This is a genomic window from Pseudarthrobacter sp. RHLT1-30-1 (assembly GCF_059383415.1).
In genome coordinates this window covers 57,219-114,683 of the sequence record NZ_JBWZCG010000013.1, presented here as the reverse complement: position 1 = coordinate 114,683, position 57,465 = coordinate 57,219, and the positions used below count along the sequence as shown (strand labels likewise).

Genomic DNA, 57,465 nt, shown 5'->3' with positions numbered 1-57,465 from the left:
CAGGGCCGCGTAGACGAGCAGCTGCAGCACGGTGAAGAAGGAAATCTCGGCGGCGCTGGCATGGAAGCGTTCCGTGGCTTCGATCCCGACCACGCCGAACGACGTCCGCTGGCTGACCGCCACGAGGTACGCGAAGATCCCGATGATCCAGATCAGCCAGGCGCGGGGGGAGGTCACCCGCCCATTATGCCAGCGGACGGACAAATACTACTTATTCCCGGGGTTCTGTGCGGAGGTAGGCTTCCACCGCGGCGCCCAGGGCGTCCGCGTTGGGAAGCTGGTCGTTCTCGTCGGCCAGCAACGAGCGGCGGACGGTGCCCTCGGCGTTCTCGTCGTAGCGGGTCTCGAGCCGTGAAACGACCTGCTGCACCTCTTCCGAAGCGTCAATCTGCTCCGCGATCTGGCGCCCGACTTCCCGGCCGGCTTCGCGAAGCCGGTCGGTGGGCAGCATCAACGAAGTGGCCGCCCCGAGGTACTCGAGGCCGGCGACGGCGGCCGTCGGGTATTCGGCGTCGGCCAGGTAGTGCGGCACGTGCATGACATAGCCGGCGACATTGCGCCCGGCTTCCGTGAGCCGCAGTTCGAGGATGTGTCCGACGGCGGCAGGCACCTCGACCGTGGGCTTCCAGACCGAAATGCCCTCGATGAGGTCCGGCCGGTTGCCGTGCACGGTGACGCCGACCGGCCGGGTGTGCGGCACCGGCATCGGGATCGAATGGATCCAGGTCACAAGGTTGACGTCCAGCTCCTCGACGATCCCTACGACGGCGCGGGCGAACCGCTCCCATTGCAGGTCGGGCTCGAACCCGGCCAGCAGCAGGAACGGGCTGCCGAGCCCGTCGACCAGCCGGTACAACGCCAGACGGGGCGCCTGGTAATCCTGCAGGTGGTCCTCGACGAAGCTGATCTGCGGGCGGCGTGAGCGGTAGTCGATCAGCTGGTCGGCGTCGAACTCGGCCACCATCTCGGAGTCGAGGGTGTCCAGCATTTCGGCGGTGATCTGCCGGACGACGTGGCCTGCATCGGCGAATCCGGTGAATCCCATGACGAGGTTCAGTCCGCGCAGCTCGGGGCTGTGGAACAGCGCGTCATCACGCAGGTAAAGCGATTCGGGGTCCAGCAAGGAGCCGGAAATCCGTTCAATCACGGCATGTTCCTTTCGGTGTAGTCATGGGGGCGGCCGGACGGGCCCTGCGGGGCTGCGGCCTTGCTACCGGGTACAACACGCCGGAGGGCGGGCGCATTCCTGCCCGGGGTGTGGCCCAGCTCTCATTCAATTGAACACCCGCGCCGGGGAGAGACTACGATCGGAGCTGGCCTTATGACGGCTTGAAGACGCCCGGGCTACGTCTCATTCCGACTGTGGCCCAGGTTCCATGGCAGGGCGCCGAACATGCAGTTCCTGCTGAAAATCTCAAAGAAATGAGGACTTCCCTCGTGGTCAAGAATACTGAAGTCAAACTTAGTGCAGTCGCCGGAGACCTGAAGAGGTCCCCCAGCGATGCCCTCGTCATCGGCGTGGGCCAGGGCGCGGACGGTCCCGTCCTGCTCAGCAACCCCCTGACGGCCAAGGCCGCCGAAGCGCTGGCGGAATCACTGAGTGTTCTTGGCATCACCGGCGCCGCCGACCAGGCGCACCGCCTCCCCGGCCTGGCCGAAGCCGGCGCAAAAGTCCTCGTCCTGGCCGGCGTCGGAAAGATCCCGGCATCGCAGCCGCTCACCGAAGAGACCCTCCGCCGCGCCGCCGGCTCGGCGGTCCGCCAGCTTGCCGGCACCGGCACCGTCGCCCTGGCCCTCCCGACGTCGTCACTGGGCGACGTCGCGGCCGTCGCCGAGGGCGCGGCGATGGGCGCCTACTCCTTCACCGAATACCGCTCCTCCCTGGACGGCCTGAAGGATCCGGTGAAAAACGTTCTGATCGTCACCGATTTTGCCGCCGACAAGGCCCTCAAGCCGGTCCTGGAGCGCGCCGCCCTGATCGGCAAGGCCGTCAACGCGACCCGCTCGCTGGTCAACCAGCCGCCAAGCCACCTTTACCCCGAATCCTTCGCGGAGGCGGCGAAGGAACTGTCCAAGGGCCTGCCCGTCAAGGTGACCGTCTGGGACGAGAAGCGCCTGGAAAAGGATGGCTTCGGCGGAATCCTCGGCGTCGGCAAGGGTTCCACCCGGCAGCCGCGCCTGGTCAAGGTCGAATACTCCCCCGCCAGGGCCACCGCCAAGATCGCGCTCGTGGGCAAGGGCATCACCTTCGACACCGGCGGGATCTCGCTGAAGCCGCACCTGGGTATGGGCGACATGAAGTCCGACATGGCGGGCGCCGCCGTCGTCCTTAACACTGTCTTGGCCATCGCCGGGCTCGGCCTTCCCGTCAAGGCGACCGCCTGGCTCTGCATCGCCGAGAACATGCCCTCCGGCGCCGCCCAGCGCCCGGCCGACGTGCTGACCATTTTCGGCGGCAAAACCGTCGAGGTCCTCAACACCGACGCCGAGGGCCGGCTCGTCATGGCGGACGGCATCGTCGCGGCAAGCCAGGAGTTCCCGGACGCCATCATCGACGTCGCCACCCTCACCGGCGCGCAGCTGATCGCGCTCGGGGACCGCACCGCCGGCATCATGGGCTCCGACTCCGTCACCGGCCCGCTCAAGGCCGCCGCGGACCGCGCCGGCGAGCTGGTCTGGCCGATGCCGCTGCCCGACGAGCTGCGCCCCAGCCTCGACTCGCAGGTCGCGGACATCGCCAACATCGGCGAACGCCACGGCGGCATGATGACGGCAGCCGTCTTCCTGCGCGAATTCGTCGGCAAGGGCAAGGACGGCGAACAGATCCCCTGGGCCCACATCGACATCGCCGGCCCGTCGTTCAACAACGGCAGCCCGTACGGCTACAACCACAAGCAGGGCACCGGCTGCACCGTGCGCACGCTCGTGGCCTATGTCGAGGACATCCTCGCCAAAACCGCCTGACCCCGGCTGCCTGGCGTTCACGCGGCCCGGGACCGGGGCTGGTCCCCCGTCCCGGGCCGCGTGACTCTGGACACAAGGGCTCCACAAAGGCTATGGCAGGGTGGAGCATGTATTAGTGGTTCGCTAAGGTGAACTGCGGTAGTTCCAAATGAAAGGGAACGTTCCTGCTGGCATAATCACGGCAAGGAAGTTCCAAGACCAGATGATGCGTACTCTCGTGTCATCGTTCACGCGAGGGAGCGTTTTAGTGGCCGATCAGGCAACTGCGCAAGAATTCGACATCCTGGTACTCGGCGGCGGCAGTGGCGGCTACGCAACTGCCCTGCGTGCCGTCCAGCTGGGCCTCACCGTTGGCCTGATCGAAAAGGGCAAGCTCGGCGGCACCTGCCTGCACAACGGCTGTATCCCCACCAAGGCCCTGCTGCACTCCGCGGAACTGGCCGACCACGCCCGTGACTCGGCGAAGTACGGCGTCAACGTCACCCTGGACAGCATCGACATCAGCGCTGTCAACGCCTACAAAGACGGCATCATCGCCGGCAAGTTCAAGGGCCTGCAGGGCCTGATCAAGGGCAAAAAGGGCATTACCGTCATCGAGGGCGAGGGCAAGCTCCAGGGCACCGACACCGTCGTCGTGAACGGCACCGCGTACAAGGGCAAGAACATTGTCCTCGCGACCGGCTCCTACTCCCGCTCGCTGCCGGGCCTGGAAATCGGCGGCAAGGTCATCACCTCCGACGAAGCCCTCACCATGGATTTCATCCCCAAGAGCGCCATCATCCTCGGCGGCGGCGTGATCGGCGTCGAGTTCGCCTCCGTCTGGAAGTCCTTCGGAGTCGACGTCACCATCATCGAGGGCCTGCCCTCGCTGGTACCGAACGAGGACGCCACGATCGTCAAGGCCTTCGAGCGCGCCTTCAAGAAGCGCGGCATCAAGTTCTCCACCGGCACCTTCTTCCAGGGCGTTGAGCAGAACGACGACGGCGTCAAGGTCACCCTGGTGGACGGCAAGACCTTCGAAGCAGACCTGATGCTCGTCGCCGTCGGCCGCGGCCCGGTCACCGCGAACCTCGGCTACGAAGACGCCGGTCTCACTATCGACCGCGGCTTCGTCATCACCAACGAGCGCCTGCACACCGGTGTCGGCAACGTCTACGCCGTGGGCGACATCGTTCCCGGCGTCCAGTTGGCGCACCGCGGCTACCAGCAGGGCATCTTCGTCGCCGAAGAGATCGCCGGCCTCAAGCCCGTCGTCGTCGAAGACATCAACATCCCCAAGGTCACCTACTCCGAGCCCGAAATCGCCACGGTGGGTTACTCCGAGAAGGCCGCCAAGGCGAAGTTCGGTGACGACCAGATCCAGACCCAGGAATACAACCTCGCCGGCAACGGCAAGAGCTCCATCCTGGGCACCAGCGGCCTGGTCAAGCTGGTCCGCCAGAAGGACGGCCCCGTAATCGGCGTTCACATGATCGGCGCCCGCATGGGCGAGCAGGTCGGCGAAGCCCAGCTGATCGTGAACTGGGAAGCCTACCCGGAGGACGTGGCCCAGCTGGTCCACGCACACCCGACCCAGAACGAATCCCTGGGCGAGGCGCACCTGGCTCTGGCCGGCAAAGCCCTGCACGGCTAGCAGGCTCCCCCCGCAGCACCGCAAGACCACAGAGCTTAGTGCACCCGGCCCCAAGTGCCGGGTGCACTAAGCTCGACCAAGGCAGCAATCATCCGCACTAAAGATCAATAAGGAGAACGGGGACGACATGTCTGAATCCGTTAACTTGCCCGCCCTCGGTGAGAGTGTCACCGAAGGAACCGTCACCCGCTGGCTCAAGCAGGTAGGTGACCGGGTAGAGGTGGACGAGCCGCTGCTCGAGGTTTCCACCGACAAAGTAGACACCGAAATCCCCTCTCCGATCGCCGGCGTGATCGAGGAAATCCTCGTCGCCGAAGACGAGACTGCTGAAGTTGGCGCGCCCCTGGTGCGCATCGGCGACGGCTCGGGTTCCGCCGGCACCGCCGACGCCCCCGCCGCCGAAGCGCCGGCCGAGGAAGCACCGGCGCCGGAAGCGGAAGCACCCGCCGCCGAAGCGCCGTCGGCCGCCGAGGCTCCGGCCCCGGAAGCTGAGGCGCCCGCCGCCCCCGCTCCCGCCGAAGCCGCTCCCGCCGGCGAAGGCCACGAGGTCACCCTCCCCGCCCTGGGCGAGAGCGTCACCGAAGGCACCGTCACGCGCTGGCTCAAGAGCATTGGCGACACCGTCGAGGTCGACGAGCCGCTGCTCGAGGTTTCCACCGACAAGGTCGACACCGAAATCCCGTCCCCGGTTGCCGGCGTCCTGCAGGAAATCCGCGTCGCCGAGGATGAAACGGCCGAGGTCGGCTCCGTCCTCGCCGTGATCGGTTCCGGCGCCGCCGCCCCCGCTGCGGCCCCGGCCCCGGAGGCTCCGAAGGAAGCTGCAGCCCCTGCCGCTGCCGCAGCCCCCACGCAGGAGGCTCCCAAGCAGGAGGCACCCAAGCAGGAGGCACCCAAGCAGGAGGCCCCCGCTGCACCGGCCAAGGAAGCCGCACCGGCTCCCGCAGCCCCGGCAGCTTCAGCTTCAGCTGCCGCGGCCGCCGAGTCCGGCTACGTCACTCCGCTGGTCCGCAAGCTGGCCAATCAGCAGGGCGTGGACATCTCCTCGCTGAGCGGCACCGGCGTCGGTGGCCGCATCCGCAAGCAGGACGTGCTCGCAGCAGCGGAAGCCAAGGCAGCCCCGGCTCCCGCGGCACCCACACCCTCTGCCGCTCCGGCCGCGCGTCCGGCAGCTGACCTGTCCTCGCTGCGCGGCACCGTGCAGAAGGCTCCGCGGATCCGCCAGGTCATCGCCCGCCGGATGCGCGAGTCGCTGGACATCTCCACCCAGCTGACCCAGGTGCACGAGGTGGACATGACCAAGGTCGCCAAGCTGCGCGCCAAGGCCAAGAACTCGTTCCTGGCCCAGAACGGCTCCAAACTGACCTTCCTGCCCTTCATCGCCAAGGCTGTCGCCGAGGCCCTGAAGCAGCACCCGAAGGTCAACGCCTCCTACGACGAGGACAAGCAGGAGATCACCTACCACAACGCCGAGCACCTGGCGATTGCGGTGGACACGGACAAGGGCCTGCTGGTTCCGGTCATCACCGACGCCGGCAACCTGAACCTGGCCGGTCTGGCCGGCAAGATCGCCGACGTCGCGGACCGCACCCGCAACGGCAAGATCGGACCGGACGAGCTCTCCGGCGGAACCTTCAGCATCACCAACATCGGTTCCGTGGGCGCCCTGTTCGACACCCCGATCATCAACCAGCCGCAGGTTGCCATCCTGGGCACCGGCGCGATCGTCAAGCGTGCCGTTGTGGTCGCCGACGAAAACGGCGATGACTCGCTGGCCATCCGCTCGATGATGTACCTCTCCCTGACCTACGATCACCGACTGGTCGACGGCGCCGACGCGGGACGCTTCCTGCAGACGCTGAAGGCACGCCTTGAAGACGGCGCCTTCGAAGCCGACCTCGGGCTCTAGCCTTTAGAGGACCGGAAACACCGACGGCGACGGCGGTGCGGACACCGGTGGGAAACCACCGGAGCCCGTGCCGCCGTCGCCGTTTTTGTGCCCGGCTGGGCTTCCTCGTAAGCACTGGCGGGTCTTACTACGCTGCGTAGAACCTTCTGGCTAGACTGGGGCCATGCAAATTGTCTATAACATCGTGGTTTTCCTGCACATTGTCGGCGCCGCCATGATCGTCGGTATCTGGATTGGCCAGATGAAGAAGCCCACCATCCACCCGCGCCAGTTCGACGGCGCGATGCTGCAGCTTCTCACCGGCATCGCCCTGATGGGACTGATCCCGGTGCTGGGGCGGACGATTCCCAGGTTCGCCGATCCGGATTACGCCAAGCTCGGCGTCAAGCTCGCCGTTGCCCTGGTCGTCGGTGTCCTGGCGTTCATCGGCCGGCGCAAGTACAAGAAAGGCGAGGACGTCAGTAAGGGCCTCGCGCACAGCGTTGGCGGCCTCGCCCTGCTGAACGTGGCCATCGCGACCCTCTGGCAGTAGGCCCCCCAGCAGCCCGACGGTGGCGGCGCACTCCCCACGGGGGTGCGCCGCCGCCGTCGTCCGGCACGAAACACAATCCTCTGACAGCGGACACCGGTGCGGCGGCAGCGCCAAATCCCTAGGATGGGAAGCGACATGATCCGGCGGATCTCCGGATCTGTGGGATTCAACGATCTTGAGGAGTGGACATGGCCGCAACACGCACCGCACACACTGTTTGGAATGGCGACCTGATGACCGGCGCCGGCAACACCACGCTGGACAGCTCCGGGCTGGGCAACTTCGACGTCACCTGGAAGGCCCGTACGGAAGCCTCCGAGGGCAAGACCAGCCCCGAGGAGCTCATTGCCGCGGCACACTCGGCCTGTTTCTCCATGGCGTTCAGCCACGCCCTCGCCCAGGCAGGCCACACCCCCGAAGAAGTCAACACCAAAGCCGATGTCACCTTCGTTCCCGGCACCGGCATCTCGGACAGCCACCTGACGGTCAGCGCGCGGATTCCCGGGATCACCGAAGAGGAATTCCAGCGCATCGCCGAGGAAGCCAAGGTCGGTTGCCCCGTTTCCGCCGCCCTCACCGGCATCAAGATCACCCTCGACGCCACCCTGGCCGCCTAGCCCTTCACGCGGTAAAGCGAAGGCCCCCGTTCCCTGCTGGTCAGGGAACGGGGGCCTTCGGTTTAAGCGGATGCGCCGGGCGGGCGGAGGCCTGGCTGGCTAACTGAGACTTGCTGGCAGGCCGCCCCGCCGCCGCCTGACCGGCGCCGTTTAGCTGCCCGGCTGGCGGGCCGGCAACGGGGCGGGCCGGACCTGGCGGTAGCCCTCGCGCAGTGGCGGCCGGTCGGTGGGCAGCTCCTGGATCATTTCCTTGAGCGCGCCGATGCCGTATTCCAGCTGCGGGTCGGTGCCGGCGGCGTAGGCGTGCGGCGGGAAAGTCACCTCGATGTCCGGGGCGACACCGAAGTTCTCGACGCCCCAGCCCACTCCGCCGGAGAACCAGGTGGCGTAGCGCGGCTGGGTCACGCCGGTCCCGTCGGCCAGCGCGAAACGGTTGTCGATGCCGACGACGCCGCCCCAGGTCCGGGTGCCGATGACCGGCCCGATCCCCCGCAGTTTGGAGACCTGGGTGATGATGTCGCCGTCGGACCCGGCGAATTCGTCGGTCAGGATGATGACGGGTCCGCGCGGCGCGTGGTGTGGGTACGTGCGGGGCCGTTCCCCGCGGGGCATGCTCCAGCCGGTGACCTTGCGGCCGATGAGTTCCGCGACGAGCTGGGAGGTGTGCCCGCCCCGGTTGCGGCGGACATCGACGATCAGCCCGTCGAGGGCCGTTTCGGTGTCGAGGTCGCGGTGCAGCTGGGCCCAGCCGTGGGCCATCATGTCGGGAATGTGCAGGTAGCCGAACGTTCCCTGCGAGGCCTGCCGGACAGTCCGGCGGTTGGCGGTCACCCATTCCTGGTAGCGCAGCCGCTCCTCGTCCTTTACCGGGACCACAGCGACGCGGCGCTGCTTGCCGGCCTGGCTTCCGTGCCCGGCCCCGTTGCGCAGCGTCAGCTCCACGGCGCGTCCGGCCGCGCCGACCAGCTGCATCGCGGGAGTGCGCGCCTCAGTGAGCTCGACGCCGTCGATCGCCAGCAGCACGTCGCCCGTCTTGGCGTCAGCGCCGGGGCGGGTCAGCGGCGACGTGGCAAGCGGGTCGGAGGATTCCCCGGCGAGGATCCGGGTGATCTCCCAGCCCTCCCCGGTGAAGGCCAGATCCGCGCCCAGCCGGCCCTGGCCGTTGCTGCCGTTTTCGGTGACGGCGAACGGACGGACATAGGCGTGCGAGGTGCCCAGTTCACCGTGGAGTTCCCAGAGCAGGTCCACGAGGTCGTCGTGCGAGCCGAGCCGGTCCACGATCGGGCGGAAGCGGGCGTGCACCGAGTCCCAGTCCTGCCCTGCCATGTCTTCGGTCCAGAAGAAGTCGCGCTGGAGCCGCCAGGCTTCATCAAAGGCCTGGCCCCACACGCTGAGCGGATCGAGCTGCACGCGGATGCGGCTGAGGTCGACCTTGACCAGCTGGCCGGACTCCTCGTCAGCCTTGGCGCCGGCCGGCGAGACCCGGATCTGCTTGTCCTGCAGCACGATGACCTTTTCGCCGTCGCCGGAGAGCCGGTAGCTGTCCAGGGCGTCCACGATGGTGGTGCTCTTGCGCCGGGCCAGGTCGAATCGGACGAGGCAGGGGGCCGCGTTTTTGTCCTCGAGGCTGGCGCGGCCCTCCCCGGTCACCCCGAAGAGTTCGTGGTCGAGCCAGAGCAGCGCCCCGGCAGTTGCCGTGAGGCCGGAATAGTTGCCCTGCGGCACCGGCACGCTGATGACACGGTGCGCCAGGCCCTCGGCGTCGACCCGGACCGCCGAAATCTGGTCCTGGCCGGCGCCGTCGGCCGCGCTGTCCGCGACCGATCCGGCCCCGGGAGCTTCCAGCAGGTCAACGCTCGGGCCGAACGGCGAGGGTGTGTCCGCGGCGAGGGCCACGAGGTAGGGCTTGATCGGGCTCGGGAAGGACAGGTCGAAGGAGTGACCGTCGTATACCGGATCGAAGCTGCGGTTGGACAGGAACGCCAGGAACTTGCCATCGGGGGTGAACGACGGCGACTCGTCGCGGAAGCGTCCGTCCGTGACGTCGATGATCGCGCGTGTCCCGTCCGCTGCCGCATCGACCGCATCGGGGCCGGCGTCGGGGCCGGTGACCTCGGTGATGCGCAGCCGGCTGCGGGACCCGAAGGAAGTGACGGGCTCGGTCCAGCCCAGCCAGGCCGAGTCCGGGGACCAGCTGAAACCTTCGATGCTGCCTTCGCCGATGCTGGTCACCAGGGTCAGGGTTCCGGTGCGGGTGTCCGCCAGGTAGATGTCACCGAAGGCGGAGCCGACGGCGAGCCAGTTGCCGTCCGGGCTGGCCTCGATGGCGCTGGCCCGGGTCGGCTTGGGGAAGTCGATCCTGACCAGATGAACGGACTTTCCCGGCTGTGCCGGCACCACCGCGTCCGCCGGGCCTGCGGTGTCCGCTGCGTCGGCCGTGCTGGCGGGGTTGGCAGGGTTGGCGGCGTCGGCCGTGCTGGCGGGGTTGGCGGGGTTGGCAGGGTTGGCGGCGTCGGCCGTGCTGGCGGCGTTGGCAGGGCTCACGACATTGGCGGAGTCGGCCGTGCGGGCGGCGTCGGCCGTCTTTGCGGTGTTGCCGCCCGCGCGGTCCGGCGTCGTTGCGGGGACCGCAGCGACGGCGCCCGACCGGGCGTGGGCAGCGGCCGGGACGGGGCTGGGCAGCGGCGTGGCGGCGTCGGACTCCTGCTGCGGCGTGGCCGCAGTCTGAGGCGCCGCAGCGGACGTCCGTCCGGAGGCCGCTGGCTGGCCAGCCTGCCCGGAGTCCTGGTGTCCGACGTCCACGGGACCGGCGATCGCCTTCAGATATAGGGCTTCAACGCCGTCGTGGTCGGCAACGTAGGCGATCCGGCCCTCCCCGAAAGGCCGCGGCAGGCGGGCTCGGACACCGGGCGTCGCTTCAAGAACCCGCGAGGGGCCGTCCTTGTGCCGCAGCCAATGCAGCGTGCCGTGAGCTTCCACCGCGCTGGAGTCGCCGGTGCGGTCCGGCACGACATCGCCGAGGTGCTTGGACGGCTTTAGCGGCGTCGCGCGGCGGCCCTGCGACGCTGATCCCAGCGAAATCGACAGTTTCACGGCATCCGAGCCGAGGTCTGACAGGAGCCACAGCTCACCGGCCGATTCGAAAATGATGCGCTTGCCGTCGGTTGCGGCGTGCCGGACGTAGAAGTCCTCATGGTCGGTGTGGCGGCGCAGCCCGGTGCCATTGGGCAGCACCGAGTAGAGGTTGCCGTAACCCTCGTGGTCCGACAGGAAGGCGATCCGGCCGTCGACCCACATCGGATCCGTCAGGTTGCCGTCCAGCTCGGCGGCGAGCCGTTCGAATTCACCGTTACCGTCGGCGTCGATCCAGAGCTTGCCGGCCGCTCCGCCCCGGTAGCGCTTCCACCAGGCGGGTTCGCGGGAGAGGACACTGGCCAGGACCACGGGGCGTTCGTCGCCGACCACCGGTCCGAACGCAACGGATTCCACCGGTCCGAGCGGGAGTTCACTGGCCCAGCCGCCGGTGACCGGCAGGCTGTAGGCGTGGGTGTGGCGGCTGTCAGCCTGCCGGAACGCGCTCGTGACCAGTACCTCGCCGTCGGGGGTGAAGCCCTTGACCTTCGTGGTGGAGTGGCCGAAGTAGCTCAGCTGGCGGTAGCCGCCGCCGTCGACTTCCGCGGTGACAACTTCCGGGGCCGTTCCCTGGACCACGGTCCACACCAGCCGCTTGCCGTCCGGCGTGAAGCGGGGATTGCGGGCGGGCAGCTGCAGTGAGGAGACGCGCCAGGCGCGGCCGCCGTCGAGGGGCGCAATCCAGACGTCGTCCTCAGCCACGAAAGTGACCAGATCGCCGTGCAGGTGCGGGAAACGGAAGTAACTCGAAGAAGTCATCGTTCGATCATAGTCAAGACCAGCCGTCCCGCCCGGGAGGTATCCCCGCTGAGCCGGGCATGGTGAGATGGATCATGCGAATCATAGTTGCCGGAGCCTCCGGGCTGATCGGAACCGCCATTTCCCGCTCCCTGCGCGACGCCGGACACGACGTCGGCGCGCTGGTCCGGCGGCCGCCCGCCGCACCGTCGGAGTTCCAGTGGGACCCCGCGGCAGGGAGCATCGATGATCTGGCGCTGAAAGGTGCGGACGCCGTCATTAACCTCTCCGGCGCAGGCATCGGAGACCGGCCATGGACCCGCTCCCGCATCAACGAACTCCGCACCTCGCGGCTGGGGGCCACCCGGACGATCACGGCGGCCATGGGCCGGCTGGACACGCCGCCGGCGGTGTTCCTGAGCCAGTCGGGATCCAATTATTACGGCGACGCCGGACTGGCCGTGCTCCGGGAGAACGCTCCGGCCGGCAGCGGGGTGTTGGCCGGCATCTGCGCCGACTGGGAAGCGGCGGCGCACGAAGCTCCGGCCGGCGTCCGAGTGGTTACTCCCCGGACCGGCGTCGTCCTGAGCCGCTCCGGCGGGGCTCTGGGACGGCTGATGCCGTTATTGCGCCTGGGCATAGGCGGACCGCTGGGCAACGGCCGGCAGTGCTGGCCCTGGATCACGCTTCCCGATGTCGCCGGCGCCTTCAAATTCCTGCTCGGCAGCCCGCTGTCCGGGCCGGTGAACGTTTGCGCCCCGGAGATCGCGGATGTGAATGCGCTGATTGCGCAGCTGGCCAAAGCCCTGCACCGGCCCGCGGTGTTGCGGGTCCCCGCGCCGGTGCTGCGGCTGGTGATGGGCAAGCTCGCGGATGAGCTGCTGCTTTCCAGCCAGCGGATGGAGCCGGCGGTGCTTAGCGAAGCGGGCTTTGAATGGCAGCACCCGTCCCTCGCCCAGGCTGCCGCCTGGGTGGCCGGAGGCGGCCCAAAGGACTGAGCATCCCCGCACCGCTTGGGCGTGGCCCGCTGGCTTGCCCGGCCTCTTTTGACGACTGCTTTGTCTCCGGGCGTTGGCCGATGCCGGCGTCGTGCTGCCTCGGGGGCTGCGGCCCTGCCGGGTTCGTCGAAGTGCCGTAGACTCCCGACAGTTTTGGTTTATGGAAAGTGCGGGCTGGGTTGCGGAGGGCAGGGCGGCGCTGGCGGCCGCCGAGGCGTCGTTTGTGGCGCTGGTGGGCTTTCGGGGGGCTTGGGCCGTCCGTGCCGTGTCGCCGGCCGGGGCCCGTTGCGCTGCCCGTGGCCGGTGCGTGAAAAGTGTCGTAGGTCCTTGATGTACTTGGTCCATGGATATCTCGGCCTTGAGTGTGGAGAGCAGGGAGGCCCTGGCGGCGGTCGGGGCGGCGACGGCGGCGCTGTTTGCCTTCCCGGGCTTCGCCGCCGGCGCCGGCGCTGACCGCGCTGGATCATCCGGCATTGGCGGCCCTGATCCGTTGCGGGATGATCCGATGCGGGACCGGGTGGATGGTTCCCTGGACGCTCTGGCGCTGGTGGTTGCGGTGGACGGCCCGTTGGCGGCGCTGAAGGTGCAGCTGGCCGCGGACATCGTGAAGGGCACGCAGGCGCTGGCGCCCCCGGCGGCGTCGCTGCGGGACAACGCGGCGGAGGAGATGGCGGTGCGGGCGGAGATCGCGTGCCTGCTGACCGTGAGTGAAGCGGCCGCCGACGGGTTCCTTTTCCAGTGTCAGGCGCTGACGGAGAGGCTGCCGCTGACGCTCGCGGCGCTGAGGGCGGGGACAATTTCCTGGGCGCACGCGAGGGTCCTGGTGGACGAAACCACGAACTTGGACCCGGCGGGAGCGGCGGCGCTGGAGGCGCACTTCCTGGACCCGGCCGCACCGGACCCGGCACGGGGCTGCCCGGCCGGGGAACTCGTCCCGGGCCGGCTCCGGGTCAAGGCCCGGACCTGGCGGGAACGCCACCACGCGGAGAGCATCGAAAAACGCCACGCCAAGAGCGTCGCGGACCGGCGGGTCGAATTCCGCCCGGACACCGACGGGATGGCCTGGTTCTCCGCGTATCTGCCGGCCGACACCGCGGCGGGGATCTGGGACCGGAGCACCGCGGCGGCCCGGGCGCTGCAGGGCCCGGCCGAGGGGCGCACCCTGACCCAGCTCCGCGCCGACATCGCCGCGACCTGGCTCCTCACCACCGGCCCCGGTTGCGGCGGAACGTGCGGCGGTAGCGTTGACGGCGGCGGAACCTGCGGATCCTGCTGCGGCACCGGGACATGCGGCGGTGTGCCGTCGCCGCGGGCGCAGGTCCTGATCACCGTCCCGGTGATGTCCCTGCTGGGCGCTACCGAGGAACCGGCGATGCTGGACGGGTACGGGCCGATCCCGCCCTCGATGGCCCGCCGCCTGATCGCCGACGGCGCCGACTCCTTCTACCGGGTCCTGGTCGACCCGCGGGACGGGGCCCCACTGGAAATCGGCCGCACCAGCTACCGCCTCACCAAGGCGATCCGGCACTGGCTCCGGCTCCGCGACGGAAAGTGCCCGTTCCCGGGCTGCAACAACCCTTCCTGGACAACGACGCGGACCACCTCCTGGCCTGGGCCGACGGAGGCACCACCGGGATCACCAACCTCGGCGGTCCCTGCCGCAAACACCACGGCCTGAAACACAGCTCCGCCTGGACACCGGCCGGGGCCAGCAAAGACGCCCCGCCCGGCTGGACCTCCCCGACCGGAAGGTACTACGCCAGCGAACAACAGGACTGGGAACCACCCCACTGGCCACCCGGCCTCCTCGCCACGTACGCGGACCCGAACCCTGACGCGGACATCGATGCAGCCGGTGGCATGTACCCGGACCCGGACAGAGACAAAGCCCCCGACATAGGCGCAGCCATGCCCTCGGACACGGACCCCGGCCCAGACATTTACCTGGACTCCGCCCTGCCGCCGGATCCTGACATGGACCCGGACATTGACCTGGGGTGCGGCCTTCCCCCGGATCCAGAACAGGAACAGGAACTACCTCCGGATCCTTTCCCGGAACGGAACCCGGAAATGCCCGAGGACCCCTTCCCGGACTGGCACCTGCTCACGGCCAGCCACTCATTCACCCCTGCAGACACCGACAACCCGGTCTACTACGAGCCCCGCGCCGAATCCATCCTCGAACACTTCCTCGCCCGCCACGTCTGATTGCAGATCGCCGGCCTTGAGACGAGGTGAGCCCAGCAATGTGACGCCACGCGGGTTTAGCATCGCTGGAAGACCTGCAGGCTGGACCCTAACCGCCAGAGGCATCCGGGTCCTGACGGCCAACGGGGTCTCCGGCAGCGTCGCCGGCCGGGAGGATGTCCTGAATCCGCCAGCGCCCCTCCACTGGCAACAGCACGAGCCGCAGCCGCTGTTCCGGCACGGCGGCGGCGTCCGCCCGGACCACTCCGGCGGCGTCGCGTTCCTGGTAGGCGGAGGTACCCGCGCTGACCTCCACCACTGCCAGCAGGCTCCCGCTGTCCCGAGTGGCGGCGACATGGGTCAGGACGATGGAGAACCCGGACAGGAACCGGCCGGACACCCTAAGTCCGGCGCTGATTCGGCCGTCCGCGTCGGCCGCGGAAGACGCCGGGACGTTGACCTGCTCCAACAGTCCGAAGTTCCCTGTGCTGAATGCCAGGGAACGCAGCCGGGCCAGCCCGAATACCGCTTCCGCAGGGTCCGGCGAGGCGAGCTGGATCTCCACTTCCGGCGGAATTGACGCGGCAGCAGCGGTCGGCGTCGTGGCTGCGGGCGCAGGTCCACGGGCGGACGCTTCGTTGCCCCCGGGAAAGGTCGGGAAGGAGGCCGGCACCGGGGCACCGGCGAAAGCCCAAGCGGTCACGAGCACACCGCTGAGCGCCAGCGCCACCGCGGCTGCCCGGTTGCCCCTGCCGTCCCCGCCTTCCAGCCGGGTTCCCGGCTCCGGCCGGGCAACATTCTCCGGACGGGCAGGACCAGCCTCTGAAGTGGTCGGGCGGGCGGCATGCCGCCCGCCCGCGTGCCCGGATGGGTGTTCGACGGGGTGTCCGGCCGACCCTGCTGAATGGCCGGGCCCGGGAGATACAGCCGGAGGAATAGGCCGGGCACCCCGGGGCCTGGTGAATCGGCGTTGGAGGGACCGGAGCTGTTCGGCCCGCCGCGCGCGTGGCGTCACGGGAAGGGCCCGCCGGGTCAGCAGTTGCGGAATGACCGTGGGGTGGACCGAGACCGAGAGGTCCACCGGCGCGGCCACCGCGCTGCGATGAACAGCGGCGCCCAACTCGGCGGCCGAGGGCCGAAGCCTGCGGTCCTCGTGCAGTCCAGCTTCCAGCGCTGCGGTCAGTGCCGGAGGAACTCCAGGAACCAGCAGGGGAAGCGGCGGCCGCTGCGCACCCGGCTCGGGGGCGCGCCCTGTCAGGCAGAACCAGCCCAGCGCCGCGAGCGAATAGACGTCGCGTTCCGGTTGCAGTCCGGCCCGGACGGCGTCCACCGGTGCCGGGTCACGAAAGCCCTGGGTGCCCGCCTCGTCCACCGCTTTGGCGTCCGCCACCATTCGGGCGACGCCGAGGTCGGCCAGCAGCGGTTTCCCGTGCGCGGTGAACAACACATTGCCCGGTGAGACGTCGCCGTGAGTGAAGCCCTGGCTGTGAAGGTATGCCAGGGCCTGCGCGATGGGCGTCAGTACTGTCACCGTCTCCCCCGGCCCGAGGTTTCCCCGCCCGGTCACCAACTGCCCCAACGACCCGCCTGCCGCGTAATCCATCACCAACCCGAGGGTTCCGCCCAAGGAACCGTGTTCTCCGTCCCTGCGGCCGTCACGGTTGCCCTCGCCGCCGCCCCCGAAGCCGGAACCGTCAGCGCGGCTGCCGCGCAGACGCAGCACTGCGAGGGCTCGTACGAGGTGCTCGTGCTGCAGGGCGGACAGGATCCTCACCTCGCGCCGGACCGTCTCTTCCGTGTCGCCCCGGTCGGTCCCGCTGCCCGTGCCGAAGGATTTCAGTGCGTACTCCCGGCCTGTGGACTGTTCCGTCACCAGCCAGACGGAGGCGCTGCCACCGCGCCCCAGGCACCGGCCGACGTCGTAACCGGGGACCTCCGGCGCCGCAACGGCGGCCCCTTCGTAATCGTCCATACCCAAGGAATACCGGATCCCTCGGAATCCCGCAGAAGTTATCCACAGGGCGGTGAGATTGCCCACAGAATCAGCGGCTGAGACAGTCGGGGTCTAAGCTGGATGCCATGACTCTTGAGTTCTCCCAGCTGGGTCTCGCCCCGGATTTCATTGACTACACCCGCGGCTGGGACATCCAGCGTGAACTCCATGAGCGGGTCCTCGCCGGAACCGCCCCCAGCACGGTCCTGTTGCTCGAACACGCCGCCGTCTATACGGCGGGTAAACGCACCGAGGACCATGAGCGTCCCTTTGACGGCACCCCGGTGGTCGCCGTCGACCGCGGCGGCAAGCTCACCTGGCACGGTCCCGGACAGCTGGTGGGCTACCCGATCATCAAGCTGAAAAACCCTGCCGGTATCCGCGACTACGTGGAGCGGCTCGAAGCCGTGATCATCGCTGTGCTGGCCGACTACGGCATCGCCGCTGTCCGGATCAAGGGCCGCGCCGGGGTGTGGATCGAACAGGACCGGAAGGGGCCCGCGCGGAAAATCGCCGCGATCGGCATCCGCGTCCATGAAGGCGTCACGATGCATGGCTTCGCGATTAACTGCAACAACGACCTTGCGCCATACGCCCAGATCATCGCCTGCGGCATTTCCGACGCCGGAACCACCACGATTTCCCAGGAGACGGGCAGGGATGTTATTCCGGCCGATCTCGTGTCCCGGATCATCGAAGAACTGCGCAACAATGAAGAAGCGCTAGTTGCAACCCATGAAGGAGCTCTACTGTGACCCTGGCACCAGAAGGCCGGAAAATGCTGCGGATCGAGCAGCGCAACGCGGCCACCCCGGTGGAACGCAAACCGGAGTGGATCAAGGCCAAGGTCCAGATGGGCCCGGAGTTCGTCCAGCTCAAGAAGCTCGTCAAAAAGGAAGGCCTCCACACGGTGTGTGAAGAGGCCGGCTGCCCGAACATCTTCGAATGCTGGGAAGACAAGGAAGCCACGTTCCTGATCGGCGGCTCCGAGTGCACCCGGCGCTGTGACTTCTGCCAGATCGACACCGGCAAACCCTCCCCCGTGGACGTCTTCGAACCCACCAAGGTCGCCCGCTCGGTCCAGGCCATGGCGCTGCGCTACGCCACCGTGACCGGCGTGGCCCGCGATGACCTCGCCGATGAAGGCGTCTGGCTGTACGCCGAAACGGTCCGCAAGATCCACGAACTGAACCCCGGCACCGGCGTCGAGCTGCTGATCCCGGACTTCTCCGGCAAACCCGAGCACATCGAGGCGATCTGCGCCTCCGCCCCCGAGGTCTTCGCGCACAACGTCGAGACCGTCCCGCGGATCTTCAAGCGCATCCGCCCGGCGTTCCGCTACGACCGCTCCCTGGACGTCATCACCCAGGGACGGAACCTCGGCATGGTCACCAAGTCCAACCTGATCCTGGGCATGGGCGAAACCCGCGAGGAAATCTCCGAAGCCCTCCGCGACCTGCACGAGGCAGGCTGTGACCTGATCACCATCACCCAGTACCTGCGCCCCTCCGAACGGCACCTCCCGGTGGACCGCTGGGTCAAGCCGCAGGAATTCGTGGACCTCCAGCACGAGGCCAACGAAATCGGCTTCCTCGGCGTCATGTCCGGACCGCTCGTGCGCTCCTCCTACCGCGCCGGCCGGCTCTGGGCCACCGCCATGCGCAAGAAAGGCCGCGAAATCCCGCCCCAGCTCGCCCACATCGAAAGCTCCGGCACCACCCGCCAGGAAGCCAGCTCACTCCTCGCCGCGCACTCCTGAATCAGCCCTAACGATTGCGCCGGAGGGCCGGCGCCGGAGCAATGCGGCGTCCGGCCCTTCGCTGTGCATCACGTAGAATTAAGGCACTATGGCGAATTCCCCTGATTCCAGCAACTCCAGTCCGGCTTCTGATGCTCCGAAGCGGGGCCTCTTTTCCCGAAAGCCCAAGGCGGCCAAGGTCAAGAAGCCGAGCCGCCTGAAGCAGATTCGCGAGGTCTTCCAGATGACCCGCGAGCACGATCCGATGGTGCCGTGGCTCATGCTGCTCGCATTCCTCGGCGTCGTCGCGGTCAGCTTTGTCGTGGGGTTCCTGCTGGAAAACTGGATTACCGGCCTGATCATCGGCATTCCGCTGGGCGTTTTGGCCGCCACCCTGATCCTGTCCCGCCGGGCCGAGCGCGCCGCATTCGCCCGGATCGAAAACCAGCCCGGCGCCTCGGGCGCTGCGCTGGGCACGCTCAAGCGCGGCTGGATCGTCGAAGAGCAGCCCGTCGCGGTGAACCCCCGCACCCAGGACGCCGTGTTCCGCGCCATCGGCCGTCCCGGCGTCGTCCTGGTCAGCGAGGGACCCAGCACCCGGGTCAAGCCGCTGCTCGACGCCGAACGCAAGCGGCTCGCCCGCATCCTTCCCAACGTCACCATCCACGTGCTTGAAAGCGGCCGCGGCGAGGGCCAGGTTCCGATCAGCCAGATCGCCAAGAAGATGACCAAGCTGAAGAACGAACTGACCAAGCTTGAGGTCAGCACGGTTTCCAAGCGCATCTCGTCGCTCGGGAGCCGGCTACCCATTCCCAAGGGGATCGATCCCTACAAGGCCCGCCCGGACCGCAAGGCAGCCCGCGGACGCTAGGCCGATCCGCCAGACCACAGGGACGCCCCGGTAACCGCCTTTCAGGCCGGCCGCCGGGGCGTTCCTTTTGCCACGAAACTGCCCACGAAACCTGAGCCGTCCCGTCGGGACAGAACCCGGAGACTTTCGCCATGAATTTTCCTTCCACTCCTGCCATGATCCGCATCTTCCGGGTCCTGGCGATCGCCGAGGCGTTCAGCTGGGCCGCGCTGCTGGTGGGTATGTTCCTCAAATGGGTTATCCGGACCACGGAATTCGGGGTGGAGATCGCGGGCCCGATTCACGGGGCATTCTTCGTCTGCTACGGGATCGCAGCACTGAGCCTGTGGGGGCTGCAGCGCTGGCCGTTCCGGGTGGCCCTGTTCGCCGGGCTCTCCGCGGTGCTCCCGTTCACTACGGTCTGGTTCGAACGCTGGGCCGGCCGTAACGGCTACCTGACCATCAAGGCCGGACAGGATGCGCCCGCACCGGCTCAGGAGACGGCTCGGGAAACAGCTGACGAGACGGCAGACGAGACGGCCGGAGTCTAACCCGACCGGAAGCGTTCACAGACGGCCTGCCGGGTCGCCCACGCCCAGGGCAAACGCGGGTGGCATCATGCCTGCCAGCTCGGGACTCGCACGCCTCCAGCATTCGACGCAGACGGCCGCCAACCGGGGCGGCGGTTTAGCGGCCATCTGCGTCGGATGGTGGAGCAGGGATCAGCAACGGGGGCGGAAACTAGCGGCAACGAATTGCGGCCGGCGCTACATCCTGACGAGAACGGTGTTCATGGCCTTGTCGTGCAGGCCGCGGTGGTCCGGGTCGAAGATGACGGCGGGGATCACCAGGCACAGCAGCAGGCTGCGGACCAGGGCCGGGATCGGTCCGGCGGGCGCGCCACCGAGCCGGATGACGTGGATCCCCATGATGCGGTGGCCAATGCTGTATCCGAGGGTTCCGATGAGCAGGGCCTGCTCGACGGCGAACACGGCAAGCGTTGCCCATGGGTCCCCGGCGAACGCATAGTTGCTGATCAGCAGCGCGATGCCCCAGTCAATGCAGATGGCGACGATGCGCCGGCCGGCCCGGGCAATGGATCCCGGCCCGGACTCGGGCAGTCCCAGCCGCTCCCCCGGGTACTTCGAGATGCCGGAGGTGTCCGGCCCGCTGAGCCATGAGCCTATGTCTTTGCGATCAACCACTCTCCAAGCCTATCGGCAATCAGCTCCCGCCCAATGCTGTTCAGAGTGTGGACATTCAGCGGCCACACTCTGGTCACGGGTAGGCCACCTAGTGGACAGCGACTACCGTTTACCTGTCAGGGCATTCTGTAACCTGCCGGAAACAAAGCGGACACTATCGGGAAATCCCGTGTCCTTAGGGTGGTAACAGTTGCTAGCGGCATAGGGGCGGGGCAAACCTTTGCGTTTACCCCGCTGTCGGACTGCGCTGGACCACACGGCCTGACGGCCAGATCTATCACATGCATAAGGAGCATAGATGTTCAAGACTGCGGACGAAGTCCTCAAGTTCATCAAAGACGAAGACGTTAAGTTCGTCGATATTCGCTTCACCGACCTCCCTGGCATTCAGCAGCACTTCAATGTGCCCGCCAAGAGTGTTGACGCGGACTTCTTCGTCAACGGCCAGCTCTTCGACGGCTCCTCGATCCGAGGCTTCCAGGGCATCGCCGAGTCGGACATGCAGCTCATCCCGGACGTAACCACCGCGTTCCTCGACACGTTCCGCATGGAGAAGACTCTCGCGTTGAACTTCTCGATCGTGAACCCGCGTACCGGCGACCCGTACCACCGCGATCCCCGCGGCGTGGCCGAGAAGGCCGAGGCCTACCTGGCCTCCACCGGCATTGCCGACACCGCGTTCTTTGCACCCGAGGCCGAATTCTTCGTCTTCGACAACGTCCAGTACCAGTCCTCCCCGCAGGGCAGCTTCTACAAGATCGATTCCGAGGAAGCACACTGGAACACGGGCCGCGAGGAAGAGGGCGGCAACCTGGGCTACAAGACCCCGGTCAAGGGCGGCTACTTCCCGGTCTCCCCCACCGACAAACAGGCCGACCTCCGCGACGCCATGTGCATCGCCCTGGACGAGGCCGGCCTTGAGGTCGAGCGCAGCCACCACGAGGTCGGTTCCGCCGGCCAGGCTGAGATCAACTACAAGTTCACCACGCTGACCGCGGCTGCGGATGACCTGCAGAAGTTCAAGTACATCATCAAGAACACCGCCGATGCCTGGGGCAAGTCGGTCACCTTTATGCCGAAGCCGGTCTTCGGCGACAACGGTTCGGGCATGCACTGCCACCAGTCGCTGTGGACCGGTGGCGAGCCGCTGTTCTACGACGAGAAGGGCTACGCCGGCCTCTCCGACATGGCCCGCTGGTACATCGGCGGCCTGCTCAAGCACTCCTCAGCCGTGCTGGCCTTCACCAACCCGACGGTGAACTCCTACCGCCGCCTGGTCAAGGGCTTTGAGGCCCCGGTCAACATGGTCTACTCGCAGGGCAACCGCTCCGCCGGTATCCGCATCCCGATCACGGGTTCCAACCCGAAGGCCAAGCGCATCGAATTCCGCGCTCCGGACCCCTCCTCCAACCCGTACCTGGCCTTCGCGGCCCAGCTGATGGCCGGCATCGACGGCATCCGCAACCGCATTGAACCGCCGGCTCCGATCGACAAGGACCTCTACGAGCTCCCCGCCGAGGAAGCCAAGGACATCCCCAAGGCTCCCGGCACGCTCGAAGAGGCCCTGGATGCCCTGGCCGAGGACAACGAGTTCCTCCAGGCCGGCGGCGTCTTTACCCAGGACCTGATCGACACCTGGATCGAGTACAAGTACGAGAACGAGATCCGTCCGCTCTCGCTGCGCCCGAACCCGTACGAGTTCGAGCTGTACTACGGCGTCTAGCCACCAGCGGCTTTCCACCCACGGATTGCACGACGGCGGCCCCCACCTTTTGGTGGGGGCCGCCGTCGTTTAAGCCGTCGTCGCCCGCGTTCCGCCTCAGCGCTTCCCATACTTCCGGTGCACAGCCTGCTTGCTGACGCCAAGGCACGTTGCGATGGCTTCCCACGACAGGCCCGCCTGCCGGGCCCGCAACACCGCTTCCGTTTCGGCCCGGGCCACTTCCTTGCGCAGTCCGGCCACCGCGTACAGCGCCTCCGCCGGGCCCTTGCCGTCCATCGAACCAATCAATGTTTCCATCCAGACCTCCTGTGTCAACTTTAGTTGATCCTCCGGGAAGCGTCAACACAAATTGACAGTGGGGCGTCCAGCCCGCGCAGGGCCGCCACGGGGTCGGGGATCTCCGTCCATGGGGAATGGGTATCCGGGCGGGCTTGGTCAGGCGCAGTTTCCGCGGCGACACCTCAGCCTGCGCGGCGTCTGCGGTGTACGGATCCGGCGGTCGGCTCAGGGCGCCGCCCACTGTTCCCAGCGCGCGTCCCCGACGAACAGGGCTCCCCCGTCGGACGGCGGAAAAGACTCCGGGCAGTCCGCCGCACCGGCCCGGATGGCGGCACGCGGGCTCCTGGCCGTCACACCGCCGACATCATGAGGCCAATATTGACCGACCGGGTGCCGCCGCCAAGGAGTGAGTCCCGCTCAGAACCCCCGGTACATGGTCCGCTGCGGGCCGGTGTCGTCGCCCAGGTACTGCCCGCGGTCCTCGAACCCTGCCTTGCGGTACGCGGCCCGTCCGGCCGGGTTTTCTTCGTTGACAGAGAGCACGACGCCGGCCTCCCCGCCGCCCAGGGCCGCCGTCAGTTTCGCGGCCGCCCGCACAGCGGCCTCCGCCGCCAGGGCGCCGAAGCCCCTGCCCTGCTGCCGGTGGTCAATAAGGAACCCGCGCAGCAGCCAGACCGAGTGGTCATCGGCCCAGCCGGCCAGGGTCGCGGCGCCGGTCTGCAGGGTCAGGACCCCGACGGCGGATCCGTTGGCGTCAATCGCCATCGGGGACCGGGAATCCTCTTCCAGCGCGATGAGCATCATCCGCAGCGGCTCACCGACGAACCTCCGCTGGTCATCGCTGACGTCGAGCTTGGCGATTTCGCCGAGCTTGATGGCGCGCGCGTCGTCGTCTAGGTTCTTCAGCGGCATCAGCCACACGCTTTCAGGCATAACAGAAGCGTACCCACCCAGCGCGGCGCCTCCGGCCCGGCTGCCGCAGGATTGGAGCGCAGCGCCTCCCCACACGGCTGCCGCAGGGTCAGAGTGCGGCGTCCTTCGGCGGCCCGGCCGGGTCCATCCAGAAGACTTCCCAGAGGTGGCCGTCCGGGTCCTGGAAGCTGTGGGTATACATAAAACCGTAGTCCTGGGCTTCCTGGGACGGTGCTCCGCCGGCGGTGAGTGCCGTCCGGACGAGCTCATCGACAGCCTCGCGGCTGTCCAGGGAGAAGGACATGATGACCTCTGCAGACCCTGAGGCGCCTGCTACCGCCTTGGACGTAAAGGTCTTGAAGTACGCGTCGACGAGCAGCATCACGAAGGCGTCGTCGTTGACAATCATGCAGGTTGCGTTTTCATCGGTGAAGTCGGGGTTGAAGGTGAATCCCAGCGCGGTGAAGAACGCCACCGTCTTGTCGAGGTCCCTGACGGGGAGGTTCACAAAGAGTTGTCTGGCCATGCGGACAAGGTAGCACCGCCGCCGTCGGGGTGTCAGCCCCCCGTGCCTCCCCATCCGGTTCCGGATGGGGAGGCCTGCCCGGGGAAGGATGACGTTTCGGTCAGTGCTGGGACACGGGTTCCGCAGGGCGTTCCACAGGTTCGGAGGCCGGCAGGATCGTCGCGCCACGGGTGAGGGTTACCAGGCTCAGGAGGGCAATGATTCCCGCGACAAGCATCACGACCGCCATCGGCAGGGCACTCTCTTCTCCGGCGAGGCCCACCAGCGGGGAGACGGCTGCAGCCAAGGTGAACTGAAGCGCGCCCATGATCGCCGATCCGCTGCCCGCATACTGCTTGACCTGGTCTGTGGCCAATGCCGCGGCGTTGCCGAAAATGAAGCCCAGTGAGGATATTGCCAGGAAAATCACCACAAGCGTCGGGACCAGCGGCGTGTTGCCGGCCGACACGATTGCCAGCAGGACCGCGCTGAAGACCACCAGTCCCGCGACGCCGAGATAGGTCATCCGGAGCGGACCCAGCGTGCCCACCAGCTTCACGCCGATAATGCTGGTGACCGTCAGGCCCAGGGCGTTCAGCGCGAAGAGCAGGGAGAACGCAATGGGGTCGAGTCCGAGGATATTTTGGTAGACAAAGGGCGACGCCGAGATGTAGCCGAACATGGCGGCCATGGAGTAGGCGAACGCGAACGTGAACCCAAGGTAGCGCCTGTTGCCGAGCACGCGGCCGGTGTTGGAGAACAGCTCCTTCACCCCGCCCTTGCTGCGACGTTCCAGCGGCAGGCTCTCCTTCACGATGAGGATGGATCCAATAACCATGAGCATGTTCAGGACGGCCAGCGCCCAAAACACCCCGCGCCAGCCGGAGAAGCCGATAACGCCGCCGCCAGCCAGCGGCGAGAGGACGGGCGCGATGCCGCCGACCGCCATCAGGATGGCAAACTGCTTGGCGGCATGCACGCCGCGGCTGGAATCCGAAACGATGGCTCGGGCCAAAACCACGCCGGCAGCGCCGGCGAACCCCTGGACGAACCGCATTCCGATCAGGAACTCGATGCTTGGTGCCACCGCGCAGAGCACGCTCGCGGCCAGGCAGGCGACGGCGCCGATCAGCAGCGGCTTGCGCCGGCCAAACTGATCCGACAGTGGCCCAATCACCAGCTGGCCGACCGCCATGCCAAGCATGAACGTGGTGAGAGTCAATTGAATGGTGGCTGCGCTGGTGTCGAGATCCAGCATCATTTGTGGGAAGGCCGGCAGGTACATGTCGATGGCAAAGGGCCCCAGCGCGCTGAGCAGGGCCAGCATTGTCATCAGGGACGCTGTCGTTTTGGAAGACGTGGTCATGAAGTAAATCGGTTCACTTTCGTTCGGCGGCTTCATTATGTTGACATACGTATGTCTTCATATCAAAATTGGTGAATGAAGAAAGTGCATGAGGCAGCGAAAGCGCTGATAGAGCTGGCCTGGTGGGTTCAACGCAAAGGCCCGGTGCGGGCCGGGCTGGAACCCTTGCCTGCCACCGAGTGGGCCATCCTTGGCTACCTGGAAGACCATCCTGGATCCAGCGTCACCGAAGCGGGGGTGGCGCTGGACATAAAGCCGTCCAACGTTTCAACCGCGGTTCGCGCCCTGGGCGCGCGCGGGCTGGTGGAACGGCTGTCGGATCCGGAGGACAAACGAAAGTCGCTGCTCTATTTGACCGAACTTGCCCGGACAAACAAGAGCAGCATCGACGCGGCCGTGACGGGGTCGCTCGAGGAAGTGCTGGAGCAGCTCCCGCCCGAACACCGGGATGCGCTGTTTGCCTCGCTGGACGCACTCAGTGACATCGCTGTTCGGCTGCGCCCCCACGACTAGGCCGCCCCGGATGCCTGCCTGAAATCCCCGCCGTGGTACCGGATTAGCGACGCAGGATTAGTGCCGGCTCGTGCTGCCCCAGCCGTTCACTGTCCGTAGAAGACCCGTTCGAACACGCTCCGCGCGCGCCGGCTCAGCCGCAGATAGTCCTCTTCCAAGGCGGCGGCATTGCCCTGTCCGTAGCCGCACCAGCGGGCTACCGCTTCCAGGTCGCGGCGGGAGGACGGCAGCACATCCGAGGCCCGGCCGGTCCAGATCACATTGGCGGACCGGATCCGGCTCGCCAGGTGCCAGGCACGGAGCAGGATCGCCACGTCCTCCGCTTCGAGCAGCCCGACGGCGGCGGCAGCTTCGAGGGCCTCCACGGTGGAGGTGGTCCGCAGCCCGGGGTGCTGTCCTGCGTGCTGCAGCTGGATGAGCTGGGCCAGCCATTCGACGTCGCTCAGGCCGCCGCGGCCGAGCTTGAGGTGCCGGGCCGGATCGGCGCCGCGGGGCAGCCGTTCCGCCTCGACCCTGGCCTTCACCCGCCGGACTTCCCGCACGTCGTGCTCGGAGAGCGACTCCGGGTAGCGGACGGTGTCGATCAGGGCCACGAAGTCGGCGGCCAGCCCGTCGTCGCCCGCCATCGGCCGGGCCCGCAGCAGCGCCTGGGCCTCCCACACCAGCGACCACCGGCGGTAGTACTCGGCGTATGATTCCAGCGACCGCACCATCGGCCCGCTCTTGCCCTCGGGGCGGAGGTCCGCATCGACCATCAGGACGCGTTCAGCCAGGATGGCGGGCTTCAGCGGCTGGGTGAGCAGGCTGGAGAGCCGGCCAACGATCTGCAGGGCCTGCTGCTGGGCCTCGTCCTCCGGGACGCCGGGCATCCCGCGGTGCACGTAGATGACGTCGGCGTCGGAGCCGTAGCCGATTTCCCGGCCGCCCTGCCGTCCCATGGCGACCACCAGAACGTGCGTCTTAAGCGGCTCCTCCGCGGTGACCATGGTTTCCGCGACGCGCAGGGCCCCCAGGACCGCGGCCCGGTCGGTGTCGGCCAGGGCCGTGCCGACCTGGTCCTGGTCCAGCAGTCCCGCGCTGTCCGCGATCGCAGTCCGCAGGATCTCGCGGCGGCGGATCAGCCGGATCAGTCGCATCGCATTTTCCGGATCCGGATGGCGGGACATCTTGGAGGCAATCTCGAGCCACTGCGCCTCGAAGGTCAGCGGCACCAGTTCCTTGTCCGAGCCGAGCCAGGCGACGGATTCGGGCGAGACCTCAAGCAGGTCGGCGATCAGCCGGGAGTTGGACAGCACATGGCAGAGCCGCTCGGCCGCCGCCGTCGAGTCCCGGAGCATGCCGAGGTACCAGTGGGTGGTGCCGAGGGCTTCACTGACCCGGCGGAAGGCCAGCAGGCCGCCGTCGGGGTCAACGCCCTCCGCGAGCCAGCCCAGCAGGATCGGAAGCAGCTGGCGCTGGAGTGCTGCGCGGCGGCTGACCCCCCCGGTGAGCGCTTCGATGTGGCGCATGGCTCCGGGGGGGTCGAGGTAGCCCAGCGCGGCGAGGCGCCCCTGCGCGGCTTCCGGGCTGAGCCTGGCTTCCTCGCTGCTGAGTGATGCGGCGGTGTTGAGCAGCGGGCGGTAGAAGATCCGCTCGTGCAGCTCGCGGACGGACCGCTTGGTTTTGCGCCAGGTTTCGACCAGGGCGTCGGGTTTGGGCCGTCCGCTGGAGAAGGGTCCGAGGACAGCTTTGGCGAGTGACCGCAGCGCGGCTTCCGAGACCGGCATGAGGTGGGTGCGGCGCAGCTGGAAGAGCTGGATCCGGTGTTCCAGCAGCCGCAGGTAGCGGTAGCAGCGGTCGAACTCGGCCGCGTCGGAGCGGCCGATGTAGCCGCCGGCGGACAGGGCGGCGATGGCCGAGGTGGTGTCGCGGCAGCGCAGGGTCTCGTCGGACTTGCCGTGCACCAGCTGCAGCAGCTGGACGGTGAATTCGACGTCCCGGAGTCCCCCGCGGCCCAGCTTGATCTGCCGCTGCTCCTCCTCGGCGGGGATGTGTTCGGTGACCCGGCGGCGCATCGACCGGACCGACTCCACGAAGCCTTCCCGGCCGGCGGAGGACCAGATCAGCGGCGCGACGGCGGCTTCGTAGCGGGCGCCGAGATCGGCGTCCCCGGCGATGGTCCGCGCTTTCAGCAGGGCCTGGAATTCCCAGCTCTCGGCCCAGCGGGCGTAATAGCTCTCGTGCGAGGCCAGGGTCCTGACCAGCGGCCCGGATTTGCCCTCCGGGCGCAGGTTCGCGTCGACCTCCCACAGCCCGGGTTCGCGGCCGACGGACATGATGGCCCGGGAGATGCCGGTGGCCAGTGCGGTACCGATCGTGTTGGCGCGCGGGTCATCGAGCCCGCCGGAATCGATGACGTAGATGACGTCGACGTCGGAGATGTAGTTGAGTTCGCGGGCACCGCATTTGCCCATGCCGATCACGGCCAGCCCGACGGCGGCCACCTCGCCGGCGCTGAAGTGCTCGGCGGCCTCGGCCCGGGAGACGGCCAGGGCGGCCTCGATCGCGGCGCCGGCGAGGTCCGCCAGTTCCGCGCCCGCAGCGGGCAGGAAGTCCAGCGGGTCGGCAGCGCAGAGGTCCTTGACGGCCAGTTCGACGAGGCCGCGCCGGTACTCGGTGCGGAGCGCCACGTAGCCGTCCTGGCCGGTCAAACCGGCCACCGGGCGGGCGGACTTCGGATCCGCCCGCACCGAGCGCAGCAGCCGGGCGCGCAGCCCGGCGGCGTCCGCGGCCCGCGGTTCGGGGCTGGCCGTCACCTCGAACGCGTCAAGATGTTCCGGGTGGCGGATCAGGAACTCACCCAGCGCCTCGGAGGCGCCCAGCACCCGGTACAGGGGCTCACTGCGTTCCAGCTCCGCGACCGCCAGCTTCCGCAGGTCCGGGTGCTTTTCAATCAGCCGGACGAGGGACTGCAGCGCCGTATCCGGGTTCGCGGCGAGCTGCAGCCCGGCGAAGAGGACGTCCTCGTCCAGGCCCTCCAGCTCCGGGGCAGCCAGGAACCGTTCGCCCTTTTCCAGATCGCTGAAACCGGCCGCAATCAGGCGACGTGCCAGGCTCACCCGGGCCGCCTAAAGGATGCCGAGGTTGCGCTGCAGCTCGTAAGGCGTGACCTGGAGACGGTAGTCCTGCCACTCGGCGCGCTTGTTGCGCAGGAAGTGTTCGAACACCTGCTCGCCGAGGATCTGCGGCATGAGTTCGGAGTCCTCCATCGAGCGGATGGCATCGTGCAGACTGGCCGGAAGCGGGTCATGGCCCATCGCGCGGCGCTCGGCCGAGCTCAGCGACCAGATGTCGTCCTCGGCGGCGGCGGGGAGCTGGTAGCCCTCCTCGATGCCCTTCAGCCCGGCACCGAGCAGAACGGCGTAGGCCAGGTAGGGGTTGGCCGCCGAGTCGATGCCGCGGTATTCGATCCGCGCCGACTGGCCCTTGCCGGGCTTGTAGAGCGGGACGCGGACCAGGGCGGACCGGTTGTTGTGGCCCCAGCTGAGGTAGCTGGGGGCTTCTCCCCCGCCCCAGAGCCGCTTATAGGAGTTCACGAACTGGTTGGTCACCGCGGTGAACTCCGGCGCGTGCTTGAGGATCCCGGCAATGAACTGCCGGGCCGTCTCGGAGAGCTGGAACTCGGCGCCGGCCTCATAGAAGGCGTTCGTGTCGCCCTCGAAGAGGGAGAAGTGGGTGTGCATGCCCGAGCCCGGGTGCGCCGTAAACGGTTTCGGCATGAAGGTGGCGTAGGTGCCCTGCTGCAGCGCGACTTCCTTGATCACGGTGCGGAACGTCATGATGTTGTCTGCGGTCTGCAGCGCATCGGCGTAGCGCAGGTCGATTTCGTTCTGGCCGGGGCCGGCCTCGTGGTGGCTGAATTCGACCGAGATGCCGACCGATTCCAGCATGGTCACGGCCGTGCGGCGGAAGTCCTGTGCCACGCCGCCCGGAACGTGGTCGAAGTAGCCGCCCTCGTCCACCGGGACCGGGGAACCGTCGGGACCCGGCTGCTGGGACTTGAGCAGGTAGAACTCGATCTCGGGGTGGGTGTAGCAGGTGAAGCCCATGTCCGCGGCTTTGGCCAGGTTGCGCTTGAGGACGTTGCGGGGATCAGCCGCGGAGGGTTCGCCGTCGGGCGTCAAAATGTCGCAGAACATCCGCGACGTCGCCTCGGTCTCGCCGCGCCAGGGCAGGATCTGGAAGGTGGCCGGGTCCGGCTGGGCCAGCATGTCCGATTCGAAAACGCGGGCCAGGCCCTCGATGGAGGAGCCGTCAAATCCCAGGCCCTCCTCGAAAGCGCCTTCCACTTCGGCCGGGGCCAGCGCCACCGACTTCAGCGAGCCGACGACGTCGGTGAACCACAGCCGCACGAACCGCACATCGCGCTCTTCGATCGTCCGCAGGACAAACTCTTGCTGGCGGTCCATACTGGCCTCTTTCCGGTTCTTCGTCCGTGCCCGGGCCCGTCGTGCATGGTCCCGCGGCTGCTCACGATTCACTTTACTAACCATTGCCACCGATTGCCGAAGCGGCCGCCGCGCGTAACCCAGCGTTAACACGGGGAACCCGAAAATTGCCAACCCGGGAAACCCGAAAATTACCGCCCAAACGACGCTGCCCGGGCGGCGGCCCGGGTCGCGCCTGACGTGACTCATACGCCCACAGGATGGCGCCCGGTAGCTAGGACGCGCCGTATCGCACTACGCTCGTGCCATGGCCACAAGCACCAGCCCCGATTCCAGCATGCCCGCAGAACTAGCCGCCCCCTACGGCAACGGCCCGTCGGCCGCCGCAGTCCCCGCCGCTCCAGCCCGGAATCCGTCCGCGGACCCTGCCGCCGGTCCGTCCGCGGGCGCAGCCGCGGATGCTTCCAGCAGCGCGGAGGCCGGCGGCCGGAAGCCTGTGGCGAAGATCCGCACGCACCACCTGCACCAGGCGAAACTCAGTGGTGAACGCTTTGCCATGCTGACCGCCTACGACCAGTACACCGCGGAAATCTTCGACCAGGCCGGCATCGAGGTCCTCCTCGTCGGCGACTCGGCGTCCAACAACGTCTTCGGCAACGAAACCAGCCTGCCCGTCACCGTGGACGAACTGATCCCGCTCTGCCGCGCCGTGACCCGGTCGGCGAAGCGGGCCCTGGTCGTGGCGGATCTGCCCTTCGGCAGTTACGAGGTCTCCGTCCAGCAGGCGGTGGCGACCGGCGTCCGGTTCCTCAAGGAAGGACTCGCCCACGCGGTCAAGATCGAGGGCGGGAAGTTCTATGCCGAGACCGTCCGGGCCATGGTCCAGGCCGGCATCCCGGTGATGGCGCACATCGGGTTCACCCCGCAGAGCGAGCACGCCCTCGGCGGCTACCGCGTCCAGGGCCGCGGCGATGATGCCCAGCGGCTGATCGACGACGCCGTCGCCTTGGCCGACGCCGGAGCGTTCTGCGTGCTGATGGAGATGGTTCCGGCGGCGACGGCGGCAGCCGTGGACGCCGCCGTCGCGGTGCCCACCATCGGGATCGGCGCCGGCAACGCGACGACCGGGCAGGTGCTCGTGTGGCAGGACATGGCAGGCCTGCGCGGCGGCAGGATGGCCAAATTCGTGAAGCAGTACGCGGACCTGCGCACCTCCCTCAGCGACGCCGCGAAAGCCTACCGCGAGGACGTGCGCTCCGGCCAGTTCCCCGGCCCCGAGCACTCCTTCTAGGCCTCCGGGGGTGTTCCGGCGGCCTAGGCCTCCGGGGGTGTTCCGGCGGCGCCTTCGCTCTTGATGGCGGACACCTCGAACTCCAGCGTGACCTTGTCCGACACCAGCACGCCACCGGAGTCCAGGGCGGTGTTCCACTTGAGCCCGAACTCCTGGCGGTCGATTCGGCGGGAACCCTCGAAACCGGCCCGGAGGTTCCCCATGGGGTCCCGCTCGACGCCGATGAAGTCGATCGGGATCGAGATCTCCTTGGTGACGCCGCGGATGGTCACGTCCCCGCTGACAATGAAGTGGCTCTCGTCCACCTGGTCCACCCGGCTGCTCACAAATGTGATCTTCGGGTAATGGGGGGCGTCAAAGAAGTCGTTGGTCCGCAGGTGTTGGTCCCGGTCGGCATTGCGGGTGTCAATGCTCGCGACGTCGACAGTGAGCCGGACCTGCGAGCGTTCCGGGTTGTCGGCGTCGACCGTGATCAGGCCCTCGAAGTCGTTGAAGGCGCCGCGGACTTTGGTGACCATGGCGTGGCGGGTGGAAAAGCCGATTCGGGTGTGGGTCGGGTCGAACCGCCACTGCCCTCCGTGATCAGGCGAGACTTCGGGCATAGTCAGTCGTCCTCGCCCTTCTCCCAGACCTCATTGCGCGCCTTGACCTTTTCCAGGGCGTGTTCGGCTTCTTCCCTCGTCTTGTACGGGCCGATCAGCTGGCTCCAGTCGGACATGGCGTCCTCTTCAATCTCGTGCGTATTGACGTTGTACCAGTACTCCGGCATCGATGCTCCTCAGCTCTCAGGGTTGCGCCCCGGCACCCCGGCGGGATGCGGAGCGCTGCCGAACGCCGCTATTGGTTTCCACGGGATCTTTCCACTTCTGTTTCCTGGCCTTCGGCAGGGGCTTATATGATCAATGTATGCCTTCTCTAGCCTCGACCGCACCCATCGGCACTCTGGTTCCGGGAGCGGTCAGTCCGCAGCTTCCCGTTCCGGCATCGATCCCCCGCCCGGAGTATGTGGGCAAACCGGGACCCGCGAAGTTCACCGGTTCGGAAGTGAAGACGGCGGAGACCATCGAGAAGATCCGCATCGCCTCACGGATTGCCGCCCAGGCCATCGTTGAGGTCGGCAAGCACATCCGGCCCGGCGTCACCACCGACGAACTGGACCGGGTCGGCCACGAATTCCTGCTCGACCACCACGCCTACCCGTCCACTCTCGGCTACCGCGGCTTCCCCAAATCGCTGTGCTCGTCGCTGAACGAGGTCATCTGCCACGGCATCCCGGACAGCACCGTCGTCAGGGACGGGGACATCCTGAACATCGACATCACCGCGTATGTCGGCGGCGTGCACGGGGACACCAACTACACCTTCCTGGCCGGCGACGTCGACGAGGAGTCGCGGCTGCTCGTCGAGCGCACCCAGGAGTCCCTGGCCCGCGCCATCCGCGCCGTGGCCCCGGGCCGCGAGATCAACGTGATCGGCCGCACCATCGAGTCCTACGCCAAACGCTTCGGCTACGGCGTCGTCCGCGACTTCACCGGCCATGGCGTGGGCGAAGCTTTCCACACCGGCCTGATCATCCCGCACTACGATGCCGCCCCGGCCTACAATACGGTCATGGAGACCGGCATGGTCTTCACCATCGAACCGATGCTGACGCTCGGCACCGTGGACTGGGACATGTGGGCCGATGATTGGACTGTTGTGACCCGTGACCATAAACGCACCGCGCAGTTCGAGCACACCCTGCTCGTTACCGAGTCCGGTGCGGAGGTCCTGACGCTCCCCTGATTCGCGCACCACCAGAAGATCCCGGTCTTCGCCCGTCGGCCCTGGGCCGCACCCTCCTAGCCCCGCCCCCTGCCACGAACGGAACCGCATTGGCCACCAAGGACGAGAAGTCGAAGAAGAAGACCCCGCTGATTGGCATCGACATCGGCGGCACCGGGATCAAGGGCGGAATCGTCGACCTGAAAAAGGGCAAGCTGATTGGTGACCGCGTCCGCATCCCCACTCCGCAGCCCGCCACGCCCGAGTCCGTGGCGGAGGTCGTGGCCCAGGTGGTCGCCGAACTGTCCGCCCGGCCGGACGCGCCGGCCCCCGACTCGCCGGTGGGTGTCACCTTCCCCGGCATCATCCAGCACGGCGTGGTCCACTCCGCCGCCAACGTGGACAAGTCCTGGCTCGAAGTGGATATCGATGCCCTTCTCACGGCCCGTCTCGGCCGCCCGGTGGAGGTCATCAACGACGCCGACGCCGCCGGCCTCGCCGAGGCCCGCTTCGGTGCCGGCGAATCCGTGAAAGGGACGGTGCTGGTCATCACGCTCGGCACGGGGATAGGTTCGGCCTTCATCTTCGACGGCAAGCTTGTCCCCAATGCCGAGCTCGGTCACCTGGAAATCGACGGCTTCGACGCCGAGAGCAAGGCCTCGGCCGTGGCCCGTGAACGGGATGGTCTGAGCTGGGAAGAGTACAGCGTGCTGCTGCAGCGGTACTTCTCCCACGTGGAGTTCCTCTTTTCGCCGGAACTGTTCATCGTCGGCGGCGGCATCTCGAAGCGCGCGGACGAATACCTGCCGCGGCTGCAGCTGCGCACCCCCATCGTCCCGGCGGAACTGAAGAACGAGGCCGGTATCGTCGGCGCCGCCTTCGAGATCGCGCTGAAACACAAACTGACCAAGTAGCACACTTGAGCTATCACTCCGGGTCGTTCTGACGGTTGGGAACAACCCGGAGTGATAGCTCATTGTCTGGCTGGTGCCGGTGGCGGCCGCGGCTTCCCCTCCGCTGCCGCCACCGGAGTCTGTAGGACCGGCGCCGCTGAACGCTGCTAGAGCGGGCTCTTGTGCTGGCTCGTGCCGTCGCGTTCCGCGGTCTCGGCCTCGTGCCGGAGCAGCGAAATGGCGGCTTCGAAATCCTCGAGGGATTCGAAGGCCTGGTAAACGCTGGCGAAGCGCAGGTACGCGACCTCGTCGAGTTTCTGGAGCGGATTGAGGATGGCCAAACCGACCTCATGGGCGTCGATTTCCGCGGCGCCGGAGGCCCGGATGGTCTCTTCGACTTCCTGGGCAAGCATGGCCAGGTCGTCCTCGGTGACGGGACGGCCCTGGCAGGCCTTGCGCACGCCGTTGATGACCTTGCTGCGGCTGAAGGGCTCGCCGACCCCGGACCGCTTGATCACGGTGAGGCTGGTGGTCTCGACGGTGGTGAAGCGGCGGCCGCACTCCGGGCACTGCCGGCGGCGCCTGATGGCTGAGCCGTCATCGGCCATCCGGCTGTCCACCACGCGGGAGTCAGGGTTGCGGCAAAACGGGCAGTACATGTCGTTTCATCCCCTGTCGGCAGGCTGGCGAGCAAGACGCCGGAGAACACCGGCGGTCCGTCGGAGCAGTTGGCTCCGAAATCAGTTTACGACTAGATATGGCCGAATAACAAGCCTGTAATTACTACATGTTGTGGTCAGGAGCCTTCGGCGAACCGTGCGGTGACGGCCTCGCCGTGCGCCGGAAGGTCCTCCGCACCGGCCAGGCTCAGGATGTGCCCGCTGACTTCCTGCAGGGCCGCGCGCGAATAGTTGACGACCTGGATGGCGCGCAGAAACGTCGTCACGTTCAGTCCGGAGGAAAATGCTGCAGTGCCGCTGGTCGGCAGCACGTGGTTGGAACCGGCGCAGTAGTCGCCCAGGCTGACGGGGCTGTAGTCCCCCACGAAGATCGCCCCGGCGCTGCGGATCCGGCCCGCCACGCCGGCCGCGTCCGCGGTCATGATTTCGAGGTGTTCGGCTGCGTAGGCGTTGCACGCGGCGATGCCCTGCTCGAGGGTGTCCACCAGGACGACACCGGACTGCGGCCCGGAGAGCGCCTCGCGGACCCGCGCACTGTGCTTCGTTGCTGCCGCCTGGCGGTCCAGTTCCACCCGGACGGCCGCGGCGAGGGCCACGGAATCGGTGATCAGCACGGACGCGGCGTTGGGGTCGTGCTCGGCCTGGCTGATCAGGTCGGCTGCGACCAGGGCCGGCTGCGCCGTGGCGTCGGCGAGGATGGCAATCTCGGTGGTGCCGGCCTCGGAGTCAATGCCCACAACACCCTTGACCAGGCGCTTCGCGGTGGCGACGAAAACATTGCCGGGGCCGGTGACGACGTCGACCGGGTCCAGTCCGGCGGCTTCCGCCGCGGAGGGGATGCCGTAGGCGAAAGCCGCGATGGCCTGGGCGCCGCCGATCGCGTAGACCTCCTCGATCCCGAGCAGGCAGGCAGCGGCGAGGATGGTGGGGTGCGGCAGGCCGCCGAAGTCCTTCTGCGGCGGGGACGCAAGGGCGATGGATTCGACGCCGGCCGCGAGGGCCGGGACGACGTTCATGATCACGGAGGACGGGTAGACCGCCAGTCCGCCCGGGACGTAGAGGCCCACGCGCGCCACCGGAACCCAGTTCTGGCTGACGACGGCGCCTTCGCCGAACTCGACGTCGGTGTCCGCCGGGCGCTGGGCGTCGGCAAACCGCCGGGCGCGCCGGATGGATTCCTCCAGGGCAGCCCGCACAGCGGGATCAAGCCCGGCCAGGGCGTCCGTCAGCGCGTCGGCCGGGACGCGCGGGTGCGACTGTTCCACGCCGTCGAAGGTGCGGGCCAGCTCGCTGAGCGCCTCGAAACCCTGGGAGCGGACGGCGTCGATAATGTCCAGGACTTTCTGCTCGGCATCGGCCATGGTGCCGGCCTGGGCCCGGGGCACCGCCGCGCGGAGGCCGGCGAGCGTCAGCCGCTGGCCGCGCAGGTCAACGGTGCGGAAATCGACGCCGCCGGAAACCGGGGACGCAGGGGCGGCGGGCGCGGGGCTGTCAGCTGAAAGGGTCACCCTTCTATTTTACGTGCCGCCCGGCGGGTCACGTTCCCGTTACTTGGTGGCCGGGAATTCGGGGCCGGCCGGCGCCGGGGCGAAGACGGTGTTCAGGAAAATGGCCAGGGCCGCTGCGCTCGGCCAGATCGCCAGGACCGCGTAGGAGCGGAGGGAAAAGGCAATACTGGCACTGGCCGAGGTGTCCGCCGGCATTCCCCACCAGAGCCCACACACGACGCCGGTCCCCCATGCTGCAAGGGCGCCCAGGGCACCTGCACCCACGGACAGGAGAACGTCCCGGCCGGACGGCCCGTCGTGCTTGCTGCCGGAGGCGACCGCTCCGGAAATGCAGCCGGCGAGCAGGAACAGGCCGGCCAGCACCAGATCCCGCGGCAGCCACCCTTCCGTGTTGCCGCCGCTGCGCAGTTCCGGGTTGCCGGAGAGAAGATTCAGGCCGGAGGGCGCAAGCAGCCACCACAGCAATCCGACCGGAACGCCGGCGGCGGCGATGACAGCAGCCTTCCGCCACGGTGTCGCGCCGGCGGATGCCCCGGGCCCGGGATCGGGCCCTTGCCCGGGCCCGTGCCCGGGATCGGGCCGGCCGCCCTGCCGGGCATCCTGCTGGAACTGGCCGTGCACTGCGGGATGCGTCATGCAACAAACCTTAACAAGCTTTCCGCCGGCCGGGCGCCTCACGCCGCGGGTCCCCGGATGACGTGCCACATGACGCCAGGGGGTAAACAAGTACCGCGCCCGATCCAAGGCGCAATACGCTGGCAGGGTAGGACTATCACACACGTGCAGCAGGGAGTTGGATCGCAGTGGCGACAGAGGATCAAGCCTTCGAAGGAACCTTCAGGGAGATGTTCCGCCGGCATGCGGCTGGCGTGGCCATCATCACCGCCAACTTCAACGGGGTCCCCGTCGGCTTCACGGCGACGTCTGTGGCCTCGCTTTCGGCGAAGCCGCCCCGGTTCACCTTCAACATGGCCCGCACCTCCAGTTCCTGGCCGGCGGTGGCCAACACCACGTACATCGGGGTGCACATGCTGGGGCTGGACAACCAGGATCTTGCCGACCGCTTTGCCCGGACCAGCAACCGCTTCGAGGGCGATCACTGGGCGCTCGGACCGCATGAGGTGCCGATCCTGAAGGACGTCGCCGGCTGGCTGATCGGGAAGGTCCAGATGCGGCTCTCGTTCGAGAACAACGCCGTGGTGGTGGTCGAGGTCGTCGAGGGTGCGGTGGGCGCGGACGGGGCTCCCCTGTTGTACCACTCGGGCTCCTACGGCCAGCCCGTCCCGCTGGACTACGAGATCTGAACCCTCACCAGGGCAGCTGAACTCCGGAACCCAGCTCCATAAAGCGCGGACCGGTCGAACTGGCCAGGTTGATTTCCCGCAGGAGCTCGGCCGCTGCGGCCGCGGGGTCCTTGGCGGCTCCGTTGCGGCCCATCCCCGTCTTGAGAATTCCGGGATGCACCGACCAGACGTCGAGCCGGTCACCGAACTCCTCATGCAGGCTCAAGGTCAGCATGTTCAGCGCAGACTTGGAGAGCCGGTAGCTGTAACTCGTGCCGAACCCGGCAAACTCCCCGGCCGCCTGCAGGGCAGCGGATCCCAACCGCGAGGAGACGTTGACGACGAGGGGACGGCGCGGACCTGTGTCCGGCGCGAACAGTCCGGCCAGACACGCCTGAGTGACCCGGATGGCGCCGCCCACGTTATTGTTCAGCGATGCAGCCAGGTCATCGGGGTCAAGGTCGCCAAGAGCGTTTTGCCTGCTGCCGATGGCGGCATTGTTGACGACGACGTCGAGGTTCACTCCGGCGAGTACGTCCGCCACCGGCCCCGGGCACGGACGGGAAATGTCCCACTCAAGGTAGCGCACCGCCGCGTGCCGGTTTGAGATCACAGTGCTGCGCGGGGGTCCCAGTCTGCCGCCCGGCGCCGACACGGGCCTAGTTGTCCAGGCAGGTCGGGCCGAGGAGCACCTTCAGGTCCCCGAACAGTGAGGGGCTGGGGTTAACCCGCAGGTGGACGGGCAGGCCCATGATCTCCACCCGGGAGTCGCCCTGCAGGTGCAGCCGGACCTCGGACTTGCCGCGGTGGGTCCGCAGCACGTCGCCGAGCTCGGTCACGACGGCCTCGGTCGCCTTGTGGGTCTGCATGGTAATCACCAGCGGGCCGTTCAGGCCCTCGCTGAGGTCCGGGACGGAGAGTTCCATGCAGTTCAGCGCGACGGCGCCGTCGTCGCGGCGCTGCAGCCGTCCCTTGACGACGACGATGAGGTCCTCTGCCAGCACCGAGGCGATGGGCCCGTAGACCTGGCCGAAGAACATGACCTCGACGGATCCGCCGAGGTCCTCGATCTCGGCACGGGCGTAGGCGTTGCCGCTGGCCTTCGCGATCCGCCGGCTCAGCGAGGTGATCATTCCCGCGATGGTGACGATGGCGCCGTCGTGCGGTCCGTCCTCGGCGATGAGCGTGGTGATGGACTGGTCGGCGTGCTGGCTCAGGACCCCTTCGAGGCCCTGAAGCGGGTGGTCCGAGACGTAGAGGCCCAGCATGTCCCGCTCGAAGGAGAGTTTGTCCTTTTTCTCCCATTCGGGCAGGTCAGGGATTTCGATGCTGAGGGAGGCCTCGGATTCGGCCTCGTCGAACCCGGCGAAGAGGTCGAACTGGCCGATCGCCTCGTTGCGCTTGAGGGTGATGACCGAGTCGATGGCTTCTTCGTGGATCATGGCCAGGGCGCGCCGGTGGTGATTGAGCGAGTCGAAGGCGCCGGCCTTGATCAGCGACTCGATGGTCCGCTTGTTGCACACCACGGCGGGGACTTTCACCAGGTAGTCCTTGAAGGACGTGTAGGCGCCTTCCTTTTCGCGCGCGGCCACCATGGCCTCGACGGCGTTGACGCCGACGTTGCGGATGGCACCCATGCCGAAACGGATGTCGGTGCCGACCGGGGTGAAGTTCAGCGCTGACTCGTTGACGTCCGGCGGCAGCACGGTGATGCCCATCCGCCGGCATTCGTTGAGGTAGATCGCCGATTTGTCCTTGTCGTCGCCGACGCTGGTGAGCAGGGCGGCCATGTATTCCGGCGCGTAGTGCGCCTTCAGGTACGCCGTCCAGTACGAGATCACGCCGTACGCGGCCGAGTGCGCCTTGTTGAAGGCGTAGTCGGAGAAGGGCAGCAGGATGTCCCAGAGGGTCTTGACCGCGGCCATCGAGTAGCCGTTGTCCTGCATGCCCTGGGAGAAGCCGGCGAACTGCTTGTCCAGTTCCGATTTCTTTTTCTTGCCCATGGCGCGGCGCAGGATATCGGCCTGGCCCAGGGTGTAGCCGGCGAGCTTCTGCGCCACGGCCATGACCTGCTCCTGGTACACGATCAGCCCGTAGGTCCCGCCGAGGATCTCGGAGAGCGGTTCCTCCAGCTCCGGGTGGATCGGGATGACGTCCTGGATTTTGTTCTTGCGCAGGGCGTAGTCGGTGTGCGCGTTGGCGCCCATGGGCCCGGGCCGGTAGAGGGCCAGGACGGCGGAGATGTCTTCGAAGTTGTCAGGCTTCATCAGCTTGAGCAGGGACCGCATCGGGCCGCCGTCGAGCTGGAACACGCCGAGGGTGTCGCCGCGGGCCAGCAGCTCGTAGGACGCCGCGTCGTCCAGTTCCAGGGCTTCCAGGTCGAGGTCGATCCCGCGGTTCATTTTGATGTTTTCCAGGGCGTCGGAAATGATCGTCAGGTTCCGCAGGCCCAGGAAGTCCATCTTGATCAGGCCGAGGCCCTCGGACGTCGGGTAGTCGAACTGCGTGATGACCTGGCCGTCCTGGAAACGGCGCATGACCGGGATGACGTCGATGATGGGGTCCGAGGACATGATGACGCCGGCCGCGTGCACACCCCACTGGCGTTTCAGGCCCTCGATGCCGAGCGCCGTCTCGAACACCTTGGCGGCTTCGGGGTCCGTGGCGATCAGCTGGCGGAAGTCCGCGGCCTCGCTGTAGCGCTTGGAGTCCTTGTTCTGGATGTCGGCCAGCGGGATGTCCTTGGCCATCACGGCCGGCGGCAGCGCCTTGGTCAGCGTCTCGCCCATGCTGAACGGGTAGCCCAGCACACGCGAGGAGTCCTTGAGGGCCTGCTTGGTCTTGATGGTGCCGTAGGTGACGATCATCGCGACGCGTTCGTCACCGTATTTGCGGGTGACGTAGTCGATGACCTCGGAGCGGCGCCGGTCATCGAAGTCGACGTCGAAGTCAGGCATGGAGACGCGGTCCGGGTTGAGGAAGCGCTCGAAGATCAGGCCGTGGTGCAGCGGATCGAGGTCGGTGATGCGCATGGCATAGGCCACCATGGAGCCGGCGCCGGAGCCACGGCCGGGGCCCACCCGGATGCCGTTGTTCTTGGCCCAGTTGATGAAGTCGGCCACAACCAGGAAGTAGCCGGGGAACCCCATCGAGGTGATGACGCCGAGTTCGTAGTCGGCCTGGGTGCGGACCTTGTCCGGGATGCCCTTGGGGTAGCGGTACTGGAGTCCCTTGTCGACTTCCTTGACCAGCCACGACGTTTCGTCCTCGCCCTCCGGGCAGGGGAACCGGGGCATGTAGTTGGCTCCGGTGTTGAACGACACTTCGCAGCGCTCGGCGATCAGGAGCGTGTTGTCGCATGCCTCCGGGTGGTCGCGGAACAGCTCCCGCATTTCCTGCGGTGACTTCAGGTAGTACCCGCTGCCGGAGAAGGCGAAGCGGGAGCCGCCGTTGTCGTACGTCGGTTCCAGGAGGGTGGAACCGGACTGGATGGCCAGCAGGGCCTCGTGCGCCTTCGCGTCGTGCTCGTGTGTGTAGTGCAGGTCGTTGGTGGCCACCAGGGGCAGGTTCAGTTCCTTGGCCAGCCGCAGCAGGTCCCCGGTGACGCGCCGCTCGATGTCCAGGCCATGGTCCATGATTTCGCAGAAGTAGTTCTCGGCGCCGAAGATGTCGCGGAATTCGGCGGCCGCCGCCACGGCCTCCCGGTATTGGCCGAGCCGGAGCCTCGTCTGGACCTCGCCGGACGGGCAGCCGGTCGTGGCGATCAGCCCTTCGGAGTAGGTGTTCAGCAGCTGGCGGTCCAGCCGGGGCCATTTGCCGAAGACCGAGTCCAGTGAGGCGATCGAGGAGGCCCGGAACAGGTTCCGCATGCCCACATTGTTGTAGCTGAGCAGGGTCATGTGGGTGTAAGCGCCGCCGCCGGAGATGTCGTCCTTGCGCTGGTTCTCCTCGCCCCACCGGATACGGGTCTTGTCCGTGCGGGCGGTCCCGGGAGTGACATATGCCTCGACGCCGATGATCGGCTTGATGCCCTGGTCCGTGGCCCGCTTCCAGAAATCGAAGGCGCCGAACAGGTAGCCGTGGTCTGTGGTGGCGAGGGCCGGCATGCCAAGCCGCTCGGTTTCGTCGAACAGTTCACCGAGCCGGGCGGCGCCGTCCAGCATCGAGTACTCGGTGTGGTTGTGGAGATGGACAAACGAGTCGTTGCTGGAAGTCACCGAACCATTCTAGTGCCGCGCACCGACCTTTCCGCGCGGCACTCCGCCCGGCCTCCGATTGGACCGGTCCAACCGGAGGCTGATCAGGCTGGTCAGGCCTGACCGGACTCCAGGACCTCCAGCGCGTAGCGCAGATCCTGCGGGTACTCGCTGGTGACGGTGACCTTCTCACCGGTCCGGGGATGGTCGAAGGACAGCTGCCGGGCGTGCAGCCACTGCCGGGTGAGCCCCAGGGTGGCGGCGAGCCGCGGGTCCGCGCCATAGGTCAGGTCGCCGGCGCAGGGGTGGCGCAGGGCCGAGAAGTGGACCCGGATCTGGTGGGTGCGGCCGGTCTCCAGGTGCACTTCCACCAGCGAGGCCTTCCCGAACGCCTCGAGGACCTCGTAGTGCGTGATGGAGTCACGGCCGTCCTCGATCACCGCGAATCGCCAGTCGTGGCCCGGATGCCGGCCGATCGGCGCGTCAATCGTCCCGGCCAGCGGGTCGGGCAGGCCCTGGACGACGGCGTGGTAGACCTTGTCCACGGTGCGTTCCTTGAAGGCGCGCTTGAGCGCCGTGTAGGCCCGTTCCGTCTTGGCGACCACCATCACTCCGGAGGTTCCGACGTCGAGTCGGTGGACGATGCCCGCGCGCTCCTGTGAACCGGAGGTCGAGATCCGGTAGCCGAGGCCTGCGAGGCCGCCGACGACGGTGGGTCCCACCCAGCCCGGTGAGGGATGGGCCGCCACACCGACCGGTTTGTCGATGACCACAAACTCGTCATCGTCCAGCAGGATTTTCAGGCCTTCCACGACTTCCTCCACGATTTCCAGGGGGTCCCGGCGTTCCGGGACGACGACGTCGAGCACGGCGCCGGGGGCAAGTTTGAGCGACTTTCCGACCGTTTTGTTCTTGCTGAGGACGTTGCCCTCGGCGATCAGTGTGGCGGCCTGTGAGCGGGAGATGTCCATGAGTTTCGCCAGTCCGGCATCCACCCGGGTCCCGGCCAGCTCATCCGGGACCACGAAGCGGAACGATGACGCAGCGGCAGCCGGCTTTCCGCCCGTGGCGGCGGGCTCGTCGACGTCGTCGATGTCTTCCGGAACAGTGTCCTCGGGCAGGATGTCCGCCGGCAGCACGCCGCCTGGCATCAGGTCCTCCGGCGTCGCGTCATCCGGGGTTGTGTGGCCGGGCGCAGGGTCCTTAGGAGTCATGTTTGACGGTTTCCTTCGTCAGGCGCGTGCCGTCCAGGGCGATCCCGCGCAGCGTGAGCAGGCAGATAATCACGACAGAGGACACGACGGCGGAGTCGGCGATGTTGAAGATCGCGAAGTTGGGGAGCTGGATGAAGTCCACGACATGGCCCATCGCGAAGGAGGGCTCGCGGAACAGCCTGTCGGTGAGGTTGCCCAGCGCGCCGCCGAGCAGCAGGCCAAGGGCCAGCGCCCACCAGAGCGAGCCCAGTTTCCGCAGCTGCAGCAGAATGGCGATGGAGACGGCGGTCATGATGATGGTGAACACCCAGGTGACGTTTTCGCCGATCGAGAAGGCGGCGCCGGAGTTCCGGATGTAGTACCAGTGCAGCAGCGGGGGAAATACGGGGATCCGCTCCCCCTCGGTCATGGTGCTGGTGACCCACAGTTTCGTCAGCTGGTCAAAGACGTAGGCGAACGCCGCCAGGCCGAAGAATACGGCGAGCAGCTGTACCCGGGGCGGCCGCGGGCGGGCGGGCTCCGCGGGCTCTGCCCGGGCTGGCCCGGTCCGGGCGGGCTCAGCGGGCTGCGTGGCATCGGGTGAGGGTGCGTCTGTCATAGGACTTTCGTTGACGAGCCAGTGCGGCGACTGGGTGCTGGGTGCTGGGTGCTCGGGTCACGGCCGCCGGCGGACCCGCGGTTAATGACAAAAGCCGGCGGCCGAGGAATCCTCAGCCACCGGCTTTCAGAATACTTGCTTAATGCCTAGCTGGTGGCTTCGACCTCAGGGGCCGCCACGGAGCCGCGGGCATCCAGATCGCGCAGCTGGCCTTCGATGTAGGCCTTCAGGCGTGACCGGTAGTCGCGCTCGAAGCCGCGGAGCTGCTCGACCTTGCGTTCCAGCACGGAGCGCTGCTGTTCGAGGGCACCGAGGATCTTGCGGGACTTCTCTTGGGCGTCGTTGACGAGGCTGCTGGCCTCAATCTGCGCTTCGGCGATGATCTTGTCGCGCTGCTGCTGGCCGTCCGCGACGTGCTTGTCGTGCATCTGCTGCGCCATGGCGAGCAGGCCTGCAGCGGACTCGGCTGCCGGGGTGGCAGCGACGCGTGCCGGGGCAGCTGCCTGCTCGGTTTCCTTCTTCTTGGCAACTTCGGCGGCCTTGGCGGCTTCAGCAGCCTTGGCCTCGGCTTCTGCCTTGGCGCGGTCGTCCTTGTCGGCCTTGACGGGCGCCGGAACCTTTTCCACGACGGGCGCCGCGGCGGCGGAACTGGCAGGCGTGCCGGCGCCCAGTTCGGCGAGCTTCTTGCGAAGCTCGTCGTTCTCCTGGTTCAGGCGTCGCAGTTCAACGACGATTTCGTCCAGGAAGTCATCAACTTCATCCTGGTCGTATCCTTCGCGGAACTTGGTCGGCTGAAAGCGCTTGTTGACAACGTCTTCTGGCGTCAAAGCCATCTGGTCACCTCGTTGGTCTAGTTAGTCAGTAGGCCTTCCGGCCGTCAAAACTACGGTACCTAAATATGGTCTGGTTCCTCTAATTCAACACCGCAGTGTCAAACCGGAGTTTCTAAATGTTTCGGGCCGCGGACAGGTCCGCCGCCCACTACGCCGAGATCGACTGGGAAAACGCCAGGGAGCGGGTTGCGTTCATGGCGATTGTGACTGCCACGAACAGCAAAAGGAAGCCGAGGTCCAGTGAAATCCCCCCGAGCCGCAGCGGCGGGATGAGCCGCCGGAGCAGTTTGAGGGGCCGGTCTGTGACGGCATACACAGCGTGGGCCGTGACGAGGGCCGCGCCGCGCGGGCGCCACCCGCGTGCGAACATCTGCACCCAGTCGAAGACCAGCCGAATGATGAGGGCTACCAGGAACAACAGCAAGGCGATATAGACAAGTCCGAAAACAATTCCCATGAGCTAACTCATATCTCCGTGTTCATTCCGGATACCGCAGTGTCCTCTTGATAGTTACGCCTCTATTTCAACACGGATATTTCAGCAAGGATGCCAGAGCGGGTGGCCCGGTCTGGCATCCTTGCAGAAATCGTCGACTAGCTCTGGTTGAAGAAGGCGGCCTGGGTCTCGCTGATCTTCTTGTCATCGCCGATGACTTCAACGTACGACGGCGACAGCAGGAAGACCTTGTTGGTCACCCGTTCGATGCTGCCACGAAGACCAAAGACCAGCCCGGCTGAGAAGTCCACGAGCCGCTTTGCGTCCGCCTCACCCATGTCCGTGACGTTCATGATGACGGGGATTCCGTCACGGAAGCTTTCGCCAATGAGCTTGGCATCGTTGTAGGACCGCGGGTGGATCGTGGTGATCTGGCGGAGTCCGGTGTGCTCGTCGCGGCTCGACGCCGCTCGCTTAATGGGTGTCACAGGTGCGCGATATTCCTCTTCAGCGGCGTAGGGCTCTTCCCTGGGGGCCTCGCGGACGGGCGCCGGTGCGCGGCGTTCCTCGCGGTCATGCTCCATGGAATCGTCCTCATCCTTATGCGATGTTTGGTGCTCGGACTCGTAATGTTCGTCGCCATCGGCGAGCCCAAGATAGATCATTGTCTTGCGCAGAGCGCCGGCCATGGTCGACTCCTAATCGTGTCCGTCAGCGGGCCGATCAATGACTAAGCAGCCTTGGAATCCCCGCCATTACCTTCCAATACGTTGAACCTACCGCAACGCCGGACGCGGTCCGAGAATATCGGACCCAATCCGTAGGTGTGTCGCACCGAACCGGATGGCCTGTTCCAGGTCCTGGCTCATGCCGGCGGAGATTCCCTTGGCCTCGGGATGGTCAACGGTGAGACGGGCGGAAAGCTCCGCGAGCTTCTCAAATGCCGGGGCCGGGTCGGCGCCGAAGGGGGCGACAGCCATGAGGCCGGCAAGCCGGAGTCCGGCCGATTCAGCCAGCTGCCCGGCCAGCGCCGGGACGTCCGCCGGAAGGGCACCACCGCGGTTCCCACCTGCGTCTTCGTCCAGGCTGACCTGGATGAAGCAGTCCAGCGGTGCCCGTCCGGTGCGTTCCTGTTCGGCGGACATGGCTTTGGCCAGGGCGCCGGCCAGCTGGAGCCGGTCGACGGAGTGCACGGCGTCGGCGTACTTAACGACGGACTTGGCTTTGTTGCTCTGGAGTTGGCCGATGAAGTGCCAGTGCAGCCCTAAACTTCCCAGCGCGCCCGCCTTCTCCGCGGCTTCCTGGTCCCGGTTCTCCCCGACGTCCGTGATGCCCAGCAGGGCGAGCCTCCGGACATCGGCGGCGGGGTGGAATTTCGTCACGACGATCAGCCGGGGCGGCAGGTCCTGCCGTCCGGCGGCCGCGACGGCGCCGTCGATGCGCCGCTGGACGGCGGCCAGCCGGTCCCGGAGCTGTTCCAGCCGGGGATCGGATTGCCCATCCGCGGTCTCCTGCCCGTTCAGCTGCCCGTCCGCGGGTTCCCGCCCGTTCATCTGCTCATTCACCGGGCCGCACACCCGCCGTCGCGGCAACCGTCCACACCAGTCCGGCGAACCTGCCGGTGTGCCGGTCACGGCGGTAGGAGAACAGGTTTTCGTCTTCGAGGGTGCAGTTGCCGGAGTACTCGACCCGGACATCCGCGTCGCCCAACTGGCTGCGGACGGCGGCCGGCAGGTCCAGACCCGGCGTGCCCCGGGAGGTGGTGCACCAGGCTGCAGGCACCTCGGCGGACACGTCCGCCCGCATCTCCCCGGGGACTTCATAGCATCCGCCGCAGACGGACGGGCCAATCCAGGCGCTGACCCTCCCAGCGCCAAGTCCGCGCATCCGGGCCACGGCGGCCGGGACGACGCCGGATGCAACACCCGGGCGCCCGGCGTGCACGACACCCAGGACGGGGACCTCCCCGGCGGCCCGGTCCCCCAGCAGGACGATCGGTACACAATCGGCCACCATCACGGCCAGGGGTTCACCCAGGGACACCATCGCATCGGCGGTCGGGGCGGCGCCGGCCTCGGCCTCGGCCTCCGCCTCCGCCTCCGCCTCCGCCAGGGTACCGCCAGCCGACGCGTCGCCAATGCCGGCTACCGCATTGCCGTGGACCTGGTTCATGTACTGGAAGCGCGTGCCGCCCAGCCCCACGGCCGCTTCGAGGGCGCCGCGCCGGAGCCGGACGCTGGCCGGGTCGTCGCCGACATGGAGCGCCAGGTTGCCGGCGGAGGCGTCGGTGAAGGCCACCCAGACGCCGGGCCGGACTTCCGCCCGCCAGGAGAACACTCAGAACACCGCCAAACTTGTTTGCAGAACTTCGATCCTACGAGAAAGCACCATGGCACGGCCATCCGGCAGTGCCATGGTGCTGCAGGACCTACTTGAGGAAGTCAGGGACATCCAGGTCGTCGGAGTGGCGGCCGGAGAGGTCCGGTTCCACCACCGAGGGCAGGTCGACGTCGAAGCCTGAGTCGGCCGGGACTGCGGACGGGCGCTGCTGGCCCCAGCCGCCATACCCGGAGGCACCGACCGTGGCGTGCAGCGGCTGGACCTGGGCCGAGGCCGGAGCCTGGACCGGGGCGGGGGCAGCGGCGGGCGCCGCCGGGCGCTGCGGCGCCGACTGCGGAAGGGACTGGTCCATGGACGGCGAGGTGGCCTTGACGTCGTCGAAGCCGGCCGCGATAACCGTCACGCGGGCTTCATCGCCGAGGGCGTCGTCGATGACCGCGCCGAAGATGATGTTCGCCTCGGGGTGGGCGACTTCCTGGACCAGGCGGGCCGCCTCGTTGATCTCGAAGAGTCCCAGATCCGAGCCGCCCTGGATGGACAGCAGGACACCGTGGGCCCCGTCGATCGATGCTTCAAGCAGCGGGGAGGCGATCGCCAGTTCGGCGGCCTTGACGGCGCGGTCTTCGCCGCGTGCCGAACCGATGCCCATCAGCGCCGAACCTGCGCCCTGCATCACGGACTTGACGTCGGCGAAGTCGAGGTTGATCAGGCCGGGCGTGGTGATCAGGTCGGTGATGCCCTGGACACCGGACAGCAGGACCTGGTCGGCCGAGCGGAAGGCGTCCAGGACGGAGACGTTGCGGTCACTGATGGACAGCAGGCGGTCATTGGGGATGACGATCAGCGTGTCGACTTCGTCGCGCAGGGCGTCGATGCCGGCCTCGGCGGAGCCTGCGCGGCGGCGGCCCTCGAAGGTGAAGGGTCGGGTGACGACGCCGATGGTCAGCGCGCCGAGCGAGCGGGCGATGCGGGCGACGACGGGCGCGCCGCCGGTACCGGTGCCGCCGCCTTCGCCGGCGGTGACGAAGACCATGTCAGCGCCGCGCATGACCTCTTCGATTTCTTCGGCGTGGTCCTCGGCGGCCTGCCTGCCGACGTCCGGGTTCGCGCCGGCTCCGAGGCCGCGGGTCAACTCACGCCCGATGTCGAGCTTGACGTCTGCATCGCTCATCAACAATGCCTGGGCATCGGTGTTGACGGCGATGAATTCGACGCCGCGAAGACCCACCTCGATCATGCGGTTGACTGCGTTCACGCCACCGCCGCCGATGCCGACGACCTTGATGACGGCCAAGTAATTCTGCGGAGCTGCCACGTTACGTGTCCCTTGTTCGTGTTCTGTTGCGAAACTGTTGGAGTCGGGCTTGAAGGTTTGAACCCTAACCTTCGACTTGAAGGTTATAGTTATGTCAAGTAACTCATGCAGTGACGCTATTTCCTATGTAGATGACATTCAATTACCGGGCCCGCGTGTCGCGGTATTACCGGCAAAATGGCACCGGCCAAGTGATTGACGGCTATCGGGTGACCGGGTGCCGGGGCACGCTGACATCGTAGATCCGGACCGGGTTTTTCGGGTCCGCGGGAGCCTTCAACAAGGCCGCCAGGACCTTGGCCTTGAGCTCCTTCTCCCCCGCGTTGCCCCAGACGATCGTCTGGCCGTCCACCAGCTTGAGCTCCACGGCATCCACGGATTTGGCCGAGGCGTTGGAGAGCCTGGCAAGCACATCGGCGGGCAGCGCCCCCAGCACTCCGGTGATGGCATGGAAGAGGTCCTGGGGCAGGGTGCCGCCTCCGCCGTCAATGACCGGAAGCAGCGTCGACGCCGGGTCCGCGGTATCGCTAAGCTTCACGCCGTCGACGTCGACCAGCTGGTGCGCGTCGCCCTGCTTGACCAGAGCCACCGGCACGCGTTCGGTCACCTTGACCAGCAGCGTCGAGGGCGGGCGGGCCTGGGTGGTGACTTCCTTGACCTGGACCAGCGGCTGCAGCAGGGCGGTGACGTCGCCGTCGCTGATCTGCGGCAGCGGTTTGCCCTGCAGCGGCGCAAGGGCCGACTGGACCTGGTCGGCGGTCAGCAGTTTGGTGCCTTCCACGGTGACCGTCTGCACCGCCAGGACGGGCGAGTAGACCGCCGCGGCGATGATTCCCGCGACCAGCACGGCCAGGGATCCGACGACACCCAGCCAGATGCGCCTGCGGCGCTTGGCCTTGGGCTCAGGAAAGGACAGCACATTGTCCCGGGCCGCCCGGGGCACCGGTGTCTGTGTCTTAACGCCCGCGGCGCCGGCGCCGGTGCCCGTGGGGCCGCCGTCTTTGGACGCGGAGATGACATCGGAGGGCGCCGGTTTCCCGCGCGCCGGCGACTGCCGGGGCCCGCCGGTCCGGTAGCTGGGCCGCCGGGTGCTAGGCACCGGGGACCCCGTCGTTCAGGGCCGCAACGATCAGCGGGCCGTAGGCCGTGACGTCGCCGGCTCCGACAGTGAGCACGATATCCCCGGGCGCGGCCGCGGACACCACGGACTGCACAGCCTCCGCGCCCGGCCCGACAAGCCGGCCGCCGGGACCCAGGTGGGCGGCGATCAGCTGGCTGCTGACGCCGGGAATCGGGTCTTCGCGGGCCGGGTAGATGTCCAGGACCAGTGCCGTGTCGGCGGCGTTGAGCGCCGCGGCGAACTCCGCGGCGAATTCGCGGGTGCGCGAGAACAGGTGCGGCTGGAAGAGGACGTGCAGTTTGTGGCCGCCGGCCACCGACCGTGCGGCGGACAGGGCGGCGCGCACCTCGGTCGGGTGGTGGGCGTAGTCGTCGTAGACCCGGACGCCATGGCCCGAGCCCTTGAACTCGAAGCGCCGGGACGCCCCGGTGAAGTGTGCCAGCGCGCCGGCCGCCACGGCGGGGTCGACGCCGAGTTCCAGGGCGACGGCGAAGGCGGCAGCCGCGTTCAGCGCATTGTGCCGCCCGGGCACGTGCAGCTCGAGCGCGAAGCGTCCGGCCGGGGTGGAGATCGAGACGTCCCCCGGGCCGCCGTCGTGCAGCACGATGTCGGCGTCGTTGCCGGTGCCGTAAAGCACCACACGGGTGTTGCCGCGCTCGAGCGTCCGCATGGCCAGCGCCCTGGCTCCGGCGTCGTCCGCGCAGGCCACCAGCACCCCGTCGGCCGGGAGCAAGGCGGTGAACCGGTCGAAGGAGGCGTAGACGGCCTCGGCGGTGCCGTAGTAGTCGAGGTGGTCCGGTTCAACGTTGGTCACGACGGCGATCTGCGGGCGGTAGTTCAGGAAGGATCCGTCTGATTCGTCGGCTTCCGCGACGAAGATCGGCGAAGTGCCGCTGGCCGCGTTGACGCCCAGCGCGGGAACGTTCGCGCCGATGGCGAAGGACGGGTCAAGCCCGGCACCCTGCAGCAGGACGGTGATCATCGACGTCGTGGTGGACTTGCCGTGCGTGCCGGCCACGGTCACGGCGGTGTCGTGGGCCATGGCGGCCGCCAGCGCCTCCGAGCGGTGGAGCACGGGCAGTCCGGCCGACCGGGCCGCCGCCAGCTCGGGGTTGTCGGGGCGGATGGCAGAGCCGGCGACCACGCTTTGGGCGTCGCCCAGGTTGGCCGCGTCGTAGCCGACGCAGATCCGCGCCCCGGCCGCTGCCAGGTCATTCATGACCGGCAGGTCCTTGGCATCGGAGCCGCTGACCGGCAGGCCGCGGGCCACCATGATGCGGGCGACGGCGGACATTCCCACGCCGCCGATGCCGATGAAGTGCACCCGGCCGAGGGATTGCCCGGTGCGGGCGGGGTTGGGGGTGTTCGGGTCTTCGGGCTGGGTCATTTCCGCTATCGCTTCCTGCTGTGCTGCTTCACGGGTTTTGCCGTGGCGGCGGCAGCCGTTTCAAGGACGAGGGCGGCCATCCGTTCGGCGCCGTCCCGGATGCCGAGCTGTGCGGAGCTGGCCGCCATCCCGGCGAGGCGGTCCGGATCCCGCAGCAGCGGGATGATGTTCTCCGTGACCCACTCGGGTGAAAACGTGCTGTCGTCCACGAGCAGGGCGCCGCCGGCCGCGACGAGTCCGGCGGCGTTGAGCGCCTGCTCGCCGTTGCCGATGGGCAGCGGAACGAAGACGGCGGGAAGCCCGACGGCGGCGACCTCGCAGACCGTGGCGGCGCCGGCGCGGGCCAGCAGCAGATCGGCCGCGGCGTAGATGGTTTCCATCCCGTCAACGTACTCGCGCTGCTGGTAACCCGGGGCCTCGAGCGGCCTGCCGTCGGCGTCGTGGACGGCCTTGCCCCGACCGGTGAGGTGCAGGGTCTGGATGCCGGCGTCGGCCAGGAGTCCCGCCGACGCGGCGATGGTGCGGTTGATGCTCTGGGCGCCCGAGGAGCCGCCGGTGACAATCAGGGCCGGACGCTGCGGGTCCAGGCCCAGGGCCGCCCGGGCCTCGTTCCGGGCAGCACTCCGGTCCAGGCCGGAGATTTCCCGGCGCATCGGCATGCCGACGTGCCGGGCGGCGCCCAGCCGGGTGGCTTCGAAGGCGACGGCGACGTGTCCGCCGAGCCGTGCGCCCACCCGGTTCGCCAGCCCGGGGCGGGTGTTCGCCTCGTGGATGACAATGGGGATCTTCCGGCGCCAGGCGGCGACGTACATCGGCGTGCAGACGTACCCTCCGACGCCGACCAGGACGTCGGCCCTGGCCTCATCGAGGATGGCCCCGGCCTGTTTCACGGCCCCGGCCAGGCGTCCGGGCAGCCGCAGCACCTGCAGCGACAGGTGCCGCGGGAACGGGACCCGGCTGATTGTGGCGAGGTCCAGCCCGGCGGCGGGGACCAGCCGGGCTTCCATCCCGGCAGGTGTTCCCACCGCGAGGAGCCGTACCCCGGGGCGGGCCTCCCGGAGCGCGTTCGCGATGGCCAGGAGCGGACTGATGTGTCCGGCTGTTCCGCCGCCGGCGAGGACGACGGACAATGACGACTCGGTGTTCATAAAGGCCTATTTACGCTTTCGTGCCGGATTGCTGGGGGCTGGGGTTCTGTTGCCCGGGGTTCCGGGTACTGGGGTTCTGGTGGCGGTTCTGGTGGCGGTCCGCGGGTCCGCGGCGTCCCTGGGCGCCGGGCCATTGGCCGCTTGGGTTCTGCTGCCGGCCGCGGTCTTTGCGTCGTTCCTGGCCGTGGTGGTGGCTCTTTTCCTGGCCGTTTTTGTGGCTGTTTTTTTGGCTGTTTTTTTGCCGGTTCCATCTGCAACGCTGCGCTTGCGCAGCGTTGCAGCCAGTGACGCCGGGCCGAACCTGAACAGCCGCTTCGGCTGGATTCCGGGTGCCATCTGGGCCCGGGCCAGAGACAAGACTACGCCGATCGCACACAGCGACATCAGCAGTGCCGAGCCGCCGTAGGAAATGAACGGCAGCGGGATTCCCACCACCGGGGCCAGGCCGGTGACCACGGCCATGTTGACCGTCGCCTGGCCGAGCAGCCACACCATGATCGTGCCGGCGAGGACGCGGTGGAACATGGCCTTCTGCGCGACAACGACGCGGTAGATGGCGGTGCCGAGGATGGCGAAGAGGACCAGCACCACCAGGGTCCCGACCAGTCCGAGTTCCTCGCCGATGATGGCGAAGATGAAGTCATTGTGGGCTTCCGGGATCCAGCTGTACTTCTGCCGGCTCTGGCCGAGCCCCACGCCGAACCATCCGCCGGAGGCGAGGCCATACAGGCCGTTCGTGGACTGGTAGTTCACGTCCGAGCCGTCCGCGCAGGTCTGGCCGGTCCAGGACAGGATGCGGCAGACCCGGTTCGGGCTCGTCAGGGCCAGCACGACCGTTCCCGCCACGAGGACAACCCCGGCGATCCCGAACAGATACAGCCTGACCCCGGCGAAGAACAGGGCGGCCGCGGTGATCATCATGACGATCATGGCGGTGCCGAGGTCGTTGCCCATCAGGATGAGCGTGATCACTCCGGCGGCGCCGGGCAGCACCACCGGGACCAGGGCGTGCTTGGCCTGGGACAACAGCTTGGCCTTGCGGTCCAGCACGGTGGCCATCCACAGGGCAAGGGCAAGTTTGGCCGCCTCGGAGGGCTGGAAGGTGAAGGGGCCGACGTCGATCCAGTTCTGGTTGCCGAGGGCGCTGCGGCCGATGAGCAGCACCAGCACCAGCAGCACGAACGCCGCAAGGATGGCGATCCAGGCGCCGCGCTTGAGCCAGACCACGTTGACCCTGGAGAGCAGGAACATGCCGAAAAGGCCGATCCCGGCGAACATCCCCTGCTTGAGCGCGGCGGTGTAGGGCGACTCCCCCGCGGCGATGGCCTCGACGCTGGAGGCGGAGAGCACCATCAGGATGCCGATAGCCGTCAGCGCGAGTGTCGAGCCGAGGATCAGATAGTAGGTCGAGCCGTTGCGGGACTTGCCCGACCCTTCGAGGGCGGACCAGAATCCGTCGTACCAGAGGCGGACTTTCCGGCCGGCCGATTGCAGGCCGGTTCGTGCCGGGGGCACCGATGCATTTGCTGCCGGTGTCTTCGCAGCGCACGGATTTCCCGCGGCCGGCGCGGACGCGGTGTTACGGGTGGGCGTGCTGACCATTGTTACTCCTCGCTGGTCTGAGCCTGCCCTTCCACTAGCTCGCGGACAGCTTCAATGAAGGCGTCGCCGCGGTGAGCGTAGGAAGAGAACTGATCCATGGACGCAGCCGCCGGGGCCAGGAGCACAGTGTCCCCGGAGGCGGCCAGCTGCGCCGCCGACGCAACGGCCCGGGCCATCACAGTCCCACCGGCAATCGGCGGGGGTCCTGCGTCGGCGTCGGCCGCTCCGGCAGTCTGCACCTCTTCAGTTTCGCCCGTAGCCGCGGCGATCACGGGGACATCGGGAGCGTGTCGCCGCAGCGCGGAGCGGAGATCACCGGAGTCAGTGCCGATCAGGACGACAGCCTTCAGCCGCGGGGCATGCTCCTGGACCAGGGCGTCATAGCTCACGCCTTTGGACAGTCCGCCCGCTATCCAGACAACGTGCTGGAACGCGGAGAGGGACGCCGCGGCGGCGTGCGGGTTGGTGGCTTTGGAGTCGTTGACCCAGAGGATGCCGTCGTGGCTGGCCACCAGCTGGATGCGGTGGTCCCCCGGCAGGTAGTTCAGCAGGCCCTTGCGGACCGCGGCCGGTTCCACCCCGTAGGCCCGGACCAGGGCCGCGGCCGCGAGGGCGTTGGCCACCATGTGGCGCGGAGCCACTGGCCCGAGGTCCGAAACGGACGCCAGTTCGGCCGCGCTGTCCTTGCGGCCGGCGATGAAAGCCCGGTCCACCAGGAGCCCTTCGACGACGCCGAGCATGCTGACCGCCGGCGTGCCGGTGGTGAACGCGACCGCACGGCAGCCCTCAACGACGTCGGCATCCTCGACCATACGTTCGGTTTCGATTTGTTCCGCGTTGTAGATGCACGCCTTTTGCGTGTGTTCGTAGATCTTGGCCTTGTCCGCCAGGTAGGACGCGTAGGAACCGTGCCAGTCGACGTGGTCCTCGGCAACGTTGAGGCAGACGCTCGCGACCGGGGAAACGGAGTGGCTCCAGTGCAGCTGGAAGCTGGAGAGTTCGACGGCGAAGACGTCGTAGTCCACCGGGTCGCGCAGGGCATCAAGGATCGGGGTGCCGACGTTGCCGACGGCGATGGCCTTCAGCCCTGCGGCCTGCAGCATCGATTCGGTCAGCCCGACGGTGGTGGTCTTTCCGTTGGTGCCGGTAATCGTGAGCCAGTCGGCGGTCTTGCGTCCGTTGCGTTCGCGGACCCGCCAGGCCAGTTCGACGTCGCCCCAGACCGGGATGTGGGCCCTCGCCGCGGCCGCGAGCAGGGCCTGGTCCGGCCGCCACCCCGGGGAGGTGACAACCAGGTCCGGCTTGGCGCCGTCAATCCTGGGAACGGCACCCACCGCGTCCTCACCCAGCAGGACCTCGACCGCCCCGACGATCCGCAGCGTCTCCGCCTGGGCCTGTGCCTTGGGGCCGGTGGCGGCGTCCACCACGATGACGCGGGCGCCCAACTCGATGAGGGTGTCTGCGGCGGCGAAACCGGAGACTCCGATGCCGGTCACAACGACCCGCAGTCCGGCCCAGTCGGAGTCCCAGCTGACCAGGTCCTGGACCCGGGCCGAGGTGGATAGTGGTGCGGGAATCGGACCGGTCACAGCAGTACCACCCATTCGGCGTAGAAGATGCCCAGGCCCGCGGCGACGAAGAGCCCGCACAGGATCCAGAACCGGACGACGACGGTGACCTCGGCCCAGCCTTTGAGTTCAAAGTGGTGTTGGAGCGGGGCCATCTTGAAGAACCGTTTGCCCTTGGTGAACTTGAAATAGCCGACCTGGATGATCACCGAGAGGGTGATCAGGACGAAGAGGCCGCCGATGAAGGCCAGCAGGAGTTCGGTCCGGGACAGGATGGCGAAGCCGGCCACGGCGCCGCCGATCGCCAGTGAGCCGGTGTCGCCCATGAAGATCTTGGCCGGGGAGGTGTTCCACCACAGGAAGCCGACCAGCGCCGCACTGAGGATGGCGGCGAGCAGGGCAAGGTCCAGCGGGTCACGGACGGTGTAGCAGCCGGAGCCGGTCTGCCGTGGCGAACCGCAGGCCTGGTTGCTCTGCCAGATCCCCATCAGGGTGTACGCGCCGAAGACCATGATCGAGGCGCCGGCGGCCAGGCCGTCGAGCCCGTCCGTGAGATTCACCCCGTTCGTCGCGGCGGTGATGATCAGGTTCGACCACAGCACAAAAAGAATGGCGCCGACGACGGTACCGGCAAACGCAAGGTTCAGCCACGGGATGTCACGGACCAGTGAGATCTGGTACGAGGCGGGCGTTATGCCGTTCTCGTCCGGGAAATACAGCGCGAGGACCGCGAAGATGATGCCGACGGCGGCCTGCAGGATCAGCTTGGCCTTGGCGTCCAGACCCAGGCTGCGCTGCTTGGAAATTTTGATGAAGTCGTCCAGGAAGCCGACGAGCCCCATCCCGACCATCAGGAACAGCAGCAGCAAGGCCGAGGCACTCGGGCCCGGCGAGTCCGGGTTCATCATCCACATGACCAGGTGGGTGATGCCGTAGCTGGCGAGCACCGCCAGGACCACCACGGTGCCGCCCATCGTGGGGGTGCCGCGCTTGGTGTGGTGTGTGGTGGGTCCGTCATCCCGGATGAATTGCCCGTAGCTCTTCCGGACCAGGAAACGGATAAAGAGCGGGGTGCCCAGGAAGGAGAACAGCAGGGCCATTCCCGACCCCATCAGCAGTGCAATCACAGCAGCGCACTCCCTTCAGTGGCGGTTCCTTCGGTGGCGGTTCCTGCAGGGGGTAATGCTATCCGATCACCCAAATGGCGCAGCCCGATGCTGTTGGACGATTTGAACAGCACGAGGTCGCCGGGTTCCAGCTCGGCCTGCAAGAGGTCGTAGGCCTCCTCCGGTGTCTCGGCGAAGACGCATTCGTTGCCCCAGGAGCCCTCGTTGACGGCGGAGACATAGAGCGAGCGGGCCTCGCGCCCCACGACCACAAGCCGGGAGATGTTGAGCCGGACCACCTGGGTGCCCACCGCCATGTGTTCGCGGATCGAGTCCGGGCCGAGCTCGAGCATGGCTCCGAGCACGGCCCAGGTCCGGCGGCCCCGTCCGAGATCGGCGAGGGTCCGCAGTGCGGCCCGCATCGATTCCGGGTTGGCGTTGTAGGCATCGTTGATGACAGTGACGCCGTCGGCCCGTTCGGTGCGTTCCATCCGCCAGCGGCTGGCGGCCGCCTGGCTGCTGAGGGAGGCGGCGATCCGCTCGGCGGGCACGCCGGCGGCGTGGGCAGCTGCCGCGGCTGCCAGCAGGTTGGCCATGTGGTGTGCGCCGATCAGCTTGGCTGTGACGTGGTGTCCGGCGCTCTCACCGGGCAGGAAGAGTTCGAATTGGGGGTGGCCGGCGGCAGTGAGTTCGACGCCCTCGGCGCGGACTCCTGCAACGGCGCTGCCGGTACCGGCTCGGTCTATACCGGCGCTGTCCGGACGGGCTCTGCCGGACTGGCCGCCGCGGGCAGGCCGGGCTGAGTAGCCCAGCACGGTGGCGCCGGTGCGGGCGGCCATGGCCGCGACGCGGGCGTCATCGAGGTTGAGCACGGCGGTGCCGGCTGCGGGCAGGGCTTCGACGAGCTCGCCCTTGGCGCGGGCGATGTTCTCCACCCCGCCGAATTCACCGGCGTGGGCGGTGCC

The 57,465-nt window shown here is 67.6% G+C and carries 51 protein-coding genes (2 of these 51 running past the window's edge); 18 read left to right on the top strand and 33 right to left on the bottom strand.

Annotated features, from left to right (window positions below; all coding sequences use genetic code 11):
- A protein-coding gene (locus AC50YM_RS11495; protein WP_494957075.1) for an MFS transporter crosses the window boundary here: on the bottom strand, positions 1–177 show its 5' end (the start). It extends 1,155 nt beyond the left edge of the window; only the first 177 of its 1,332 coding nucleotides appear in the window; its start codon is at positions 175–177; its stop codon lies beyond the left edge, outside the window.
- Positions 178–211: 34 nt separating this feature from the next.
- Positions 212–1,147, bottom strand: a complete 936-nt coding sequence (locus AC50YM_RS11490; RefSeq protein WP_494957074.1) for a proteasome assembly chaperone family protein — start codon at positions 1,145–1,147, stop codon at positions 212–214.
- A gap of 290 nt (positions 1,148–1,437) precedes the next feature.
- On the opposite strand from AC50YM_RS11490, the gene AC50YM_RS11485 reads away from it, so the two are divergent.
- The 5 genes from AC50YM_RS11485 to AC50YM_RS11465 all read left to right on the top strand — a co-directional run bounded on the left by AC50YM_RS11485 (position 1,438) and on the right by AC50YM_RS11465 (position 7,652).
- Entirely contained in the window at positions 1,438–2,964 is a 1,527-nt protein-coding gene (locus AC50YM_RS11485) for a leucyl aminopeptidase (protein WP_494957073.1), read from the top strand.
- Positions 2,965–3,211: 247 nt separating this feature from the next.
- Complete coding sequence (gene lpdA, locus AC50YM_RS11480; RefSeq protein WP_494957072.1) at positions 3,212–4,597, top strand: dihydrolipoyl dehydrogenase; 1,386 nt, start codon at positions 3,212–3,214, stop codon at positions 4,595–4,597.
- Positions 4,598–4,724: 127 nt separating this feature from the next.
- Entirely contained in the window at positions 4,725–6,503 is a 1,779-nt protein-coding gene (sucB, locus tag AC50YM_RS11475) for a 2-oxoglutarate dehydrogenase, E2 component, dihydrolipoamide succinyltransferase (protein WP_494957071.1), read from the top strand.
- Positions 6,504–6,666: 163 nt separating this feature from the next.
- A complete protein-coding gene (locus AC50YM_RS11470; protein WP_494957070.1) occupies positions 6,667–7,035 on the top strand; it encodes a hypothetical protein in 369 nt (122 codons plus the stop codon).
- A 188-nt stretch (positions 7,036–7,223) separates the two neighbouring features.
- Positions 7,224–7,652: an OsmC family protein gene (locus AC50YM_RS11465; protein WP_494957069.1), complete on the top strand. Its 429-nt coding sequence runs from the start codon at positions 7,224–7,226 to the stop codon at positions 7,650–7,652.
- Positions 7,653–7,802: 150 nt separating this feature from the next.
- Here the strand turns inward: AC50YM_RS11465 and AC50YM_RS11460 are convergent, their stop codons facing one another.
- Complete coding sequence (locus AC50YM_RS11460) at positions 7,803–11,543, bottom strand: S41 family peptidase (RefSeq protein ID WP_494957068.1); 3,741 nt, start codon at positions 11,541–11,543, stop codon at positions 7,803–7,805.
- 74 nt (positions 11,544–11,617) lie between these two features.
- Here AC50YM_RS11460 and AC50YM_RS11455 point away from each other — a divergent pair, with 74 nt between their 5' ends.
- From AC50YM_RS11455 to AC50YM_RS11445, 3 genes are all read left to right on the top strand, one after another.
- Entirely contained in the window at positions 11,618–12,520 is a 903-nt protein-coding gene (locus AC50YM_RS11455; protein WP_494957067.1) for a TIGR01777 family oxidoreductase, read from the top strand.
- A gap of 343 nt (positions 12,521–12,863) precedes the next feature.
- Positions 12,864–14,198 carry a DUF222 domain-containing protein gene (locus tag AC50YM_RS11450; protein ID WP_494957066.1) on the top strand — a complete coding sequence of 445 codons (1,335 nt, stop codon included), beginning with the start codon at positions 12,864–12,866 and terminating at the stop codon, positions 14,196–14,198.
- Between the two features lie 230 nt (positions 14,199–14,428).
- Positions 14,429–14,728: a hypothetical protein gene (locus AC50YM_RS11445; protein ID WP_494957065.1), complete on the top strand. Its 300-nt coding sequence runs from the start codon at positions 14,429–14,431 to the stop codon at positions 14,726–14,728.
- Between the two features lie 88 nt (positions 14,729–14,816).
- On the opposite strand, the gene AC50YM_RS11440 is transcribed toward AC50YM_RS11445, so the two are convergent.
- A complete protein-coding gene (locus AC50YM_RS11440; RefSeq protein WP_494957064.1) occupies positions 14,817–16,679 on the bottom strand; it encodes a serine/threonine-protein kinase in 1,863 nt (620 codons plus the stop codon).
- A gap of 77 nt (positions 16,680–16,756) precedes the next feature.
- Between AC50YM_RS11440 and lipB the strand changes: the two genes are divergently transcribed.
- The 4 genes from lipB to AC50YM_RS11420 all read left to right on the top strand — a co-directional run bounded on the left by lipB (position 16,757) and on the right by AC50YM_RS11420 (position 19,839).
- On the top strand, positions 16,757–17,455 hold the full coding sequence (gene lipB / locus AC50YM_RS11435; protein ID WP_494957083.1) for a lipoyl(octanoyl) transferase LipB: 699 nt from the start codon (positions 16,757–16,759) through the stop codon (positions 17,453–17,455).
- Positions 17,452–18,459 (top strand): lipoyl synthase, encoded by a 1,008-nt coding sequence (lipA, locus tag AC50YM_RS11430; RefSeq protein WP_494957063.1) that lies wholly within the window; start codon positions 17,452–17,454, stop codon positions 18,457–18,459. Before lipB ends, lipA begins: the two co-directional genes overlap by 4 nt.
- 88 nt (positions 18,460–18,547) lie before the next feature.
- Positions 18,548–19,309, top strand: coding sequence for a DUF4191 domain-containing protein (locus AC50YM_RS11425; RefSeq protein WP_494957062.1), 762 nt, complete (start codon positions 18,548–18,550; stop codon positions 19,307–19,309).
- Positions 19,310–19,440: 131 nt separating this feature from the next.
- Entirely contained in the window at positions 19,441–19,839 is a 399-nt protein-coding gene (locus AC50YM_RS11420) for a DUF3817 domain-containing protein (protein WP_494957061.1), read from the top strand.
- Positions 19,840–20,055: 216 nt separating this feature from the next.
- Here AC50YM_RS11420 and AC50YM_RS11415 read toward each other — a convergent pair whose 3' ends face one another.
- Positions 20,056–20,493, bottom strand: coding sequence for an RDD family protein (locus tag AC50YM_RS11415; RefSeq protein ID WP_494957060.1), 438 nt, complete (start codon positions 20,491–20,493; stop codon positions 20,056–20,058).
- Positions 20,494–20,791: 298 nt separating this feature from the next.
- Between AC50YM_RS11415 and glnA (AC50YM_RS11410) the strand changes: the two genes are divergently transcribed.
- The gene (gene glnA / locus AC50YM_RS11410; RefSeq protein ID WP_494957059.1) at positions 20,792–22,216 is read left to right on the top strand and encodes a type I glutamate--ammonia ligase; all 1,425 of its coding nucleotides are present in this window, start codon (positions 20,792–20,794) and stop codon (positions 22,214–22,216) included.
- A gap of 96 nt (positions 22,217–22,312) precedes the next feature.
- On the opposite strand, the gene AC50YM_RS11405 is transcribed toward glnA (AC50YM_RS11410), so the two are convergent.
- The 4 genes from AC50YM_RS11405 to AC50YM_RS11390 all read right to left on the bottom strand — a co-directional run bounded on the left by AC50YM_RS11405 (position 22,313) and on the right by AC50YM_RS11390 (position 25,278).
- Positions 22,313–22,513, bottom strand: a complete 201-nt coding sequence (locus AC50YM_RS11405) for a helix-turn-helix domain-containing protein (RefSeq protein WP_494957058.1) — start codon at positions 22,511–22,513, stop codon at positions 22,313–22,315.
- Positions 22,514–22,912: 399 nt separating this feature from the next.
- Positions 22,913–23,428: a GNAT family N-acetyltransferase gene (locus tag AC50YM_RS11400; RefSeq protein ID WP_494957057.1), complete on the bottom strand. Its 516-nt coding sequence runs from the start codon at positions 23,426–23,428 to the stop codon at positions 22,913–22,915.
- Between the two features lie 88 nt (positions 23,429–23,516).
- A complete protein-coding gene (locus AC50YM_RS11395) occupies positions 23,517–23,933 on the bottom strand; it encodes a VOC family protein (protein WP_494957056.1) in 417 nt (138 codons plus the stop codon).
- 100 nt (positions 23,934–24,033) lie between these two features.
- Positions 24,034–25,278: a multidrug effflux MFS transporter gene (locus AC50YM_RS11390; protein WP_494957055.1), complete on the bottom strand. Its 1,245-nt coding sequence runs from the start codon at positions 25,276–25,278 to the stop codon at positions 24,034–24,036.
- 75 nt (positions 25,279–25,353) lie between these two features.
- Between AC50YM_RS11390 and AC50YM_RS11385 the strand changes: the two genes are divergently transcribed.
- Positions 25,354–25,791 (top strand): MarR family winged helix-turn-helix transcriptional regulator, encoded by a 438-nt coding sequence (locus tag AC50YM_RS11385; protein ID WP_494957054.1) that lies wholly within the window; start codon positions 25,354–25,356, stop codon positions 25,789–25,791.
- An 86-nt stretch (positions 25,792–25,877) separates the two neighbouring features.
- On the opposite strand, the gene AC50YM_RS11380 is transcribed toward AC50YM_RS11385, so the two are convergent.
- The gene (locus tag AC50YM_RS11380; RefSeq protein ID WP_494957053.1) at positions 25,878–28,889 is read right to left on the bottom strand and encodes a bifunctional [glutamine synthetase] adenylyltransferase/[glutamine synthetase]-adenylyl-L-tyrosine phosphorylase; all 3,012 of its coding nucleotides are present in this window, start codon (positions 28,887–28,889) and stop codon (positions 25,878–25,880) included.
- 9 nt (positions 28,890–28,898) lie between these two features.
- Entirely contained in the window at positions 28,899–30,239 is a 1,341-nt protein-coding gene (glnA, locus tag AC50YM_RS11375) for a type I glutamate--ammonia ligase (RefSeq protein ID WP_069951320.1), read from the bottom strand.
- 286 nt (positions 30,240–30,525) lie between these two features.
- On the opposite strand from glnA (AC50YM_RS11375), the gene panB reads away from it, so the two are divergent.
- Positions 30,526–31,509, top strand: coding sequence for a 3-methyl-2-oxobutanoate hydroxymethyltransferase (gene panB, locus AC50YM_RS11370; protein ID WP_494957052.1), 984 nt, complete (start codon positions 30,526–30,528; stop codon positions 31,507–31,509).
- 23 nt (positions 31,510–31,532) lie between these two features.
- Here panB and AC50YM_RS11365 read toward each other — a convergent pair whose 3' ends face one another.
- Both AC50YM_RS11365 and AC50YM_RS11360 read right to left on the bottom strand, forming a co-directional pair.
- Positions 31,533–32,111 (bottom strand): YceI family protein, encoded by a 579-nt coding sequence (locus tag AC50YM_RS11365; RefSeq protein WP_494957051.1) that lies wholly within the window; start codon positions 32,109–32,111, stop codon positions 31,533–31,535.
- Between the two features lie 2 nt (positions 32,112–32,113).
- Positions 32,114–32,278, bottom strand: a complete 165-nt coding sequence (locus tag AC50YM_RS11360; RefSeq protein WP_494957050.1) for an SPOR domain-containing protein — start codon at positions 32,276–32,278, stop codon at positions 32,114–32,116.
- 137 nt (positions 32,279–32,415) lie between these two features.
- Here AC50YM_RS11360 and map point away from each other — a divergent pair, with 137 nt between their 5' ends.
- The gene (map, locus tag AC50YM_RS11355) at positions 32,416–33,294 is read left to right on the top strand and encodes a type I methionyl aminopeptidase (protein WP_494957049.1); all 879 of its coding nucleotides are present in this window, start codon (positions 32,416–32,418) and stop codon (positions 33,292–33,294) included.
- An 89-nt stretch (positions 33,295–33,383) separates the two neighbouring features.
- Positions 33,384–34,187: a polyphosphate--glucose phosphotransferase gene (gene ppgK, locus AC50YM_RS11350; protein ID WP_494957048.1), complete on the top strand. Its 804-nt coding sequence runs from the start codon at positions 33,384–33,386 to the stop codon at positions 34,185–34,187.
- A 146-nt stretch (positions 34,188–34,333) separates the two neighbouring features.
- On the opposite strand, the gene nrdR is transcribed toward ppgK, so the two are convergent.
- The 3 genes from nrdR to AC50YM_RS11335 form a co-directional block, all read right to left on the bottom strand.
- Positions 34,334–34,825, bottom strand: a complete 492-nt coding sequence (gene nrdR / locus AC50YM_RS11345) for a transcriptional regulator NrdR (protein ID WP_494957047.1) — start codon at positions 34,823–34,825, stop codon at positions 34,334–34,336.
- A gap of 137 nt (positions 34,826–34,962) precedes the next feature.
- The gene (hisD, locus tag AC50YM_RS11340) at positions 34,963–36,354 is read right to left on the bottom strand and encodes a histidinol dehydrogenase (protein WP_494957046.1); all 1,392 of its coding nucleotides are present in this window, start codon (positions 36,352–36,354) and stop codon (positions 34,963–34,965) included.
- Between the two features lie 39 nt (positions 36,355–36,393).
- Positions 36,394–36,990 (bottom strand): hypothetical protein, encoded by a 597-nt coding sequence (locus AC50YM_RS11335; RefSeq protein ID WP_494957045.1) that lies wholly within the window; start codon positions 36,988–36,990, stop codon positions 36,394–36,396.
- 209 nt (positions 36,991–37,199) lie between these two features.
- Here AC50YM_RS11335 and AC50YM_RS11330 point away from each other — a divergent pair, with 209 nt between their 5' ends.
- Positions 37,200–37,658, top strand: a complete 459-nt coding sequence (locus tag AC50YM_RS11330) for a flavin reductase family protein (protein ID WP_494957082.1) — start codon at positions 37,200–37,202, stop codon at positions 37,656–37,658.
- 4 nt (positions 37,659–37,662) lie between these two features.
- Here the strand turns inward: AC50YM_RS11330 and AC50YM_RS11325 are convergent, their stop codons facing one another.
- The 17 genes from AC50YM_RS11325 to AC50YM_RS11245 form a co-directional block, all read right to left on the bottom strand.
- On the bottom strand, positions 37,663–38,250 hold the full coding sequence (locus AC50YM_RS11325) for an SDR family NAD(P)-dependent oxidoreductase (protein WP_494957044.1): 588 nt from the start codon (positions 38,248–38,250) through the stop codon (positions 37,663–37,665).
- Between the two features lie 46 nt (positions 38,251–38,296).
- On the bottom strand, positions 38,297–41,854 hold the full coding sequence (gene dnaE, locus AC50YM_RS11320) for a DNA polymerase III subunit alpha (protein WP_494957043.1): 3,558 nt from the start codon (positions 41,852–41,854) through the stop codon (positions 38,297–38,299).
- A gap of 92 nt (positions 41,855–41,946) precedes the next feature.
- Complete coding sequence (locus AC50YM_RS11315) at positions 41,947–43,047, bottom strand: RluA family pseudouridine synthase (RefSeq protein WP_494957042.1); 1,101 nt, start codon at positions 43,045–43,047, stop codon at positions 41,947–41,949.
- Positions 43,037–43,645, bottom strand: a complete 609-nt coding sequence (gene lspA / locus AC50YM_RS11310) for a signal peptidase II (RefSeq protein ID WP_494957041.1) — start codon at positions 43,643–43,645, stop codon at positions 43,037–43,039. Before lspA ends, AC50YM_RS11315 begins: the two co-directional genes overlap by 11 nt.
- A gap of 146 nt (positions 43,646–43,791) precedes the next feature.
- Positions 43,792–44,478: a DivIVA domain-containing protein gene (locus tag AC50YM_RS11305; protein ID WP_494957040.1), complete on the bottom strand. Its 687-nt coding sequence runs from the start codon at positions 44,476–44,478 to the stop codon at positions 43,792–43,794.
- A 148-nt stretch (positions 44,479–44,626) separates the two neighbouring features.
- The gene (locus AC50YM_RS11300; protein ID WP_494957039.1) at positions 44,627–44,935 is read right to left on the bottom strand and encodes a YggT family protein; all 309 of its coding nucleotides are present in this window, start codon (positions 44,933–44,935) and stop codon (positions 44,627–44,629) included.
- Positions 44,936–45,072: 137 nt separating this feature from the next.
- Positions 45,073–45,603, bottom strand: a complete 531-nt coding sequence (locus tag AC50YM_RS11295; protein ID WP_494957038.1) for a cell division protein SepF — start codon at positions 45,601–45,603, stop codon at positions 45,073–45,075.
- Positions 45,604–45,690: 87 nt separating this feature from the next.
- Positions 45,691–46,467 (bottom strand): YggS family pyridoxal phosphate-dependent enzyme, encoded by a 777-nt coding sequence (locus AC50YM_RS11290; RefSeq protein WP_494957037.1) that lies wholly within the window; start codon positions 46,465–46,467, stop codon positions 45,691–45,693.
- 4 nt (positions 46,468–46,471) lie between these two features.
- Positions 46,472–47,251: a purine nucleoside phosphorylase YfiH/LACC1 family protein gene (locus tag AC50YM_RS11285; protein WP_494957036.1), complete on the bottom strand. Its 780-nt coding sequence runs from the start codon at positions 47,249–47,251 to the stop codon at positions 46,472–46,474.
- A gap of 91 nt (positions 47,252–47,342) precedes the next feature.
- The gene (ftsZ, locus tag AC50YM_RS11280) at positions 47,343–48,569 is read right to left on the bottom strand and encodes a cell division protein FtsZ (RefSeq protein WP_494957035.1); all 1,227 of its coding nucleotides are present in this window, start codon (positions 48,567–48,569) and stop codon (positions 47,343–47,345) included.
- A gap of 202 nt (positions 48,570–48,771) precedes the next feature.
- Positions 48,772–49,668, bottom strand: a complete 897-nt coding sequence (locus AC50YM_RS11275) for a cell division protein FtsQ/DivIB (RefSeq protein ID WP_494957034.1) — start codon at positions 49,666–49,668, stop codon at positions 48,772–48,774.
- Positions 49,661–51,076, bottom strand: a complete 1,416-nt coding sequence (murC, locus tag AC50YM_RS11270) for a UDP-N-acetylmuramate--L-alanine ligase (protein ID WP_494957033.1) — start codon at positions 51,074–51,076, stop codon at positions 49,661–49,663. The genes AC50YM_RS11275 and murC overlap by 8 nt, the downstream gene beginning before the upstream one ends.
- 5 nt (positions 51,077–51,081) lie before the next feature.
- Complete coding sequence (murG, locus tag AC50YM_RS11265) at positions 51,082–52,224, bottom strand: undecaprenyldiphospho-muramoylpentapeptide beta-N-acetylglucosaminyltransferase (RefSeq protein WP_494957032.1); 1,143 nt, start codon at positions 52,222–52,224, stop codon at positions 51,082–51,084.
- A gap of 6 nt (positions 52,225–52,230) precedes the next feature.
- Positions 52,231–53,826: a putative lipid II flippase FtsW gene (gene ftsW, locus AC50YM_RS11260; RefSeq protein WP_494957031.1), complete on the bottom strand. Its 1,596-nt coding sequence runs from the start codon at positions 53,824–53,826 to the stop codon at positions 52,231–52,233.
- Between the two features lie 2 nt (positions 53,827–53,828).
- Positions 53,829–55,430: a UDP-N-acetylmuramoyl-L-alanine--D-glutamate ligase gene (murD, locus tag AC50YM_RS11255; protein WP_494957030.1), complete on the bottom strand. Its 1,602-nt coding sequence runs from the start codon at positions 55,428–55,430 to the stop codon at positions 53,829–53,831.
- Positions 55,412–56,521, bottom strand: coding sequence for a phospho-N-acetylmuramoyl-pentapeptide-transferase (mraY, locus tag AC50YM_RS11250; protein ID WP_494957029.1), 1,110 nt, complete (start codon positions 56,519–56,521; stop codon positions 55,412–55,414). The genes murD and mraY overlap by 19 nt, the downstream gene beginning before the upstream one ends.
- On the bottom strand, positions 56,518–57,465 hold the 3' portion of the coding sequence (locus AC50YM_RS11245) for a UDP-N-acetylmuramoyl-tripeptide--D-alanyl-D-alanine ligase (protein WP_494957028.1). Its footprint extends 594 nt past the window's final position; only the last 948 of its 1,542 coding nucleotides appear in the window; the start codon falls outside the window, past its right edge — the gene reads right to left on this strand; it ends in the stop codon at positions 56,518–56,520. The genes mraY and AC50YM_RS11245 overlap by 4 nt, the downstream gene beginning before the upstream one ends.

Coding starts and splice junctions, on each gene's coding strand:
- sucB (WP_494957071.1), top strand. CDS start 4,725: ATGTCTGAATCCGTTAACTTGCCCGCCCTCGGTGAGAGTGTCACCGAA.
- AC50YM_RS11470 (WP_494957070.1), top strand. CDS start 6,667: ATGCAAATTGTCTATAACATCGTGGTTTTCCTGCACATTGTCGGCGCC.
- AC50YM_RS11465 (WP_494957069.1), top strand. CDS start 7,224: ATGGCCGCAACACGCACCGCACACACTGTTTGGAATGGCGACCTGATG.
- AC50YM_RS11460 (WP_494957068.1), bottom strand. CDS start 11,543: ATGACTTCTTCGAGTTACTTCCGTTTCCCGCACCTGCACGGCGATCTG.
- AC50YM_RS11455 (WP_494957067.1), top strand. CDS start 11,618: ATGCGAATCATAGTTGCCGGAGCCTCCGGGCTGATCGGAACCGCCATT.
- AC50YM_RS11450 (WP_494957066.1), top strand. CDS start 12,864: ATGGATATCTCGGCCTTGAGTGTGGAGAGCAGGGAGGCCCTGGCGGCG.
- AC50YM_RS11445 (WP_494957065.1), top strand. CDS start 14,429: ATGCCCTCGGACACGGACCCCGGCCCAGACATTTACCTGGACTCCGCC.
- AC50YM_RS11440 (WP_494957064.1), bottom strand. CDS start 16,679: ATGGACGATTACGAAGGGGCCGCCGTTGCGGCGCCGGAGGTCCCCGGT.
- AC50YM_RS11425 (WP_494957062.1), top strand. CDS start 18,548: ATGGCGAATTCCCCTGATTCCAGCAACTCCAGTCCGGCTTCTGATGCT.
- AC50YM_RS11420 (WP_494957061.1), top strand. CDS start 19,441: ATGAATTTTCCTTCCACTCCTGCCATGATCCGCATCTTCCGGGTCCTG.
- glnA (WP_494957059.1), top strand. CDS start 20,792: ATGTTCAAGACTGCGGACGAAGTCCTCAAGTTCATCAAAGACGAAGAC.
- AC50YM_RS11405 (WP_494957058.1), bottom strand. CDS start 22,513: ATGGAAACATTGATTGGTTCGATGGACGGCAAGGGCCCGGCGGAGGCG.
- AC50YM_RS11400 (WP_494957057.1), bottom strand. CDS start 23,428: ATGCCTGAAAGCGTGTGGCTGATGCCGCTGAAGAACCTAGACGACGAC.
- AC50YM_RS11395 (WP_494957056.1), bottom strand. CDS start 23,933: ATGGCCAGACAACTCTTTGTGAACCTCCCCGTCAGGGACCTCGACAAG.
- AC50YM_RS11390 (WP_494957055.1), bottom strand. CDS start 25,278: ATGACCACGTCTTCCAAAACGACAGCGTCCCTGATGACAATGCTGGCC.
- AC50YM_RS11385 (WP_494957054.1), top strand. CDS start 25,354: ATGAAGAAAGTGCATGAGGCAGCGAAAGCGCTGATAGAGCTGGCCTGG.
- glnA (WP_069951320.1), bottom strand. CDS start 30,239: ATGGACCGCCAGCAAGAGTTTGTCCTGCGGACGATCGAAGAGCGCGAT.
- panB (WP_494957052.1), top strand. CDS start 30,526: ATGGCCACAAGCACCAGCCCCGATTCCAGCATGCCCGCAGAACTAGCC.
- AC50YM_RS11365 (WP_494957051.1), bottom strand. CDS start 32,111: ATGCCCGAAGTCTCGCCTGATCACGGAGGGCAGTGGCGGTTCGACCCG.
- AC50YM_RS11360 (WP_494957050.1), bottom strand. CDS start 32,278: ATGCCGGAGTACTGGTACAACGTCAATACGCACGAGATTGAAGAGGAC.
- map (WP_494957049.1), top strand. CDS start 32,416: ATGCCTTCTCTAGCCTCGACCGCACCCATCGGCACTCTGGTTCCGGGA.
- nrdR (WP_494957047.1), bottom strand. CDS start 34,825: ATGTACTGCCCGTTTTGCCGCAACCCTGACTCCCGCGTGGTGGACAGC.
- AC50YM_RS11335 (WP_494957045.1), bottom strand. CDS start 36,990: ATGACGCATCCCGCAGTGCACGGCCAGTTCCAGCAGGATGCCCGGCAG.
- AC50YM_RS11330 (WP_494957082.1), top strand. CDS start 37,200: ATGTTCCGCCGGCATGCGGCTGGCGTGGCCATCATCACCGCCAACTTC.
- AC50YM_RS11315 (WP_494957042.1), bottom strand. CDS start 43,047: ATGACTCCTAAGGACCCTGCGCCCGGCCACACAACCCCGGATGACGCG.
- lspA (WP_494957041.1), bottom strand. CDS start 43,645: ATGACAGACGCACCCTCACCCGATGCCACGCAGCCCGCTGAGCCCGCC.
- AC50YM_RS11305 (WP_494957040.1), bottom strand. CDS start 44,478: ATGGCTTTGACGCCAGAAGACGTTGTCAACAAGCGCTTTCAGCCGACC.
- AC50YM_RS11300 (WP_494957039.1), bottom strand. CDS start 44,935: ATGGGAATTGTTTTCGGACTTGTCTATATCGCCTTGCTGTTGTTCCTG.
- AC50YM_RS11295 (WP_494957038.1), bottom strand. CDS start 45,603: ATGGCCGGCGCTCTGCGCAAGACAATGATCTATCTTGGGCTCGCCGAT.
- AC50YM_RS11290 (WP_494957037.1), bottom strand. CDS start 46,467: ATGAACGGGCGGGAACCCGCGGACGGGCAGCTGAACGGGCAGGAGACC.
- murC (WP_494957033.1), bottom strand. CDS start 51,076: ATGACCCAGCCCGAAGACCCGAACACCCCCAACCCCGCCCGCACCGGG.
- murG (WP_494957032.1), bottom strand. CDS start 52,224: ATGAACACCGAGTCGTCATTGTCCGTCGTCCTCGCCGGCGGCGGAACA.
- ftsW (WP_494957031.1), bottom strand. CDS start 53,826: ATGGTCAGCACGCCCACCCGTAACACCGCGTCCGCGCCGGCCGCGGGA.
- murD (WP_494957030.1), bottom strand. CDS start 55,430: ATGGGTGGTACTGCTGTGACCGGTCCGATTCCCGCACCACTATCCACC.